55 protein-coding genes, 2 pseudogenes and 1 riboswitch (2 of these 58 cut by a window edge) are annotated in these 57,671 nt (G+C 48.1%); of the genes and pseudogenes, 52 read left to right on the top strand and 5 right to left on the bottom strand.

Annotated features, from left to right (window positions below; all coding sequences use genetic code 11):
- The 30 genes from rsmH to ASG02_RS07510 all read left to right on the top strand — a co-directional run.
- Positions 1 to 618 carry the 3' portion of a 16S rRNA (cytosine(1402)-N(4))-methyltransferase RsmH gene (gene rsmH, locus ASG02_RS07655; RefSeq protein WP_056062348.1) on the top strand. 321 nt of this gene lie to the left of the window's left edge, so the window shows 618 of its 939 coding nt (coding positions 322–939); its start codon lies beyond the left edge, outside the window; its stop codon occupies positions 616 to 618.
- A 13-nt stretch (positions 619 to 631) separates the two neighbouring features.
- Positions 632 to 1,018, top strand: coding sequence for a cell division protein FtsL (gene ftsL / locus ASG02_RS07650; RefSeq protein WP_023468808.1), 387 nt, complete (start codon positions 632 to 634; stop codon positions 1,016 to 1,018).
- Between the two features lie 122 nt (positions 1,019 to 1,140).
- Positions 1,141 to 3,153, top strand: coding sequence for a penicillin-binding protein (locus tag ASG02_RS07645; protein ID WP_231496838.1), 2,013 nt, complete (start codon positions 1,141 to 1,143; stop codon positions 3,151 to 3,153).
- A gap of 108 nt (positions 3,154 to 3,261) precedes the next feature.
- The gene (gene murF / locus ASG02_RS07640) at positions 3,262 to 4,581 is read left to right on the top strand and encodes a UDP-N-acetylmuramoyl-tripeptide--D-alanyl-D-alanine ligase (RefSeq protein WP_069201481.1); all 1,320 of its coding nucleotides are present in this window, start codon (positions 3,262 to 3,264) and stop codon (positions 4,579 to 4,581) included.
- Positions 4,582 to 4,603: 22 nt separating this feature from the next.
- Positions 4,604 to 5,566 (top strand): phospho-N-acetylmuramoyl-pentapeptide-transferase, encoded by a 963-nt coding sequence (gene mraY, locus ASG02_RS07635; RefSeq protein ID WP_035406797.1) that lies wholly within the window; start codon positions 4,604 to 4,606, stop codon positions 5,564 to 5,566.
- Between the two features lie 33 nt (positions 5,567 to 5,599).
- Complete coding sequence (gene murD, locus ASG02_RS07630) at positions 5,600 to 6,946, top strand: UDP-N-acetylmuramoyl-L-alanine--D-glutamate ligase (RefSeq protein ID WP_056062345.1); 1,347 nt, start codon at positions 5,600 to 5,602, stop codon at positions 6,944 to 6,946.
- Positions 6,943 to 8,037, top strand: coding sequence for an undecaprenyldiphospho-muramoylpentapeptide beta-N-acetylglucosaminyltransferase (gene murG, locus ASG02_RS07625; protein ID WP_056062343.1), 1,095 nt, complete (start codon positions 6,943 to 6,945; stop codon positions 8,035 to 8,037). Before murD ends, murG begins: the two co-directional genes overlap by 4 nt.
- Before the next feature lie 60 nt (positions 8,038 to 8,097).
- Positions 8,098 to 8,877: a cell division protein FtsQ/DivIB gene (locus tag ASG02_RS07620; protein WP_056062340.1), complete on the top strand. Its 780-nt coding sequence runs from the start codon at positions 8,098 to 8,100 to the stop codon at positions 8,875 to 8,877.
- 229 nt (positions 8,878 to 9,106) lie between these two features.
- On the top strand, positions 9,107 to 10,411 hold the full coding sequence (gene ftsA / locus ASG02_RS07615; protein ID WP_035406809.1) for a cell division protein FtsA: 1,305 nt from the start codon (positions 9,107 to 9,109) through the stop codon (positions 10,409 to 10,411).
- Positions 10,412 to 10,459: 48 nt separating this feature from the next.
- A complete protein-coding gene (gene ftsZ, locus ASG02_RS07610; protein ID WP_029342137.1) occupies positions 10,460 to 11,614 on the top strand; it encodes a cell division protein FtsZ in 1,155 nt (384 codons plus the stop codon).
- A gap of 84 nt (positions 11,615 to 11,698) precedes the next feature.
- Positions 11,699 to 12,475, top strand: a complete 777-nt coding sequence (gene pgeF / locus ASG02_RS07605; protein WP_056062337.1) for a peptidoglycan editing factor PgeF — start codon at positions 11,699 to 11,701, stop codon at positions 12,473 to 12,475.
- Positions 12,462 to 13,133, top strand: coding sequence for a YggS family pyridoxal phosphate-dependent enzyme (locus ASG02_RS07600; protein ID WP_035406814.1), 672 nt, complete (start codon positions 12,462 to 12,464; stop codon positions 13,131 to 13,133). Before pgeF ends, ASG02_RS07600 begins: the two co-directional genes overlap by 14 nt.
- Before the next feature lie 193 nt (positions 13,134 to 13,326).
- Positions 13,327 to 13,653: a cell division protein SepF gene (locus ASG02_RS07595; protein WP_231496839.1), complete on the top strand. Its 327-nt coding sequence runs from the start codon at positions 13,327 to 13,329 to the stop codon at positions 13,651 to 13,653.
- Between the two features lie 2 nt (positions 13,654 to 13,655).
- Positions 13,656 to 13,931 carry a YggT family protein gene (locus ASG02_RS07590; RefSeq protein WP_035406819.1) on the top strand — a complete coding sequence of 92 codons (276 nt, stop codon included), beginning with the start codon at positions 13,656 to 13,658 and terminating at the stop codon, positions 13,929 to 13,931.
- A complete protein-coding gene (locus ASG02_RS07585; RefSeq protein ID WP_035406822.1) occupies positions 13,928 to 14,698 on the top strand; it encodes an RNA-binding protein in 771 nt (256 codons plus the stop codon). Before ASG02_RS07590 ends, ASG02_RS07585 begins: the two co-directional genes overlap by 4 nt.
- Before the next feature lie 25 nt (positions 14,699 to 14,723).
- The gene (locus tag ASG02_RS07580; protein WP_023468794.1) at positions 14,724 to 15,245 is read left to right on the top strand and encodes a DivIVA domain-containing protein; all 522 of its coding nucleotides are present in this window, start codon (positions 14,724 to 14,726) and stop codon (positions 15,243 to 15,245) included.
- A 298-nt stretch (positions 15,246 to 15,543) separates the two neighbouring features.
- On the top strand, positions 15,544 to 18,279 hold the full coding sequence (gene ileS / locus ASG02_RS07575; protein WP_035406825.1) for an isoleucine--tRNA ligase: 2,736 nt from the start codon (positions 15,544 to 15,546) through the stop codon (positions 18,277 to 18,279).
- A 72-nt stretch (positions 18,280 to 18,351) separates the two neighbouring features.
- The gene (lspA, locus tag ASG02_RS07570) at positions 18,352 to 18,828 is read left to right on the top strand and encodes a signal peptidase II (protein WP_056062334.1); all 477 of its coding nucleotides are present in this window, start codon (positions 18,352 to 18,354) and stop codon (positions 18,826 to 18,828) included.
- Entirely contained in the window at positions 18,825 to 19,748 is a 924-nt protein-coding gene (locus ASG02_RS07565; RefSeq protein ID WP_053453841.1) for an RluA family pseudouridine synthase, read from the top strand. Before lspA ends, ASG02_RS07565 begins: the two co-directional genes overlap by 4 nt.
- Before the next feature lie 248 nt (positions 19,749 to 19,996).
- On the top strand, positions 19,997 to 20,527 hold the full coding sequence (pyrR, locus tag ASG02_RS07560; RefSeq protein WP_035409506.1) for a bifunctional pyr operon transcriptional regulator/uracil phosphoribosyltransferase PyrR: 531 nt from the start codon (positions 19,997 to 19,999) through the stop codon (positions 20,525 to 20,527).
- 51 nt (positions 20,528 to 20,578) lie between these two features.
- A complete protein-coding gene (locus tag ASG02_RS07555; protein ID WP_056062331.1) occupies positions 20,579 to 21,901 on the top strand; it encodes a uracil-xanthine permease family protein in 1,323 nt (440 codons plus the stop codon).
- 120 nt (positions 21,902 to 22,021) lie between these two features.
- On the top strand, positions 22,022 to 22,957 hold the full coding sequence (locus tag ASG02_RS07550; protein WP_035406837.1) for an aspartate carbamoyltransferase catalytic subunit: 936 nt from the start codon (positions 22,022 to 22,024) through the stop codon (positions 22,955 to 22,957).
- Positions 22,941 to 24,212: a dihydroorotase gene (locus tag ASG02_RS07545; protein ID WP_056062328.1), complete on the top strand. Its 1,272-nt coding sequence runs from the start codon at positions 22,941 to 22,943 to the stop codon at positions 24,210 to 24,212. The genes ASG02_RS07550 and ASG02_RS07545 overlap by 17 nt, the downstream gene beginning before the upstream one ends.
- Positions 24,205 to 25,293, top strand: a complete 1,089-nt coding sequence (locus ASG02_RS07540) for a carbamoyl phosphate synthase small subunit (RefSeq protein WP_056062324.1) — start codon at positions 24,205 to 24,207, stop codon at positions 25,291 to 25,293. Before ASG02_RS07545 ends, ASG02_RS07540 begins: the two co-directional genes overlap by 8 nt.
- Positions 25,286 to 28,495: a carbamoyl-phosphate synthase large subunit gene (carB, locus tag ASG02_RS07535; RefSeq protein ID WP_056062320.1), complete on the top strand. Its 3,210-nt coding sequence runs from the start codon at positions 25,286 to 25,288 to the stop codon at positions 28,493 to 28,495. Before ASG02_RS07540 ends, carB begins: the two co-directional genes overlap by 8 nt.
- The gene (locus tag ASG02_RS07530; RefSeq protein ID WP_035406850.1) at positions 28,492 to 29,223 is read left to right on the top strand and encodes a dihydroorotate dehydrogenase; all 732 of its coding nucleotides are present in this window, start codon (positions 28,492 to 28,494) and stop codon (positions 29,221 to 29,223) included. Before carB ends, ASG02_RS07530 begins: the two co-directional genes overlap by 4 nt.
- The gene (locus tag ASG02_RS07525; protein ID WP_056062795.1) at positions 29,223 to 30,152 is read left to right on the top strand and encodes a dihydroorotate dehydrogenase; all 930 of its coding nucleotides are present in this window, start codon (positions 29,223 to 29,225) and stop codon (positions 30,150 to 30,152) included. Before ASG02_RS07530 ends, ASG02_RS07525 begins: the two co-directional genes overlap by 1 nt.
- A complete protein-coding gene (pyrF, locus tag ASG02_RS07520; protein WP_056062316.1) occupies positions 30,127 to 30,828 on the top strand; it encodes an orotidine-5'-phosphate decarboxylase in 702 nt (233 codons plus the stop codon). Before ASG02_RS07525 ends, pyrF begins: the two co-directional genes overlap by 26 nt.
- Positions 30,816 to 31,457: an orotate phosphoribosyltransferase gene (pyrE, locus tag ASG02_RS07515; RefSeq protein WP_369792029.1), complete on the top strand. Its 642-nt coding sequence runs from the start codon at positions 30,816 to 30,818 to the stop codon at positions 31,455 to 31,457. Before pyrF ends, pyrE begins: the two co-directional genes overlap by 13 nt.
- Positions 31,458 to 31,538: 81 nt before the next feature.
- Positions 31,539 to 32,348 (top strand): GNAT family N-acetyltransferase, encoded by an 810-nt coding sequence (locus ASG02_RS07510; RefSeq protein WP_035406859.1) that lies wholly within the window; start codon positions 31,539 to 31,541, stop codon positions 32,346 to 32,348.
- 111 nt (positions 32,349 to 32,459) lie between these two features.
- Here the strand turns inward: ASG02_RS07510 and ASG02_RS07505 are convergent, their stop codons facing one another.
- Entirely contained in the window at positions 32,460 to 33,431 is a 972-nt protein-coding gene (locus ASG02_RS07505; protein ID WP_056062313.1) for a zinc-binding dehydrogenase, read from the bottom strand.
- 29 nt (positions 33,432 to 33,460) lie between these two features.
- Positions 33,461 to 33,931 (bottom strand): annotated as a pseudogene (locus ASG02_RS07500) (glyoxalase).
- Positions 33,932 to 34,177: 246 nt separating this feature from the next.
- Here ASG02_RS07500 and ASG02_RS15810 point away from each other — a divergent pair.
- The 4 genes from ASG02_RS15810 (at position 34,178) to ASG02_RS07480 (ending at position 37,072) form a co-directional block, all read left to right on the top strand.
- Entirely contained in the window at positions 34,178 to 34,348 is a 171-nt protein-coding gene (locus ASG02_RS15810; RefSeq protein ID WP_329468785.1) for a winged helix-turn-helix transcriptional regulator, read from the top strand.
- Between the two features lie 19 nt (positions 34,349 to 34,367).
- Positions 34,368 to 35,057: a metal-dependent hydrolase gene (locus ASG02_RS07490; protein ID WP_056062311.1), complete on the top strand. Its 690-nt coding sequence runs from the start codon at positions 34,368 to 34,370 to the stop codon at positions 35,055 to 35,057.
- Positions 35,058 to 35,261: 204 nt separating this feature from the next.
- Entirely contained in the window at positions 35,262 to 36,164 is a 903-nt protein-coding gene (locus ASG02_RS07485; protein WP_056062309.1) for a hypothetical protein, read from the top strand.
- Positions 36,161 to 37,072, top strand: coding sequence for an aromatic acid exporter family protein (locus ASG02_RS07480; protein WP_035406871.1), 912 nt, complete (start codon positions 36,161 to 36,163; stop codon positions 37,070 to 37,072). Before ASG02_RS07485 ends, ASG02_RS07480 begins: the two co-directional genes overlap by 4 nt.
- Positions 37,073 to 37,135: 63 nt before the next feature.
- On the opposite strand, the gene ASG02_RS07475 is transcribed toward ASG02_RS07480, so the two are convergent.
- Entirely contained in the window at positions 37,136 to 38,827 is a 1,692-nt protein-coding gene (locus tag ASG02_RS07475; protein ID WP_035406875.1) for an NFACT family protein, read from the bottom strand.
- A 168-nt stretch (positions 38,828 to 38,995) separates the two neighbouring features.
- Here ASG02_RS07475 and gmk point away from each other — a divergent pair, with 168 nt between their 5' ends.
- The 13 genes and pseudogenes from gmk to ASG02_RS07415 all read left to right on the top strand — a co-directional run bounded on the left by gmk (position 38,996) and on the right by ASG02_RS07415 (position 51,742).
- Positions 38,996 to 39,613, top strand: coding sequence for a guanylate kinase (gene gmk / locus ASG02_RS07470; protein WP_174316772.1), 618 nt, complete (start codon positions 38,996 to 38,998; stop codon positions 39,611 to 39,613).
- 1 nt (position 39,614) lies between these two features.
- Positions 39,615 to 39,818 carry a DNA-directed RNA polymerase subunit omega gene (gene rpoZ, locus ASG02_RS07465; RefSeq protein ID WP_029342114.1) on the top strand — a complete coding sequence of 68 codons (204 nt, stop codon included), beginning with the start codon at positions 39,615 to 39,617 and terminating at the stop codon, positions 39,816 to 39,818.
- A 56-nt stretch (positions 39,819 to 39,874) separates the two neighbouring features.
- Positions 39,875 to 41,065: a bifunctional phosphopantothenoylcysteine decarboxylase/phosphopantothenate--cysteine ligase CoaBC gene (gene coaBC, locus ASG02_RS07460; protein ID WP_056062306.1), complete on the top strand. Its 1,191-nt coding sequence runs from the start codon at positions 39,875 to 39,877 to the stop codon at positions 41,063 to 41,065.
- Entirely contained in the window at positions 41,062 to 43,386 is a 2,325-nt protein-coding gene (priA, locus tag ASG02_RS07455) for a primosomal protein N' (RefSeq protein WP_056062303.1), read from the top strand. Before coaBC ends, priA begins: the two co-directional genes overlap by 4 nt.
- A 9-nt stretch (positions 43,387 to 43,395) precedes the next feature.
- Positions 43,396 to 43,833: pseudogene (def, locus tag ASG02_RS15805) on the top strand (peptide deformylase); the annotation flags it as partial.
- Between the two features lie 24 nt (positions 43,834 to 43,857).
- A complete protein-coding gene (fmt, locus tag ASG02_RS07450) occupies positions 43,858 to 44,778 on the top strand; it encodes a methionyl-tRNA formyltransferase (RefSeq protein ID WP_035409509.1) in 921 nt (306 codons plus the stop codon).
- Entirely contained in the window at positions 44,775 to 46,106 is a 1,332-nt protein-coding gene (gene rsmB, locus ASG02_RS07445) for a 16S rRNA (cytosine(967)-C(5))-methyltransferase RsmB (protein ID WP_056062300.1), read from the top strand. Before fmt ends, rsmB begins: the two co-directional genes overlap by 4 nt.
- 18 nt (positions 46,107 to 46,124) lie before the next feature.
- Positions 46,125 to 46,859: a Stp1/IreP family PP2C-type Ser/Thr phosphatase gene (locus ASG02_RS07440; protein ID WP_056062297.1), complete on the top strand. Its 735-nt coding sequence runs from the start codon at positions 46,125 to 46,127 to the stop codon at positions 46,857 to 46,859.
- 2 nt (positions 46,860 to 46,861) lie between these two features.
- On the top strand, positions 46,862 to 48,796 hold the full coding sequence (gene pknB, locus ASG02_RS07435) for a Stk1 family PASTA domain-containing Ser/Thr kinase (protein ID WP_056062293.1): 1,935 nt from the start codon (positions 46,862 to 46,864) through the stop codon (positions 48,794 to 48,796).
- Positions 48,797 to 48,821: 25 nt separating this feature from the next.
- On the top strand, positions 48,822 to 49,727 hold the full coding sequence (gene rsgA, locus ASG02_RS07430; RefSeq protein ID WP_035406891.1) for a ribosome small subunit-dependent GTPase A: 906 nt from the start codon (positions 48,822 to 48,824) through the stop codon (positions 49,725 to 49,727).
- Positions 49,728 to 49,729: 2 nt separating this feature from the next.
- The gene (rpe, locus tag ASG02_RS07425; protein ID WP_056062291.1) at positions 49,730 to 50,386 is read left to right on the top strand and encodes a ribulose-phosphate 3-epimerase; all 657 of its coding nucleotides are present in this window, start codon (positions 49,730 to 49,732) and stop codon (positions 50,384 to 50,386) included.
- A 22-nt stretch (positions 50,387 to 50,408) separates the two neighbouring features.
- Positions 50,409 to 50,518, top strand: a riboswitch (TPP riboswitch).
- 59 nt (positions 50,519 to 50,577) lie between these two features.
- Positions 50,578 to 51,138, top strand: a complete 561-nt coding sequence (gene thiT / locus ASG02_RS07420; RefSeq protein ID WP_056062289.1) for an energy-coupled thiamine transporter ThiT — start codon at positions 50,578 to 50,580, stop codon at positions 51,136 to 51,138.
- A 1-nt stretch (position 51,139) separates the two neighbouring features.
- Positions 51,140 to 51,742 (top strand): thiamine diphosphokinase, encoded by a 603-nt coding sequence (locus ASG02_RS07415; protein ID WP_056062286.1) that lies wholly within the window; start codon positions 51,140 to 51,142, stop codon positions 51,740 to 51,742.
- 55 nt (positions 51,743 to 51,797) lie between these two features.
- On the opposite strand, the gene ASG02_RS07410 is transcribed toward ASG02_RS07415, so the two are convergent.
- Together ASG02_RS07410 and rpmB are read right to left on the bottom strand one after the other, a co-directional pair.
- The gene (locus tag ASG02_RS07410; RefSeq protein WP_056062283.1) at positions 51,798 to 53,201 is read right to left on the bottom strand and encodes an amino acid permease; all 1,404 of its coding nucleotides are present in this window, start codon (positions 53,199 to 53,201) and stop codon (positions 51,798 to 51,800) included.
- Positions 53,202 to 53,341: 140 nt separating this feature from the next.
- The gene (gene rpmB / locus ASG02_RS07405; protein ID WP_023468758.1) at positions 53,342 to 53,530 is read right to left on the bottom strand and encodes a 50S ribosomal protein L28; all 189 of its coding nucleotides are present in this window, start codon (positions 53,528 to 53,530) and stop codon (positions 53,342 to 53,344) included.
- A gap of 283 nt (positions 53,531 to 53,813) precedes the next feature.
- Here rpmB and ASG02_RS07400 point away from each other — a divergent pair, with 283 nt between their 5' ends.
- The 5 genes from ASG02_RS07400 to recG form a co-directional block, all read left to right on the top strand.
- Positions 53,814 to 54,176, top strand: a complete 363-nt coding sequence (locus ASG02_RS07400; protein WP_056062281.1) for an Asp23/Gls24 family envelope stress response protein — start codon at positions 53,814 to 53,816, stop codon at positions 54,174 to 54,176.
- A 25-nt stretch (positions 54,177 to 54,201) separates the two neighbouring features.
- Positions 54,202 to 55,875 carry a DAK2 domain-containing protein gene (locus tag ASG02_RS07395; protein WP_369814204.1) on the top strand — a complete coding sequence of 558 codons (1,674 nt, stop codon included), beginning with the start codon at positions 54,202 to 54,204 and terminating at the stop codon, positions 55,873 to 55,875.
- A 98-nt stretch (positions 55,876 to 55,973) separates the two neighbouring features.
- The gene (gene sdaAB / locus ASG02_RS07390) at positions 55,974 to 56,636 is read left to right on the top strand and encodes an L-serine ammonia-lyase, iron-sulfur-dependent subunit beta (protein WP_056062275.1); all 663 of its coding nucleotides are present in this window, start codon (positions 55,974 to 55,976) and stop codon (positions 56,634 to 56,636) included.
- Positions 56,637 to 56,640: 4 nt separating this feature from the next.
- Positions 56,641 to 57,537 (top strand): L-serine ammonia-lyase, iron-sulfur-dependent, subunit alpha, encoded by an 897-nt coding sequence (gene sdaAA / locus ASG02_RS07385; protein ID WP_056062273.1) that lies wholly within the window; start codon positions 56,641 to 56,643, stop codon positions 57,535 to 57,537.
- Positions 57,521 to 57,671 carry the 5' portion of an ATP-dependent DNA helicase RecG gene (gene recG / locus ASG02_RS07380; protein WP_056062270.1) on the top strand. The gene runs 1,880 nt beyond the window's last position, so the window shows 151 of its 2,031 coding nt (coding positions 1–151); it begins with the start codon at positions 57,521 to 57,523; its stop codon lies off the right edge, out of view. The genes sdaAA and recG overlap by 17 nt, the downstream gene beginning before the upstream one ends.

The raw sequence follows: 57,671 nt of genomic DNA, 5'->3' as shown, positions 1-57,671 counted from the left end.
GACGAAGGGGAACGGGGATTTAGTTACAATCACGATGCACGTCTCGACATGCGCATGGATCAATCTTCTCCACTTTCTGCCTACGAAGTCGTCAATGAATGGTCTTACAATGATCTCGTACGTATCTTCTTTACATACGGGGAAGAGAAGTTCTCAAAACAAATTGCACGCAAAATCGAAAAAGCGCGGGAAGAGCAACCGATTGAGACGACGTTCGAACTCGTCGAATTGATCAAGGATGCGATTCCAGCACCAGCACGACGTAAAGGTGGTCACCCTGCGAAACGGACGTTCCAAGCGATCCGAATTGCCGTCAATGACGAATTGAACGTCTTTGACCGTGCGGTACACCAAGCAATTGATGTATTACGGGTTGGTGGACGTTTATGTGTCATTACGTTCCATTCACTTGAAGATCGTATGTGTAAACAGGCGATCAAAGAAAAATCATCACTACCCGAGCTTCCACCGGGCTTGCCGATGATACCGGTCGAGATGGAGCCCGAACTCCGACTCGTCACACGCAAGCCGATTACAGCTGGTGTCGAAGAGCTGGATGATAATCGTCGCGCTCGATCGGCAAAATTACGAATCGCTGAAAAAATGAAAGAATCTTGAGAGGAGCATTCCAATGGCAGAACCACTTCGTAAATCGGTCCAAACGGTTCAACCCGTTCGTCAACAACCTGTTCAGGAACCACGGAAGACGGAAGATATCGCACGTCGCGTCGCCGTCCGTCCGAAGTATCGCTTGTATCCCTTTGAAAAATTCTTATACAGTGCGATGATTGGTGGTCTTGTGTTATTTGGGAGTTTGACGATCAGTACGCACAACGAGGCGTACAATGTCAGTCGTGACTTAGCGAAAGAAAACCAAGTCACACAGTCACTCAAAAAAGAAAATGAACGTTTACAACTAGAGGTCACGAACTTAAGCTCTCCGGAACGGATTTATAAGATTGCAAAAGAACAGGGTCTTGATATGCGTAAAGGGAACATCAAGGTGATTCCTAAATGAATCCACTGAAAAAATCCCGTTGGAGAGTAGCCTTTATCATGGTGATATTTGCTACTCTCTTTTTTGTGTTTATTGGCAGATTTTTATACTTAGCGACAACTAAACAATTCCATGGGGAAGATATGATTGCCTATGCTGAGAAAAAGCGATGGGAGTCCCAGGAGACGCTTGGGGCAGAACGCGGTGAAATTTTTGACCGTCTCGGTTCTCCAATCGCCATTAATGTTCCGTCGTATCACCTGATTGGTATTTACCGACTAGGTGGCGTCAAGGATCCGGATGAGACGATCGTCGACTTCAAAAAGACGGCTGAAGGTCTTGCACCGATACTTGGAATGACGACGAAAGAACTGGAAACCTATTTGATTGAGAACAAAGAACGTTCGCAAATCGAATTCGGAAAAAAGGGAAATGACTTAACACTCGATCAAAAAGAGAAGATCGACAAGTTAAAACTCCCTGGAATCCGGATGATCGAAGAGCCAAAACGATACTATCCGAACGGTATCTTCTTGTCCGATACACTCGGATTCGTCCAAAAGATCACCGAGGAGAATGGTCGTGTCGCGTTACAGGGACAAATGGGGATCGAAAAACAGTATGATAATGCCTTGAGTGAGTCTTACGGTGCACGCGTCTTCGAGAAAGACCGGAGTGGTAATCCGTTGATCCAAGGTTCTTCACGTGTCTCGAATGAACCGAAGGACGGATCGAATCTGTACTTGACAATCGATCATCGCATTCAACAGTCGCTTGAGAAACAGATGCAAAAAATGTACAACACGTATAAGCCGAAAAACGCAACGGGTATCGTCATGGATGCGAAGACTGGTGAAATCCTTGCCATGGCGGATCGGCCATCGTTCAACCCGAATTTACGTGACATGAAAGATTTTACGAACTTCGCCGTATCCTCACGATTCGAACCGGGTTCAACGATGAAGATTTTTACGCTCGCAGCAGCGATTGATGCGGGAGTCTTCCGTCCGAACGAGAAGTATAAATCGGGTAGCTATAATTACAAAGGAACGGTCATCAAGGATTACAATGATGTTGGTTGGGGCACAATTCCGATGATCGAGGGCGTCTATCACTCCTCGAACGTCATGTTCTCGAAGTTGACAGCAGAAAAACTTGGGATCGAACGGTATAAAGAATACTTTAAGAAGTTTCATTTTGACCAACGAACGGGTATAGACATCTCGGGAGAAGTAAACAGTCAGTCTGATTTGTCAAAACCGCTGAATGCGCTCATCACTTCATGGGGACAATCGACTGCAGTCACACCAATGCAATTGCTCCAAGGGGCAACAGCAATTGCTGGTGACGGTGAAATGGTCAAACCGCATATCATCCAAAAAGCTGATCATACGGATAAAGCACCGTACCGAGCGAAAACAGAAGTCGTCGGTAAGCCAATTTCGGCAGAGGCGGCCAAAGCGACGCGGGATGCACTGGACGGTGTCGTCAACAGTAAAATCGGAACGGGTCAAATGTACAAGTTGAAAGACTACCGTGTCATCGGTAAGACCGGTACAGCTCAAATTTCTGAGAACGGAAAATACATTCAAGGAAAATTCATTCACTCGTTCATCGGCATGGCACCAAAAGATGATCCGGAATTGATCATGTACATCGCGGTCGATCGTCCGTCAAAAAATGAATCATCGGTTTCAGGACCACTCATCATGAGTCCGGTGTTCAAAAGTGTCATGAATACAGCATTACAGTACCGGAGCATTCAACCGGAAACGCAAAAAGATTCGGTGGATGTCAAAGCGAAGATTACACCGAGCTATATCAAGAAGAGCGCTCGACAAGCAACGGATTTGGCGAAAGAACAAGAAGCTGTTCCAATCATCCTTGGGGATGGAGCGGAGGTCGTTTCGCAGATTCCGTCTCGTGGTCAAGAATTCGTCAGTGGAGAACGTGTCTTGCTGAAGACAGCGAACACATTTAAGATGCCGAATCTGACGGGGTGGTCGCAGCGAGACGTCAAAAAGCTCGTCAGCTTATATGACTTGAAGCTCGATGTCATCGGTAAAGGTTTTGTAACCAAACAATCAGCTCGAACTGGTACACTAGTGAAGGAAAATGGAAAGTTGACGGTCGAACTAGCTGAACCTAAAGAATAACGGTGGGGCAAGTTTCCTGATTTCTACAGGAAGACGAGGACGAACAGGAGTCATTCGTTGACTTTTGCATTCGTCCTCTTTTGCTGTCATCGAATGGAGGTATATATCATGTTAACAATTACGCAAATTGCTGAGTGGCTGCATCTTGATGTCAGAGACGACCGGGTCGTCCGCCACTTCGCAACGGATTCACGCGCACATCTTGAAGATGGTCTCTATGTTCCAATTCAAGGAGCACGCGTCGATGGTCATCGCTTCCTGGAAGGCGCAAAAAATCAAGGAGCGATCGTCACCTTATGGAAGAAAGGGATTGATCGACCGGACATCGATGTCGTTTTCTTAGAAGTCGATGAACCACTGGTTGCCTTGCAAGAGATCGCTAAACAATACTTAATGCGGATTGCGCCAAAAATCGTTGCCATCACTGGATCGAATGGCAAGACATCGACGAAAGACATGGTCGAAAGTGTACTCAAGACAACGTTCAAGACACATAAGACACAAGGGAACTTCAATTCGGATATCGGGATGCCGTTAACGATTCTCATGATGCCGGCTGACACGGAAGTCGCCGTACTGGAAATGGGAATGAACGGTTTTGGCGATATCGAATTCTTATCGAATCTTGCTGAACCAGATATTGCGCTCGTCACGAACATCGGTGAATCCCATGCGGAGCAAGTCGGTGGACGTAGTGGAATCGCCAAAGCAAAGCTTGAGATTCGGTCTGGTCTTAAACCAGGAGGTCATCTGTTCGTTGATGGGGATGAACCACTTCTAGCAGAAGTCGAAGCGGAGAAAATCGGTTATCAGATTGGGAATACGTACCGGATCGAGACGACAGAAGCAACATTTTTCGGAACAGCCTTTGCTTACGATGGTACTGCCTTTCATCTGCCTGTGTTAGGAAAACACCAAGTCCGAAATGCAGCGTACGCGATTGCGACAGCGCGCGCGCTTGGCGTGACGGATGCCCGGATCCAAGAAGGATTCGACGCGGTTGAACTGACACCAATGCGGATGGAACGACTGCTCTTTGAGGAGACAGCGGTCATCAACGATGCGTATAACGCAAGTCCGACATCGATGAATGCAGCGATTGAGACAATCACTGCATTAGAAGGGTATACGACGCGCGTTCTCGTGCTCGGCGATATGTATGAACTAGGAGACCAGGAACGCTTGTTACATGCCTCGGTCGGAAAGCGGATTACGTTACCGGTCTCGCATGCTATTCTAGTAGGGGAGAAAGGCGCGTGGATTGCTGAAGGAATCAGCGATCCATCCGTCCAAATCCAATTTGCGGCAACTGTTGAGGATGCTGCTGAACAATTGCGTTCGCTGCTTGGAGAACGAACAATCGTTTTATTGAAAGCGTCACGTGGGATGGCGCTCGAACGGATATTGACCTATCTGAACGAAAACTAATTTTTGAAAAAGGGTGTCTGCTATGATCACATTATTCATCAGTCTTATTCTTGCATTTCTTGTTGTACTACTTGTTATGCCAAAGGCAATTCCGTTTCTACACCGATTGAAGTTCGGTCAGGAAATTCGGGAAGAAGGACCTCAATGGCATCAGGTCAAATCGGGAACGCCAACGATGGGCGGGATCGTCATTCTCGTCGCGATGATCGTCAGTGTTCTTGGAGCAATCGTCATGGGTGATTTATCAACGACACAGTTATCGTTACTCTTTTTAACACTTGCATATGGTGCGATTGGTTTCATCGATGACTACATCAAAGTCGTCAAGAAGCGTAATCTCGGCTTGAATTCGAAGCAAAAACTGATTGGGCAAATCGTCGTCGGATTGTTATTCGTTTGGTTGAGTGGTGGATTTACGAGTGACGCGACGTATCTGTCGATTCCATTCACAGACTTCAAACTTGATTTTGGTATCATCTATCCGTTCGTTGCCTTGTTCTGGTTAGTCGGATTCTCGAATGCTGTCAACTTGACAGACGGGTTAGACGGTCTCGTATCATTTACGGCGATTCCGACATTCCTCTTCTTCGGTTTGTACAGTTGGTTCATCGCGGATGAAGTGGGTGCTGCTTGTTTTGCCTTCTCAGCAGTTGGTGCCCTAATTGGATTCCTCTTATTCAATGCTCATCCAGCAAAAATCTTCATGGGCGATACAGGGTCCCTTGCACTCGGTGCCGCACTAGCAGGTCTATCGATTGTCTTAAAACTAGAACTTCTCCTTGTCTTGATCGGCATTGTCTTCGTTGTAGAGACACTATCTGTCATTCTACAAGTCATCTCATTTAAGACGACAGGAAAACGTATCTTTAAAATGAGTCCGATTCATCACCATTTTGAAATGGTTGGTTGGAGCGAATGGCGGATTGTCGGTACATTCGCAGGAATCAGCTGTTTGATGGCATTCATCGCCTACGTATTTATGTGATAAAAACGAAGAGAGAAAGTGAGCGATTCAACAATGGAACAACGACAATGGAATGATCAAAAGGTGCTCGTTCTCGGAACGGCGAAAAGTGGAATCGCAGCCGCTCGTTATTTAGCGAGCGTAGGTGCAGAAGTGACAGTGAATGACGGGAAAACACCGTCCGAGAGTGATCAAGCAGTGCTTGCATCACTCGACGTCAAAACGGTTTACGGTGAGCACCCGTTAGCACTACTCGACGGTATCGATCTAATCGTCAAGAACCCAGGGATTCCGTATCAGATCGATTTATTACAAGAAGCGCTACGACGTAACATTCCCATTTGGACAGAGGTGGAACTGGCGTATCAAGCAACAGATGCGACTTGGATTGCTATCACAGGATCAAACGGGAAAACGACGACGACGACACTCGTTCATGAATTGTTGAAAACAGGGTCTCGACGTGTGCATTTGGCAGGAAACATTGGATTCCCGGCAATTGAAATCGCACGTCAGGCGAAACGAGATGACATCATCGTCATTGAATTATCAAGTTTTCAATTGATGGGGATCGATCAGTTCCGACCATACACAGCAGCCTTTTTAAATCTATCACCGGCACATCTCGATTATCATGGTGATTTTGAATCATACGGAGAAGCAAAAGCTCGGATTTTCAAAAACATGACATCTTCGGATCGGCTTATCTTGAACGCTGATGATGCATCGGTCAACGAGCTCGGTAAGACAGCAAATGTGACGCCGCTCCTATTCTCACGTCGTCAATCTGCTTATGCAGAAATAGTGAATGATGTGTTGACGATCAATGGATCGAGTATTCTATCCGTCAAAGAACTTGCTCTCGGTGGTGGTCACAATGTTGAGAACGTCCTCGCGGCCTTAGCGCTCGTCGAACCATTCGACTTACCATTAGCGAATGTCCAGCATGTGCTACGGACATTCGGAGGAGTAGAGCACCGGACACAGTTCGTCGGTGAAATTGCTGGTCGAAAAGTTTATAACGATTCGAAAGCGACGAATAACGTCGCGACAGAAGCAGCCCTATCTGGATTCACGACAAACATCATCTGGTTATGTGGTGGGCTCGAGCGTGGAGCGGATTTGACACCGCTACTCGATGCGATGAAGCACGTCAAACATGTCATCGGACTGGGAGAAACCGGACATCGCTTCGGAACGCTTGCATCTGAAAACGGCTATTCATCAACGGTCGTCAAGACGATGGATGAAGCCGTGAAAGTAGCGTTTGAAGTATCACAACCTGGAGACATCATTCTTTTATCACCAGCATCCGCAAGTTGGGATCAGTATAAGACATATGAAGAGCGCGGCGATCATTTCGTTCGTGCCGTACATGAAGTAGGGGGAACAACAGTATGAAAATCGTCGTCTCTGGTGGCGGTACAGGTGGTCACATCTATCCGGCACTTGCCATGATCCGAGAGCTCGAAGAACGCATGCCGTGTGAGGTCCTCTATATCGGAACAGAAAACGGTCTCGAAGCGGATATCGTCCGTCGGGCAGGAATTCCATTTGAATCGATTGAGATCTCTGGCATCCGTCGTTCGCTGTCGTTCGAGAACGTCAAGACGGGTATCCGGTTCGTCAAGAGTGTCCGACGGGTTCGCCGACTACTGCGCCAGTTCCAACCGGATATTGTCGTCGGTACAGGTGGGTTCGTCTGTGGACCTGTTCTGTACACGGCAGCAAAAATGGGTTTTAAGACACTCGTTCATGAACAAAACAGTCTTCCCGGTATCACCAATAAATTTTTAGCGCGTTATGTGGACTGTGTCGCATTATCCTTCAAAGGATCCGGTCATCACTTCGGTAAAAACGAAACAAAGACGGTTCTGATCGGAAACCCACGCGCTTCTGAAGTAGCGGAGTTACAAATCAACCCAACGGAAGAGCGTCAACGTTTCGGTTTCGAGGAAGGGCGTCCACTCGTCGTCATCTATGGTGGTAGTCGTGGTGCGCCTGCCATCAATGAAGCAGTCGTCGACATGATGCCGAAAGTTGAACAAGCCGGATGGTCGCTCCTCTTCGTTACGGGTCAGATTCATTACGATACGATTGTTTCACGCGTTGGCTCAGTACCTGAACGCATTCAACTGCGTCCATTTGTATATGATTTACCGAACATCCTAAAAGCAAGTCAACTTGTCATTTCGCGTTCGGGAGCAAGTACATTAGCAGAACTGACGACGCTTGGGTTACCGAGTGTCCTCATTCCAAGTCCTTACGTGACGGAAAACCATCAAGAAGTCAATGCCTCATCGCTCGTCGAGACAGGTGCGAGTCTATTGATTCGTGAACAAGAACTGACAGGTGAACGGTTATTTAATGCATGTGAAAAAGCATTGGCGCAACAACAAAAGATGTCTGAAGCAGCACTTGCGCTCGGTATGCCGAATGCATCACGAGACTTAGTTGATGAATTGTTACGACTAACAGGACAAAAAAACTAAACTATTGCAGGAAAAGACCGATAGGGAAATGAACTGTTACGTATAGAGGAGGAATGAGACGTGAGGGAACGGAGAGCGGTCGAACGACCGCAAGAGGACAAGAACGTCCGCAGTCTCGAGGATAAGATACCTTATATCCGTGAACAACGTCGCAAAAAAGCTAACCGAAGACTCATTTATGTCCTGATTTTGATTGGTCTATTGGTCGGTGTCGTCTTTTATCTGCAGTCAAGCTATTCCCGGGTCGCTCGATTTGATGTTGATGGTAACGTCAATGTGAAATCAGAGGATATTTTGCAAGCATCCGGGATCAAGGTGAAAGAGACACATGCCTTTAATGTGTCAGAGGAAGACGTTCTTGAACGGATTGAGAAGGTCCCAGGTATTCAAGAAGCAACGATGCAAAAGCAATTTTTGCACCGATATCGCGTGACGGTGACGGAAGAGAAAGAGATTGCCTATGCGAAAGATAAACCGGGAGACCGGATCGTCCTTGCGGATGGAACGATCATTCCCGGTAAGTCGAAGGAAGAATTGTTTGACGCTCCGATCCTGACTGGCTTCACCGATCAATCTCTAAATCGATTGACGAAGGAGCTTGTTAAAATCGAGCCGAAAGTACGGAGCCGGATATCCGAGATCGTCGCTAATGATAAGACTGACAAAGGTGGTCTGAAGTTGTTCATGACGGATGGGAATACGGTTTTGCTCAGTACTTCTGCCTTTTCTAATTCATTGAATGAATATGTAAAGGTCATTTCTGCCTTACCAAAAGGAAAGACAGGAACAATTACAATTGATGGTGGTATCTATTTCAAACCATATAAAGGGAAAAAATAGAAGATTCGTAAAGGGCTGACGAACAAAAAAACAAACATGTGTTTTCATTCGTCGACCTTTATTTGAATCGTCATCAAATCGTAATCTATTAGGACGCTAAGACGGGCAATAACTTCTTTTCGTAAGTATTTATATAGTGTAGACTTAAACGAGAAGAAGCCTGATCTATTCCTAGAATATAATTAGGAATAAAAAGGATTAGTATTATGAAAGTGGAGGTGTCACTCCCATGGAAACGAAAGGTACGATTGCCGCACTCGACATTGGGACATCGGAGGTGAAGCTCATCGTCGGTGAACTACTTGGTGGAACGCTGAACGTTCTTGCTGAAGGTTCTGCACCATCCGCGGGTGTTAAACGAGGTGTCATCGTTGACATCGATCAAACGGTACATGCCATTAAACAAGCGGTCACAGAAGTGGAACGTACACTTGGTGAACCAATTGGTGAAGTATATGTCGCTATTTCAGGCGAGCACATTCAAGTCAAGGATTGCCAGGGGATGACGTCAATCAAAGGTGAGGACAATGAAATCACGGATGATGATGTGAAAGATGTCTTGCATTCTGCGATGGTCATGCGAATTCCAAATGAACTCAGTGTAGTTGATGTCTTACCGAAGACGTTTACGGTTGATCAGCAAACAGAAATCACTGATCCAAGAGGAATGATTGGTTATCGTCTCGAAGTAACAGGGAAGCTCATCATCGGAGCGAAGACGATCCTACATAGCATTAAACGTTCCATTGAACGGGCTGGTTTAGAGCTTGCTGGATATGTGCTGGAGAGTTTAGCGGTATCTAGAATCGCAGCATCGATTGATGAACTAGAACTCGGTGTTGGGATCATCGATATCGGACATGAGACGACGACGCTTTCCATCTATGAAAAGAACGATCTCGTCTACTCGACGACGTTGCCTTACGGTGGAGATCATCTGACACGTGATTTGACGTACAAGATGAACTGCAAATACCAAGATGCGAAACTCGCTAAAGAAGAATACGGCGTTGCACTCGAAGCACTCGGTGATCCGGAGGAGAAAGTCTCATACGTCACGATCAACGGGGAACATCGTTTCGAACCACAATCAGAGATCGGATTCGTTTTAGAAGCGCGACTTGAGGAAATCTTCGAGATGATTCAAAAACGAATGACGCAAGCGGGATACGCTCACATGAATAGCGGCTTGATCTTATGTGGTGGAAGTTCTTCACTACCTGGCATCGATCAGCTCGGAAAACGGATTTTCAAGCAGAGCGTCAATGTTTATCAGCCTGCTAGTCTTGGTATTCGTCATCCGAAGTATGCCGTTGCAGCTGGTATGTTACGTTATGTACTCTCAAGAAGCGCCGTATCGAAATCAGGTTTCGACCGGGCAGAAGAGAAAGAAGTCGTAGCATCCGGACGTGAGCAGGATGCACTGCTCATGAACGAACAGGCATCACCTGCTCGTGAAGAACGACCAACGCGTGAACAGCCTCCAAAAGAGAAAAAGTCATTCAGTAGTTTCTTTGAGAAATTCTTTGGTTAATGCCTACAAAAAAATCCAATGAGTAAAAAATATTAGGGGGCCCTTTTTATGTTGCATTTTGATGAAATGATGGACCAAGTAGCAAAAATCAAGGTCATCGGTGTAGGCGGTGGCGGTTCGAACGCCGTCAACCGAATGATTGAACACGGTGTCCAAGGCGTAGAGTTCATCGCTGTAAACACAGACGCTCAGGCATTGAACATGTCACAAGCTGACGTGAAATTACAACTCGGCGCAAAATTGACACGTGGTCTCGGTGCGGGTGCAAATCCGGAAATCGGTAAAAAAGCGGCAGAAGAGAGCCGTGAACAATTAACAGAAATCCTTTCAGGAGCTGACATGGTCTTCGTCACAGCCGGTATGGGTGGCGGAACTGGAACAGGAGCTGCTCCAGTCATCGCTGAGATTTCAAAAGAAATCGGCGCATTGACAGTCGGTGTCGTGACAAAGCCATTCATGTTCGAAGGACGTAAACGGATGCAACATGCTGTTTCTGGTGTCCAGAACTTCAAAGAAAAAGTCGATACGTTGATCGTCATCCCGAATGATAAGTTGCTTGAAATCGTCGATCGGAACACACCGATGCTTGAAGCGTTCAAAGAAGCGGATAACGTCTTACGTCAAGGTGTACAGGGTATCACGGACTTGATTGCCGTTCCTGGTCTAATCAACCTCGACTTCGCCGATGTGAAGACGATCATGACTGAAAAAGGTTCTGCTTTGATGGGTGTAGGTGTCGCAACAGGTGAACATCGCGCGACGGAAGCCGCTAAAAAAGCGATTTCAAGTCCATTGCTTGAAACATCAATCGAAGGCGCGAAAGGTGTTCTAATGAACATCACGGGTAGTGCGAACCTCAGCTTGTATGAAGTAACGGAAGCCGCACAGATCGTTCAAAGTGCAGCAGATGAGGAAGTTAACTTGATCTTTGGTTCGGTCATCAATGATAACCTAGAAGATGAAATCATCGTCACAGTCATCGCGACAGAATTCGAAAACGAACCACTCGACTTCGAAATTCCATCCGCACAAGAGATGATGAAAAACCTATTGAAGAAAAAACAAGCGACTCCACCACCAACAGAGGAGTCTAAACCACAAGTCGAAGAGACGCCTGTCAGCTCAAATCCTGAACCAGCTAAAGCGCCAGATGTCGAAGAAACGATGGACATCCCATCTTTCCTTCGCCGGAATAATCGTTGATCGATGTTCCAGTGACACGACTGCTAAACCAAGAGGTGTCGCGAAAGCGGCGCCTCTTTTTTTAAAATCGAAGGAGGCATCAACATGTTTGGACAATGGATCAAATGGGATACACCAACAGGTACCGTACGTGCCGCCTTTACGACGAAGTTTGCAGCACCACATGGAAACGGTAACTTAGGATTACATGTCAACGATGATCGTGACGGCGTCATCCAGAACCGACAAGTCATTGCTCGACAGCTTGATCTATCTCTTGAGAACTCAATTTGGGCGCAGCAAATCCATGGGAATCACGTTGAACAGGTGACGACACTTGACTCCGGACGCGGCGCTCTGGATTACGAAACAGCGATTCCGGGTACAGATGGATTGGTGACGACTGATTCGAATGTCTTACTGATGATGCTCTTCGCTGATTGTGTTCCGCTTGTCTTCTGTGATCCGACGACAGGAATCATCGCGAATACGCACGCCGGATGGCGGGGGACTGTTGGCAATATCGTTGAAGAGACAGTCAAACAAATGGAGCGTGCAGGTGCGAGTCGCTCATCGATTCAGATGGTCATTGGTCCATCGATTCGTGATTGTTGTTACGAAGTCGATCAACCCGTTATCGATGCGATCGACGCACTTGAACTCGATGAGTCTCCTTACATACGCAAGGAAGATGGAAAAGCGATGTTATCGCTACAAAAAACAAATGCTGCGCTTGCTGAGCGTTGTGGAGTGGGTGATGTCCTTGACTCAGGTCTATGTACACATTGTCAGGCGGAAGATTACTTCTCTTATCGCCACGGCGACCACGGCGGTCGGTTCGCGAGTTTGATCGTAAAGGAGTCATTGGATGTCAATTCTTGAAAATGTACAAGAGGTTACACGACGGATAAAACAAGCGAGTGAAAAGAGTTCATCCAAAAAGCAGGTACAGTTGATTGGCGTGACGAAATCAGTCTCAAGTCAAGTTGCTTCTGAATTATTAGAGGCCGGTGTAACGCATCTTGGAGAAAATCGTCCGGATGGACTGCTCGAAAAACAAGCAGAACTTGGACGTACAGCCTGTACATGGCACTTCATCGGCACGTTACAGACGCGTAAAGTTCGTCAGATCATCGATGCCATTGATGTGCTGCATTCGCTCGATCGTCTTCATTTGGCAGAAGAGATCAATAAACGAACGAACCGAATCATTGATTGTTTCATTCAAGTCAATATCTCGGGAGAAGAATCGAAGCAAGGTATTGCACCGGAGGATGTACCGTCGTTCTTACACGAAATCGGTCAGTATCCCGCGATTCGTGTCATCGGACTGATGACGATGGCACCGTTGACGGAAGACACGACGCGTATACGTGAGGTATTCCGGTCATTAAAAACATTGCAAGAAGAGGTCAAGGCAAAAAAATTGTCGTATGCTCCATGTACAGAGTTATCCATGGGGATGTCATCGGATTTTGAGATTGCCATCGAAGAAGGGGCGACGTTCGTCCGAGTCGGGACGACGCTCGTTCACACCTAAACGAGAAGAAGGGAGAATGGATATGGGTTTCAAATCAAAAATGCAAAATCTATTTCTCGGCAACAGCGATGATTTAGATGAACTCGAATATGAAAATGATGCTACAATAAATAAAGGTAGAGGTGCTTCACAACAAGAGTACGAAGAGTATTACGAGGAATCTACCCCAAGTGTTACTCAAAAGGAGGACAGCGTGAGACAATCGAATATCGTGCCGCTACATGCGACGAAAAAAACGAAATCGCAGGTCATCTTGAGTGAACCACGTGTCTTTAACGAAGCCCAAGAGATTGGGGAACATCTTCGTCAGAACCGTGCTGTCATCGTCAATATGCAACGTATGTCAAAAGATCAATCACGACAGATGATCAACTTCTTATCTGGTGTCGTTTTCGCTCTCGATGGAACGATCACGACGATCAGTCAGAATACCCTCCTCTGTGTTCCAAACAATGTCGAGTTGGCTGGTAGCATCTCGAATCTTCTAGGAGAAGATGATATTAATCATAAGGGGTGGTAAGTATGGATTCACAAGTGATGTACGCGATTGGTCGTACATTAAGTACGTTATTACAATATTATAGTTATGTCATGATTGTGTACATTCTGCTATCTTGGTTCCCGAATGCCCGTGATTCGAAATTCGGACAAGTGCTCGCGATGTTGGTCGAGCCATTCCTAGCACCCTTCCGTCGTATTATCCCGCCTATCGGAGGCATGCTAGATATCTCGCCGATTGTTGCCTTTCTCGTCTTGAACTTGGCACAATCCGGTATCCGAGCTATCTTCTTCGTATGAGTGTATATGATCATTATCGTGGAAGCGAGCGGGAATTCGTCGATTCGGTCTTGAACTGGATTGATCACGTGGAAGCGACGTATACGTTTAAATTAACGGATTTTCTAGACCCTCGTGAACAGCAAATCACACAAGAACTCGTCGGTTCGAAATGCGCCCTCTTTTTTGAGGGCGGTTTCGAAGGCGCCGAACGTAAACGAGCAATCCTCGCACCAGACTATTATGAATACAACGCGGATGACTTTGACATTTCCATTTATCGCATTCATTATCCTACTAAATTCGTTGAACTATCTCATCGTCAAGTCACCGGTACATTATTGAACGTCGGATTGAAGCGTGCCAAGTTCGGCGACGTCATCATCCAGGATCAAGTGCAATTTGCTGTCGCGGACGAAGTTGCGACATATATCGAAGCAAACGTCGAACGCGCAGGTAAGACGAAGATTCGTCTTTCGCGCGTAGACGCAGAAGATCGCTTGAAAGTGAAGGAACAAGAGTGGGAAGAGACGCTCGGGTTCGTCAGCTCACTTCGGTTCGATACGGTCGTCAGTGAAATTCTCGGCTTCTCCCGTCAAAAGGCACAGACGCTCATTAAACAGGGTGAAAGTAAAGTGAATTATAAGGTAGTTGATGACGTGAGTTTCATGCTTGAAGAAGGGGATCTGCTTTCCTTACGTGGAACGGGACGCGTTAAACTGATTGCGATTCTCGGATCAACGAAACGGGATCGAATCAAACTACAATACGGTATTTTAAAAGGATAAAAAAAATGCGGAGGAGGAATTCATCATGCCATTAACGCCACTCGATATTCATAATAAGGAGTTCACACGAAAGTTTCGCGGCTATGACGAGGATGAAGTGAACGAATTCCTAGATCAGGTCATCAAGGATTTTGAGTTGTTGTTACGTGAGAACCGTCAACAACAGGAAGTCATCCAAAACATGCAAGCGCGTGTCGATTACTTTAGTTCGATGGAAGAAACATTGAATAAATCGATTATTGTCGCACAGGAAGCGGCAGAAGAAGTGAAAGCGAATGCTTCAAAAGAAGCAAGCTTGATCTTGAAACAGGCAGAACGCGAAGCAGAGCAATTGCAAGATGCGGCACAACGCCGGGCACAACGGACGGACTTCGAAGTGGAACAGATGCGTAAGAAAATCGAGCTCTATCGCAATCGCTTCAAAGTGTTGATCGATGCTCAAATGGAATTATTGACGAGCCACGACTGGGATGCATTTGATTTCTCTTCTCGTGGAGCGCTTGACGATGTTCCAGCAGTTGCGTATAATGACGACGATGTCGTATAAATAAAATCAATGATAAGGACACGTCGCATCTTGGACAGTTGACAGCGAATCGGGAAATGGTGGAAGCCCGAGCAACGAAAGAGATGAGATATCCCCTTAGAGTGTATGACTGAACGTTCTCCGAACAGTAAGTCATGCCGGTTCACTCCCGTTAGCGAGTTCTTAAGCGGTCCTGCGTCGTCGAACAGACGAGCAGGATTAGTAGGGTGGTACCGCGAGTTCAGCCAAGCTCGTCCCTATCTCAGGGATGAGCTTGGCTTTTTTTGTACTTTTAAAGCGAAAGGTGAGAGATGGTCAGATGGATTACAAAGAAACCTTATTGATGATGAAAACGGAGTTTTTAATGCGAGGCAACTTGCCAAAACGTGAGCCGGATATGCAAGCACGATGGGAAGAGATGAATCTCTATGCTGCGGTCCAAGAAAAGAATGCTGGAAAACCGACGTTCATCCTTCACGATGGTCCTCCTTATGCGAACGGTGACATCCACATGGGTCACGGATTAAACAAAGTCTTAAAAGACATCATCGTCCGTTACAAATCGATGAATGGCTTCCAGTCCCCTTACGTACCAGGTTGGGACACACATGGCTTGCCTATCGAGACAGCACTTCAAAAAGCAGGTGTTGACCGCAAATCGATGACGGTCGCGGAATTCCGTGAGTTATGTGCGAAATATGCGCTCGAACAAGTCGATCACCAACGTGATCAATTCAAACGTCTCGGTGTTCTCGGTGACTATGACAATCCATATATCACGCTTCAACCAGAATTTGAAGCAGCTCAAATTCGTTTGTTCGGGGATATGGCGAACAAAGGCTATATCTATAAAGGGAAAAAGCCGGTCTATTGGTCACCGTCTTCTGAATCAGCACTAGCTGAAGCAGAAATCGAATATCAAGACAAACGGTCAGCTGCGATCTATGTCGCATTCCAAGTCATGGATGGAAAAAACATCCTTGAGCCGACGGATCATTTCGTCATCTGGACGACCACTCCATGGACGATCCCAGCGAACCTTGGAATCTCTGTCAGTGCGGAATTGACGTATGCGCGGATCGAGTATCAAGGAAAAGGATATATCGTAGCGGAAACACTTGTTCCAGAAGTCATCGAAGCGCTCGGATGGGAAGACGCGACAATTGGACGTGTCTTCAACGGTGCGGACTTCGAGTACGTGAAAGCGAAACATCCGCTTTATGACCGTGAATCACTCGTCATGCTTGGCGACCACGTTACAGCTGAAGCGACGGGTGTCGTTCATACAGCTCCAGGACACGGGGAAGATGACTTCCGTATTGGTCAAGCATACGGGCTTGACGTTCTCTGCCCAGTTGACGATAAAGGTGTCATGACGGCAGAAGCTCCTGGATTCGAAGGCATGTTCTATGAAGATGCGAACAAAGAAATCGGTCTCGCACTCGAAGAAGCAGGCGCTCTCTTAAAACTGTCATTCATCAAACACTCGTATCCACACGACTGGCGGACGAAAAAACCGGTCATCTTCCGGGCAACGCCACAGTGGTTCGCTTCAATCAAAGACTTCCGTGCAGAAATCCTTGATGAGATCAAAGGTGTCCAGTGGGTACCAGAGTGGGGTGAAACACGTCTCCACAACATGTTCAAAGACCGCGGCGACTGGGTCATCTCCCGTCAACGTGCTTGGGGCGTTCCACTTCCAATCTTCTACGCTGAAGATGGAACGGAAATCGTCACACCAGAAACGATTGATCATATCGCGAATCTATTTGCAACTCACGGATCAAATGTCTGGTATGAGCGCGAAGCAGTCGACTTGCTTCCTGAAGGATTCACACATCCAGCAAGTCCGAACGGTATCTTCAAAAAAGAAACGGACATCATGGATGTCTGGTTCGATTCTGGTTCATCACATGCCGGTGTCCTTGCGACACGTCCTGAATTGACACGTCCAGCGGATCTCTATCTTGAAGGTTCTGACCAATACCGTGGTTGGTTTAACTCGTCGCTATCGACAGCCGTCGCAACGACTGGGAAAGCACCATACAAAGCGGTCGTCAGTCACGGATTCGTTCTGGATGGTCAAGGTCGCAAGATGTCGAAATCGATTGGTAACACGATTGCACCAATCCAAGTCATGCAACAATTCGGAGCAGAGATCCTTCGTTTGTGGGTGGCATCTGTCGATTATCAAGCTGATGTTCGGGCATCGATGGATAACTTCAAACAAGTCTCAGAATCATATCGTAAAATCCGGAACACGGTTCGTTTCCTTCTCGGAAACTTGGATCAATTCGATCCTGCGACGCACCGAGTCGCATTTGAAGACTTACCAGAGTCAGACCGTTTCATGCGTACGAAACTGGACCAACTTGTTGGAAAAGTAAAAGCGGCTTATGATGCGTACGACTTCATGTCGGTCTATCAATTGCTCCACAACTTCTGTGTCCTTGATTTGTCGTCGTTCTACCTCGATTACACGAAAGATATCCTGTATATCGAAAAAGCAGACGCGACATCGCGTCGTGCGGTTCAGACGGTCATGTATGATACAGTCGTCGCCTTGTTGCAATTGATGGCACCTGTCTTGCCACACACGGCAGACGAAGCATGGGAATTCGTACCAGCTGTTGAGACGAAGAGCATCTTCTTGACGGACCTTCCAGAAACGGTCGAAGTCTCAGAAGAAGGACTTGCTCTCATCGAGAAATGGAACGCGTTCCTGACATTCCGTGATGATGTCTTAAAAGCACTCGAGGAAGCACGCGTTGAGAAACTCGTCGGTAAGACACTCGAAGCAAAACTCTTGCTTGCACCGAAGGAAGAAACAAAAGCATTGCTTAAAACGATTGATCATCTTGAGCAGTTGCTCCAAGTCTCACAACTCGAATTCGTGGATACAACGGATAAGATGTATGAGACGACTGGTATTACAGTTCAAAAAGCTGACGGTGAAAAATGTGAACGTTGTTGGACATATTCGACAGAACTCGGACAAGATCCGGCTCATCCGACGCTTTGCCCACGTTGTACTGAAGTCGTCAATTCTTTATAATGATACAAAGGGAGGGGCGACTGCGACTTCGCAGGACGTCCCTCATTATTTTTGGATGCGGAGGACAATAGGATGTGGCTTTACTTAGGGATTGCTGCTTTACTCGTTGGAATCGACCAGTTGACGAAATGGATCGTCGTTCAAAATATGACGATCGGTCAAGCGATCACAGTCATTCCGGATTTCTTTTATCTCAACTCGTATCGGAACCGTGGCGCCGCATGGGGAATGCTCGAAGGTAAATTCGGTTTCTTCTTCTTCGTCACGATTATCGTCGTCATTGGATTGATTTACTTCCTCTACAAGGAAGGCACGAAAAATAAGGTATTTGCTTGGAGTATCTCGCTACTACTTAGTGGTGCGATCGGAAATTTCATTGATCGAATGGTTCGAGGAGAAGTCGTTGATTTCTTCCACTTCTTCCCGTTCGGCTATAATTTCCCGATCTTTAATGTCGCAGACGTCTGTTTGACGTTTGGTGTCATCACGATGCTGATTAGCGTCATGTTCGAAGAACGGTTGACTAAGAAAGGAACGATGGATAAATGAATGAAGTAGAAACATGGTCCGTACAAGCGGATGGAGCGACAGGGCGCATTGATAAGTGGCTCGCAGAACAAAATGAATGGTCGCGTTCGCAAGTACAGGAATGGTTAAAAGCGGGACGCGTCGAAGTCGATGGTCGTGTCGTTAAACCAAACTATAAATTATCGGGAACAGAATCGATTGCCGTTCATATCCCGGAAGCGGTAGAACTTGAGATTTTACCAGAAGATATCCCGCTTGAGGTCGTCTACGAGGACTCAGATGTCATTGTCGTCAACAAACCAAAAGGAATGGTCGTCCACCCAGCGGCAGGTCATGTCTCAGGGACCCTCGTCAATGCCTTATTACATCATTGTCAAGATCTCTCGGGCATTAATGGTGTCAAACGTCCAGGAATCGTTCACCGAATCGATAAGGACACGTCTGGTCTGTTGATGGTTGCTAAGAACGACTTAGCGCATGAATCACTCGCGCATCAGTTGAAAGAGAAAACGACGGAACGTCTCTACATTGCGCTCGTACACGGTGAGATTCCGCACGAGCTCGGAACGATTGAAGCACCGATCGGACGCGATAAGAACGATCGTCAACGGATGACGGTAACGGATAAGAATTCAAAATCTGCCGTAACCCATTTCCGTGTTCTCGATCGGTACGAAGGGTTTACAGTCGTTGAATGTAAACTCGAAACAGGGCGGACACACCAAATCCGTGTCCACATGCGTTATATCGGTTTCCCGCTTGCCGGTGACCCGAAATATGGTCCACGTAAGACGATGAAAATGAATGGTCAAGCCTTGCATGCTGCGGTTCTCGGCTTCGAACATCCACGGACAGGCGAATGGATGCGTTTTGAAGCACCACTCCCAGAAGAGATGACATTCGAGATTGGTCAACTGAAAAAACTTGAATTAGAGTCTTGACGTTTTTCTAATAAAACGGTAGAGTATCACCTAGAGAGCGATGCGAGACATCCTCTACTGACACTTCGGTCGTCCGAGCGACGATCCTACTAAACTAGTATCACCTTTAATCGAGTCCGGAGAGGCTGCGAAAGGGAGAACCTACCACAAACGTGCGTAGGCATGCATACAAGACGTATGCCATGATTCTGTCTTCGATGACCTTCTGCGGATTTCCGCAGAAGGTCTTTTGTATGAAAGGAGAAACTATGAAACCAGCCGTCATCTTAGATGAAGCCGCGATTGGACGCGCACTGACACGGATCGCCCATGAAATCATCGAACGTAACAAAGGTATTGCTGATTTAATGATCGTCGGAATCAAGACGCGTGGCGAGACACTCGCGCGCCGCCTTGCGAAGCGGATCGAACAGATCGAAGGAAAGCCGGTCTTACTTGGTGTCGTCGACATCTCAATGTACCGAGATGACTTGTCAAAGCGAAGTTTAGAGCCAGAAATAAAAGGATCTGATCTACCGGAAGACATCACCGGAAAAATCGTCGTCCTCGTTGACGACGTGCTCTACACAGGACGCACCGTCCGCGCCGCGATGGACGCACTCGTCGACCACGGAAGACCGAGTATGATTCAACTCGCTGTCCTCGTCGATCGTGGGCATCGAGAGTTACCGATCCGTCCAGATTTCATCGGTAAGAACGTTCCGACGTCACGTGACGAGCAAGTCGTCGTCGCGCTCGCTGAAGTCGACGAAGCCGATCAAGTATTCATTAAACGCTAAAAATCAAAACCTTTAAGGTGGTCCAGAGAGACCAGAAAGGGAGTCATCCATATGGCAAAACATGCCGCAGTACTTGATGTACAAGAAGTACCTACTCACCCTCTAAATTGGCTGATGCTCAGCCTACAACACGTCTTCGCGATGTTTGGTGCGACCGTGCTCGTCCCACTCTTAACGGGACTCAACACATCGGTTGCACTCGTCGCAAGCGGAGTCGGCACACTGATTTTCCTCGCCGTCACTCGCTTCAAAGTACCCACATATCTTGGTTCTAGTTTTGCCTACATTGCCCCGATCATCGCCGTCAGTGAACGGTGGGGTGTCGAGGACGCCTTAATCGGCGGAATGGTCGCTGGACTCGTCTACGGACTTGTCTCACTTCTCATCCGTTACACGGGGGCTGCTTGGTTGCTTCGCTTGCTCCCGCCTGTTGTCATCGGTCCGGTCATCATGGTTATCGGGTTATCGCTTGCCCCGACCGCTGTCAACATGGCGATGAACGGAGCGGACGGTAAGTACAACGGACTTTACTTCCTCGTCGCGATGGTCACGCTCGGTGTCACACTTCTCGCAATGACGTATTTAAAAGGAATGTGGAGCACGATTCCGATCCTGTTCGGAATCACGGTCGGTTATCTCGTTGCGGCATCGGTCGGAATCATTGACTTCAAACCACTTCAACAGGCAACGTTCTTCCACGTGCCGGACTTCACGATTCCGTTCTTGAATTACACACCATCATGGAATACAGCTGCCTTGCTTCTGATCGTTCCCGTGACGCTCGTCACACTGACGGAGCACATCGGCGAACAAAAAGTGACATCACGGATCATCGGGCGCGAGACGCTCCTTGATCCAGGGATGCACCGGACAGTACTTGGCGACGGAATCGCGAAGACAGTCGCTTCGATGCTTGGTGGACCACCGGTTACGACGTACGGTGAGAACAACGGCGTCATGTCGATCACACGGGTCTACAGTGTCTTCGTCCTAGGTGGGGCAGCGGTTCTTGCTATCAGCTTCGGATTCCTCGGATATGTCGAAGGATTCATCAAGACGATTCCTACACCAGTCATGGGTGGCATCAGTATTCTCTTATTCGGAGTCATCGCGTCAAACGGTCTCCGGACACTGACGGAAAGTAAGATCGACCTTGCTGATAAAAGGAACTTGACGATCACAGCTGTCATTCTTGTCACGGGAATCGGAGGGGCCGCCTTGAAAATCGGGAACTTCTCTCTCGAAGGTATGGCATTGGCGACGATTCTTGGGATCATCCTGAATCTGATCCTTCCGAAAACGACGGAACAGGTCGAAGAAACAGCTGAAACAACGGAAAACTCTACAACTCAATCTGTAGCGAACAACTTTTAAGACGTTCCGAGAGAACGATAAAGTGAAGGCCATGAAAAGATGCAGGGACTCCTCTGTCTTCTTTCGGCGCATCTTCACTTAGAAGGTGCGCCTTTTTCATGACCTGAAGGAGTGAAATACATGAAAACGATCTTGCAAACCCGACATTTCGTCAATTTAGAAAGCTTATCCATAACGGAGATCAATTCGTTGATTGAACGTAGTCTCGCTTTTAAACAAGGCGAACCGGCACCAGACTTTTCCGACAAGACACTCGTCAATCTGTTTTTTGAAAACTCGACGCGGACACGCTCTTCCTTTGAAATGGCAGAGCATCGCTTGAACATGCATCTACTGCCGTTTGAAACAGCGACGTCATCCGTGCAAAAAGGGGAGACGTTACACGATACGTGTAAAACACTCGAAGCGATTGGCGCCGATGGATTGGTCATTCGTCACGGTGACACCGGTTATTATGAAGAATTGATTCAGACACTCGATATTCCGATCATCAATGCAGGAGACGGGAGCGGACAGCATCCATCGCAGTCCTTGCTTGATTTGATGACGATGGTCGAGACGTTTGGAACGATTGTAGGAAAAGTAGTCGTCATCTGTGGGGATTTACAACATAGTCGTGTCGCTCGGTCGAATGCCGATATCTTAAAACGACTTGGGGCCATCGTCTATGGATCAGGGCCACGCGAATGGTATGACGAAGCGATGGGAATACCGTATCTTTCAATGGACGAAGCAGTTGAACAGTGTGACATCTTGATGTTGCTTCGAGTCCAGCACGAACGGCATGACGGAACGACACGGTTTGATCCAGATGTCTATCACGTCACACATGGATTGACGCATGAGCGGATGAATCGACTGAAACCTTCAGCGATCGTCCTACATCCGGCACCGGTCAATCGCGGAGTCGAGATTGCCGACGAACTCGTCGAACACCCGCAATCGCGGATTTTTGAACAGATGAAAAATGGTGTCTTTGCGCGAATGGCGATTCTGGAATGGTGCTTTTCGATGAAAACAATCAAAGGAGACGATGCAGATGACAACACGAATTGAAAATGCGAGATGGTACGAGGCTGGACAAGTTCGAACAGGGGATATTCGAATCGAAGCTGGAAAAATCACGGACTTAGCAGCAATACCGCAAGTTGGGGAAACGGTCATTGATGCTTCCGGATTATTCGTTGCACCAGGATTCGTCGACATCCATGTCCACCTGCGGGAACCGGGCGGCGAACATAAGGAGACAATTGCGACAGGTACGGCAGCTGCGGCAGCTGGTGGATTTACGACGATTTGTCCGATGCCGAATACGCGTCCCGTACCGGACGATCGTCAAACACTTGATGCATTGTTCCAAAAGATTGAAGAGACGGCATCTGTCCGGGTTTTGCCTTACGCGGCGATTTCAAAAAATCAACTCGGACAAGAACTCGTCGCGTTCGATCAATTAACGGATGCCGTGGCATTCACGGATGATGGTGTCGGGGTCCAGACGGCAGCCGTCATGCGAACGGCAATGCAACAAGCAGCACGGCTCGGGAAGACGATTGTTGCCCACTGCGAAGATGATTCGTTAAAAGCAGGATGTGTGCACGAAGGAAACTACAGTCGACGGGAAGGTTTGCAAGGTATTCCATCGCTTGCTGAGAGTATCCACATCGCACGTGATGTCCTGATTGCAGAAGAAACCGGCTGTCATTATCACGTCTGTCATGTCTCGACGAAAGAATCCGTTCGCGTCATTCGTGACGCCAAACGAGCAGGGATCCGAGTGACAGCAGAAGTCACACCGCACCATCTTGTATTGATCGATGAAGACATATCGAATCAGGATCCGAACTTTAAAATGAATCCACCACTGCGGAGTGAGGCAGATCGCCAAGCATTGCTCGAAGGATTAGCAGACGGGACGATTGATTGCATCGCAACGGATCACGCTCCTCATGCAGCAGAAGAGAAGGCACTCGGTATCGAACGCGCCCCGTTTGGCATCACAGGATTCGAGACAGCATTCCCGCTCCTCTATACGAAGCTTGTCGCTGAAGGCAAGATGACACTTGAGACACTGATTCGGAATTTGACGGACAAGGCAGCAGCGATTTTTGAACTACCTTACGGCAAACTCGAAGTGGGGGCGGAAGCAGACTTAGTCCTGCTTGATCTAGAGACGGAGCGGACGGTTTCACCGGAACGGTTCCGTTCAAAAGGTAAGAACACACCGTTCGCAGGAGAACGGTTAAAAGGATTCCCGGTCATGACGCTCGTCAAGGGAGAAATCGTATTCAAGGAGGACATAGCACATGCGTAAACGGACACTGGTGTTAGAGGATGGTATGACGTTTGAAGGAACGGCGTTTGGATCGGACACGACAACAACAGGAGAGGTCGTCTTCCAAACCGGAATGACTGGTTATCAAGAGATGCTATCGGATCCATCTTACTGTGATCAGATGATCGTGCTGACGAATCCGTTGATCGGCAATTACGGAGTCAATCGAGAAGACTATGAAACGACGCGTCCACTCGCTAAAGCATTGATTGTCCGCGAACATTGCCAAACACCGTCGAACTTCCGCAGTGAGATGTCGCTCGATGCAGCTCTTCGAGATCTTGATATTCCAGGATTAAGTGGAATCGATACGCGACAGTTAACACGACATATCCGCTCGAAAGGCGTCATGCGCGGCCGACTCGTTGATGGAGAGTTCGACCTAGAAGAGGAATTAAGCCACCTGCAAGATGCACCAATCGAGACGGATCAAGTCAAACGTGCTTCAACGGAACGGGCGTATATCATCCCAGGAGCTGGACCACGAATCGTTCTCGTCGACTTCGGAGCGAAGCTCGGAATCGTCCGCGAACTTGTCAAACGCGGCTGTGAAGTTGTCGTCGTACCATACGACGTGAGCGCAACGGAAGTCTTACGCTATCGTCCAGACGGTGTGATGCTGTCGAACGGACCAGGGAACCCAAAGGATGTCCCGACAGCGATTCCGCTGATTCAAGAATTGACAGGGAAAGTCGTCATCTTCGGAATTTGTCTTGGGCACCAGTTGATTGCACTAGCACATGGCGCGGATACGTTCAAACTGCCATTCGGTCACCGGGGTGCGAATCATCCCGTCCAAGATATCCGGACAGGTCGCGTCGACATCACGTCGCAAAACCATGGATATGCCGTCGATGAACAATCATTGCAACATACAGTGCTTGAAGTAACGCATCTCGCAATCAACGATGGAACGGTCGAAGGCATCCGTCATACGTCAGCATCCGTCTTCTCCGTCCAGTATCATCCGGAAGCATCACCCGGTCCAATGGATGCGAACGGTCTATTCCAACAGTTTTTAGAAGAAATCACGAAACAACAGGAGGTCTCTCATGCCTAAACGTCAAGATATCCAGAAGATTCTCGTTATCGGGTCCGGTCCAATCGTAATCGGACAAGCCGCTGAATTCGACTACGCAGGAACACAAGCGTGTCAAGCCTTAAAGGAAGAAGGATATGAAGTCATCCTCGTCAACTCGAATCCAGCGACAATCATGACAGATCCAACAGTTGCTGATCGTGTCTACATCGAGCCTCTTCAAGCAGAGTTCGTTTCGCGGATCATCCGGAAGGAACGACCAGACGCCTTACTTGCGACACTTGGCGGTCAGACGGGTCTGAACTTGGCTGTTGAACTAGATCGTCTTGGTGTCCTAGCTGAATACAATGTCGAGTTGCTCGGAACGAAATTATCAGCAATCGAAGAGGCAGAAGATCGTGATTTGTTCCGTCAACTGATGTTTAGACGCGGACATGGCGTACCGGATAGTGAAATCGTGCATTCGCTCGAAGAAGCACAACAATTCCGACAACAGATTGGTCTACCAATCATCATCCGTCCAGCATATACACTCGGAGGAACGGGTGGTGGAATCGCCCATACACCGGAAGAGTTCACGCGAATCGTCGAAGGGGGACTCAAGGCAAGTCCGGCAACACAAGTACTCCTTGAAAAATCAATTGCTGGGATGAAAGAGGTCGAATTTGAAGTCATGCGTGATGCAACGAACCAAGCCATCATCGTCTGTGCGATGGAAAACTTCGATCCGGTCGGTGTTCATACCGGAGACTCGATCGTCTTTGCTCCGACGCAAACGTTATCGGATCGCGATTATCAACTGCTACGTAACGTCTCGCTCGATATCATTCGCGCACTCGGTATCGAAGGTGGATGTAACATCCAGTTCGCGCTGGATCCGACGAGCTTTGACTACTATGTCATCGAAGTCAATCCACGTGTTTCCCGCTCGTCCGCACTTGCTTCAAAAGCGACCGGTTATCCGATCGCAAAACTTGCTGCAAAGATTGCCGTCGGGTATGCCTTATCTGAATTAAAGAACCCGATCACCGAGACGAGCTTTGCTTCGTTCGAACCGGCACTCGATTATGTTGTCGCCAAAATTCCGCGCTGGCCGTTCGATAAATTCGAAACGGCAGATCGGACGCTCGGGACACAGATGAAGGCGACCGGTGAGGTTATGGCAATGGGGCGGACGATGGAAGAGGCATTACTGAAAGCCGTTCGTTCGCTTGAAATCGGTACAGCGGATTTGTACATGCCACGCTTCATCGAAATGGCAGATGATGCTTTGCAACAAGCGATTCGCCAGGCGACAGATGATCGACTTTTCGCCTTATACGCTGGTTTTGTCCGCGGCTATAGCGTCGAACAGATTCATGCTTGGACGGCAATTGATCGCTTATTCCTCGAAAAGCTACAGCACATTTGGCAACTTGAGCAATCGGTCGCTACCGGTTTGACACCTGAACTGCTACTTCATGTGAAGCGGTATGGATTCAGTGACCCAATGCTCGCCCGGATCACAGGACAAACGGAAACAGAGATTCGCCGGATGCGTGAAACGCAAGCGATTCATCCAGTGTATAAAATGGTCGATACGTGTGCGGCAGAGTTCGCTTCTGATACACCATATTACTATGGAACATACGAACGCGAAAATGAGGCAATCGCGACGAATCGTTCTTCGATCCTCGTCTTAGGATCGGGTCCGATCCGGATTGGTCAAGGAGTCGAGTTCGACTATGCGACAGTCCATTCGATTCAAGCGATTCGTCAAGCTGGCTATGAAGCAATTATCGTCAACAACAATCCGGAAACCGTGTCGACCGACTTCTCGATTTCCGATCGACTCTACTTTGAACCATTAACGACGGAGGATGTCCTCGAAGTCATCCGAAATGAACGTCCGCTCGGTGTCATCGTCCAGTTCGGTGGCCAGACAGCAATCAACTTAGCTGAGTCATTAGCAGCAGAAGGTGTAAAAATCCTCGGGACATCGCTTGAGGATTTAGACCGGGCAGAGGACCGAAAACAGTTCGAAGCAGCGTTGACGGCGCTCGACATTCCACAGCCCCCAGGTAAAACGGCCGTCACGGTCGAAGAAGCGGTCACGGCAGCAGCGTCACTCGGTTACCCGGTCCTCGTTCGTCCATCGTATGTCCTCGGCGGTCGGGCAATGGAAATCGTCTATGCACAAGAAGAACTGGAACATTACATGAAACACGCGGTCATCGCCTCACCGGAACGACCGGTCCTCGTCGACCGTTACCTGACAGGAATCGAACTCGAAGTCGACGCGATCTGTGATGGAACAGATGTCGTCATTCCAGGCATCATGGAGCATATCGAACGTGCCGGTGTTCACTCAGGTGACTCGATTGGAGTTTATCCGCCACAACGTGTCTCCCAAGACATCAAGGACCGGATCGTCGACTACACGACACGAATCGCCAAAGCATTCGGCATCAAAGGATTGCTCAACATCCAGTTCGTCTATGCGGACGGCGCACTCTATGTTCTTGAAGTCAATCCGCGTGCCAGCCGGACGGTGCCATTCATCTCGAAAGTGACGGGACTTCCGGTCGCGCGGCTCGCGACGGACATCATTCTCGGTGAAACGCTCGCTTCTTACGGGTTAACAAGTGGTGTCCTACCGGAAGAATCGCTCGTCTCGGTCAAAGTACCGGTCTTCTCGTTTGCGAAGCTTAAAGAAGTCGACCCGACGCTCGGACCGGAAATGAAATCGACCGGAGAAGTCATCGGAACAGACCGAACACTTGAAAAAGCACTCTACAAAGGATTGCTTGCTTCAGGGATGGCGATTCCAGAACACGGTCGTGTTCTCTTGACGGTCGCAGACCCGGACAAAGCAGAAATGACGGATCTCGCACGACGCTTTGCCTCACTTGGATTCACGTTGCTTGCGACGGAAGGAACGGCAGCGTACTTGACGGAGCAAGGGTTACCGGTTCAGACGGTCGGTAAAATCGACTCGTCTTCCGAATCGATGCTCGACGTGATTGAAAAAGGGGAGATCGAGTATGTCATCAATACGATGAGTCGCGACTCACAAGTCACGAAAGACGGCTTCATCATTCGCCGGGCAGCAGCGGAGAATCAAGTCGTTTGTCTAACATCACTCGATACGGCGGAAGCGATTCTACGCGTCATCGAGAGTCGCTCGTTCGAAGCGAGTGCGATTCAAGCCTTCACACACGAAAAGAAAGTGGTGATCCAATGAAGCAACTCTTGACGGTCGTCTCTCGACGAACGGTAGCTCAAGGCGCGACAGAACTCGTCTGTCGCCTCGAGCAACCGCAGGACATTGCGCCGGGGCGATTCATGCATCTACGCGTCGGTCCACTCTTACGCCGACCGATCTCGATTGCTCGGGTCGATCGTGATCTGATTACGTTTCTCTTTAAAGAAATCGGACAAGGGACAGCAGAACTAGCTTCCTTGCGTCCCGACGACAAAATCGATGCCCTCGGACCACTCGGAAACGGTTTTCCGATCGAGGCCATCAACCGAGATCAACGGGTCGTTCTCGTTGGTGGAGGGATTGGGGTACCGCCGCTGTATGAGACGATGCGCCAACTTGTCGCGCGTGGTGTGACGTGTGAAGCGATTCTAGGATTTGATACGGCAACGAGTGTCTTTTACGAAGCGGAATTCCAAGCGCTTGGTAAGACGACGGTCACGACGGTTGATGGAACGCATGGAATGAAAGGGTTCGTTACGGTTGCCTTACATCCGGAAAGCTATGATGTGTTACTCGCTTGCGGACCAGAGCCGATGTTGCGGTCACTCCAGCAACAACCGATTGAGCATAAGTATCTCTCCATCGAAAATCGAATGGGGTGTGGCATCGGTGCTTGTTTTGCCTGTGTCTGTAAAACACCAACAGGCGGGTACGTCAAGACTTGTTCCGATGGTCCAGTCTTTCGGGCAGAGGAGGTCGTATTATGATGGAACGATTACGTGTCGAGTTGCCGGGACTTTCCTTGAAAAACCCGATCATGCCGGCATCTGGATGTTTTGGATTCGGTGAGGAATACGCGAAGTTATATGATCTATCAGAGCTTGGGGCAATCATGATCAAAGCAGCGACGGGCGAAGAACGTTACGGAAATCCGACGCCGCGTGTCGCGGAGAGTGGAATGGGGATGTTGAATGCAATCGGTCTCCAAAATCCGGGTGTCGATGGTATCTTAACGAAAAAACTACCGTTCCTTGAGACGTTTGATACAGCAATCATTGCGAATGTCGCCGGATCGACACCAGAAGAGTATGAGCTTGTCGCAGAAAAAATGAGCCGTCACCCTGGCATTCATGCATTGGAATTAAATATCTCCTGTCCGAACGTCAAATCAGGTGGAATCCAGTTCGGAACGGATCCGTTGCTTGCCGCTGAATTAACGCGTCGAGTCAAACAGGTCTCGACCAAACCGGTTTACGTTAAGCTTTCACCGAATGTCACTTCAATCGTCGAGATGGCACGTGCCGTCGAAGCAGCAGGTGCAGACGGGCTGACGATGATCAACACACTCGTTGGGATGCGAATCGATGTCCGAACGGGACAGCCAATCCTTGCCAACCGGATTGGTGGATTATCCGGTCCATCCATCAAGCCAGTCGCGATTCGGATGATTCATGATGTCGCACAAGCTGTCTCGATTCCTATTATCGGGATGGGTGGCGTGATGGAAGTCGATGACGTCTTAGAAATGATATACGCTGGGGCTTCCGCTGTTGCCGTCGGTACCGCAAACTTCGTCAATCCATACATCTGTCAAGAATTAATCCAGCAGTTACCGGATCGCATGGATGAACTCGGCATCGACCATATTTTAGACATCAGGGGGAAAGCATATGAATCAACTTTACATCGCGCTTGATTTTCCGACCGAAGAAGAAGCGTTTTCGTTCCTCGAACAGTTCGAAGAGACACGACCAGCCGTAAAAGTTGGGATGGAATTATTTTATGCTGCAGGGGGATCGTTCGTCCAAAAACTCGTCGAGCGTGGGCACGCTGTATTCCTCGATGTCAAAGTCCATGACATTCCAGAGACGGCGCGCCGGACGATGCGCATCATCGGGCAATTAGGTGTTGAATTGACGAACGTCCATGTTGCCGGTGGGAAAGAGATGATGATCGCAGCGCGAGAAGGACTTCGTGAAACGAATGCTAAGACACAACTAATCGGCGTGACGCAGTTGACATCGACGGATGAAGCGATGTTACGCGACTTAAAGGTTGAAGGAGCGATGCCAGCAGTCGTTCGTGAGTATGCGCAACTGGCAGAAGCAGCCGGACTAGATGGTATCGTCTGTTCGGCGCTCGATCTTCCTGAACTAATCGAAGTTTGCCGAACGGACTTCCGTTTTGTCACACCAGGTATTCGTCCTTCTAGTAATGAAGCAGATGATCAAAAGCGAGTCGCGACCGTTCTTGATGCGCGTCGAAATGGAGCGACGGATTTAGTAATTGGTCGCCCGATTACACGTGCCAAACAACCAGAACAGGTCTATCAGGCGTTACTCGAAGAATGGAAGGGGCAATTATCATGGTAAATCCAATTGCAAATGCATTACTCCGTATCAAAGCCGTCACGTTATCTCCAAACGATCCGTATACGTGGGCGAGTGGGCTCCGTTCTCCGATCTATTGCGATAATCGGTTGACACTTTCGTACCCAAAAGTCCGCTCTTTGATTGCCGATGCCCTCGCTGAGAAAGTGAAGGATTTAGGAATCGAAGTCGTTGCCGGAACAGCGACAGCAGGTATTCCTCACGCGGCATTCGTCGCGGAACGATTAGGGTTACCGATGGTCTACGTGCGTAGTGGCAGTAAGAAACACGGGAAAGGTAATCAAATCGAAGGTGTTATTCAACCAGGCCAACGCGTCGTCGTCATCGAAGACTTATTATCAACGGGGATGTCTGCGATCGAGGCAGCGGAAGCACTCCAAGCAAAGGGAGCGAACGTCATTCGGATTCAAGCGATTTTCTCTTACGGGATGGAACGCTTGAAGAACAATCTCCGAGACGCGAAGATTGACGCGGATGCATTACTGACGTTCGAAGCGTTACTCGAAACGGCACAACAACAAGGGGATATCACGGTAGAAGAACAGGAACAATTGGCAGATTGGTCGAAGGACCCAGTTGCTTGGAGCGAACGTTTTACCGCAAACGTGTAAAAACAGATAGATTCCGTCGGACGACCTACGATTTCTAGTGCATGATTTGGTACACTATAGAAATAAAGGAGGTCGTCGACTATGGTGACGCATTATCGTGATTATGAACAATTCAAAATGGTCGTCCTCCCGTTTCTGCTTGAACGTCCAGATACGCATCAGTTGATTCTAGGTATATTAGAACGTGGGGATGAACCGCTCTTGATGGCAACGGCACAAGAAGGCGATCATCGTCTCGTCATATTGCAAACGATACCGGAGCAAGTCATCGTCGCAGGGGATATGTTCTCGCAAGAAGGGATTCGAAAGCTTGCGCGAATTCTGGATAGTCCAGGATTCGTCGGAGAACAGGCCATCTTAGCGCCGCTTTTACTCCCACATTCCATGTATGAGGTACATATGGAACAAGGGATGTATGCATTGACGAAGGTCGAGATGCCACATGTTCCGGAGAACGTCGTCTTCCGACCGGTTTCGAACGATGAAGGACAACAAGCCTTAGAATTTGCGTCCGGATTTTTATATGAGGTCGAAACGCGTCCATCTGATCGACAGCTTACGCAACTCCATCAGTCAATGACGCGACACATTCAGCAAGGAAGCTTGTTCGGATTGTTTAGCGGAAATACGCTCGTCGCGATGGCGGCAGCGACACGTCCCACGCAAACTGGGATTACGATTTCTTACGTCTATACGCCGAAAAAACTACGTGGGAATGGATATGCTTCTTATCTTGTCGCAAAACTATCTGAACACCTCCTACAGTCTTATCCGGTCGTGACGCTCTATACCGATTGGTCGAACCAGACAGCGAATAAAATCTATCAGCATGTCGGTTTCGAGTTAGTCGGACGATCCTTACATATCAAAAAACAAGAACGCTACCGGTGAACATGGCTGATGCTTTTTCAGTCAACGTTCAGGAATTAAAAAATAGAGTACGACAGTAGCCGACCGTCCTATTATCTAAGGACAGTCGGCTGTTTTGTGCCGCGGCAAGTATTAGTTAAATTTAGCGATGATTTTACCACGGACGTGACGTTCAGATAGACGTTGTAATCCTTTGACGATGTCCGCTGCTGGAATCTCCTCTGTGACGAGTGGATCGAGTTCTTTCGTTGCGACGAGTTGTAATAATTCACTTGCCATATGACCAAGGTTTCGGATCGCGCGGTCATCTTCGCTTGCATAAGCAGCCGCAAGTGCTACTTCATGGATCGAAGGGGAGAGCGTGAACGGCTTGACGACCGATTGATCAGGACCGCCGGCGATGAAGGCGAGTTGACCCGAGAAGGCAAGACGTCCGAGATCTGCTGTTGCTTCATTTCGACCGACCGTATTGAAAATCAAGTCAGCGCCGCGATCATTCGTCCAATCGCGAATGACCTCGGTTACATTTTCTTTTTTGTAGTCGATGGCAAGATCGGCACCGAGTCGCTTGACCCACTCATGGTTTTCCGTCGAAGCAGTCGTCGCGACCTTAAGACCAAATCGTTTCGCGAGTTGAATGCCGATGCCACCCACACCACCTGCACCAGCATGGATGAGAATCGTCTCTTTACCTGTCGTGTTCATCTTTTGGACGATCGCTTCATAAGCTGTCATGCCTGCGCAAAGAATCGCAGCGGCTTCAGCGAATGAGACGTCTTCTAGAATCGGGGCAAGAGCGCGTGTATCAACAAGTACGTATTCAGCAAAAGCACCATCGCGTTGCAGGTTCGTATGAATCGCTACACGATCACCGATCTTCACTTCTGCGCCGGGTCCGATTTGTTCGACGACACCTGCTAGGTCAACGCCCGGAATATGCGGGAACGTCCAAGCTGGATTATTGGTTGCCTTATAGTCGACGGGATTCAGTGCGACCGTCTTGACGCGAATCAAGGCTTGTCCTTCTCCTGGCGTCGGTGTCTTGACCTCTTCGAATGTCCATTGATCAATGGCTGTACCTGAGTGGTTTAACCATGCTTTCATGTTTAATAAGCTCCTTTCGAATACGTGAGTTAATATGAGTGAGAGTAAATTTTGACGAGACTATCAAATGGATCCTCACAGTAGACTATCCGGTAAGGTTTGTCTCCTGGATAGTATTCGCAGATCGACATCCGCTGTTTACCGCCGTGAGAACGATTTGTTCGACGAACCCTTCGACATCAGGGTCTTGGATCGTATAATCGTATAATGGAAGATACCTGTTTCCAGAATTCGCAATTACTCTCAGATTGTTCATTGTTCGGGAATTCAAACAACTCGATGTCGATGCGATCATCTGACGCCATGTGGGCGATCCGGAACTTGTCCCATCATATACCAAAGACGTCTGTGTACATGACACCGATGGTAGAATCATCTTCGAGGACATCAAATGGTTCCATGATAATATACCAGTCCTTCATCTCTTGATAAAAACGAACAGCTTCGTCGAGATTCGGCACGGAAAGACCGATGTGCGAAAAATTATATGGATACGTCATGTCTAACACTCTTTTTGCAAAATGATTTAAGCATACTTTAACTTGCGCTACACTCCATTGCATAGTACGCACTTTGAAGTAACGACTTTGGGGGAGAGAACAACATGTCGACTGAACAATTTCAGGTCAATCGGGAGCTCGCCATCATCGGCGGAAAATGGCGTTCACAATTATATTGCACGTTAGAGAAAGATACGAACTATTTTTAAGTTACAACGTGCCATTCCCGGGATTTCTCGGAAAGTCTTGACTGATCAGTTGAAGGAACTTGAACGACTCAAAATAATTGAGCAGATTGAGTATGATGAAGCCGTTCTGCACGTCGAATACAAATTGACAGAGGCGTCATTTACACTACAACCGGTCATGAAAGGTTTATGTGCATGGGGGGAAGGGAATCAATTATCCGAATCCTAATCGAGAGGCAGTGAACTAGATGAAGCTAACTTATCATGGACAGTCAACAGTAACGATTGAAACGAATGGTCACCATCTCGTCATCGATCCCTTCTTTAGTGGTAACGATAAAGCGACGACGAATCCCGATGACGTCAAGGCGGACTTCATTCTTTTGACGCATGCGCATGCCGATCATATGCTTGATGCAGAGCGGATCGCGAAAGCAACGGGGGCGACGATCATCGCTACGCATGAGTTGGCAACGTATTTAAGCTTCAAAGGATTGAATGTCCACCCGATGAACCTTGGCGGACAGTTTGAATTCTCGTTTGGTAAAGTAAAGATGACACAGGCATTCCATTCATCAAGCATCATCGATGAAGAGAAACAAACCATTACGTATATGGGGATGCCGGCTGGATTCTTGCTGACAATCGAAGGCAAAGAAATCTATCACGCAGGCGATACGGCACTGTTCGGGGATTTAGCCCTTTATGGCGCCCATCACGAAATCGATTTAGCCTTCTTACCGATCGGTGATAACTTCACGATGGGTCCGGATGATGCGTTGATCGCTGCAGATATGTTGCAAGCGAAAGCAGTCATACCGATCCACTACGATACATTTGATTTAATCAAACAAGATGCGAACGCATTCTGTGAACAAATTGAAGCGCAAGGTCAAACTGGTCATTTACTCGCGATCGGCGAGTCACTCGAATTATAATCCGTTCTTAAGCAAAGGAGAGGAAACGTCAAGGTTCCTCTCCTTTTTGTCGATTATTCTTCTGGAATATCTGTAGTTCATCCGATTACGCTTCCTTCTTCCGCCCGATGGCGAAACGGTGAACTTCTTCTATGATAAGAAGGGGCTGTTGACAGCCGATTCAGATATTCGGAATAATGGTAGACATGAGATGGAGGGACTGACATGGAAGAGCATAACAGTAGGAGTGTGCGGAAACGAAAACAATCGTCGTTCACACGCTTAAAAAATAAACAAAAACAAAAGATGGATGCACGGTTGAACCGCATTGGAGAAAAAGGACCAGTGAAGCGACCGCTTTATTTATACGGTGGTGTCGTTCTCGGACTTGTCGTCATCTATTCGATTACATTGCTCGTCTCAACGGAATTGTTATCGCGCGGCGAAACATTCAAGACGACGAATCGCTATAAGTCTCTCGCCATCGAGGCGCCGCACGCAACGGTACAATTCGTTCGAAGCACAGACGGAAACGTCCAAATCAAACTCGTCGATAGTGCATCGAGTGGAAAACGACTGAAAATCAGTACATCGACGAATACGGTAACGGTGACAGGACGAGATGGTTGGCTGTCTCGACTCGGCAATCGTCCGAGCGAAAAAACAGCAGACTATACGATTCAAGTGGGACTACCGAGTTATATGAACCGTGTCGATGTCGATGCTGGAACACTTAAAGGAATGGGCATCTACGCAAAAACGATCGAGATGGACGGAGAAGCGATGAGTCTCGATAAAGTAAAAGGTGATGAGATTACACTGAATGCAACACGTGCGATTTCCATCAAAGAGATGGATGCCGTCCATGCGCAAGTGACAGGTGAAAGTGTTTCTCTTGCGGAATATGTGGCGAAGTTGAGTCTCGACGTCACAACGATTGACGGCGCGACGAAGCTAAAACCAAATAAATCAGCCGGTACGATTACGATTGACACAGGAGGCGATATTAAAGCCTCTGACCGATATACGAAACAAAAGAATAAGGATGAGACAATTTATGAACTGTCGAAACAAGAAAAACCGGTAGTGACAGTCAATAGTGAAGTCGGGCAGGTGACACTCGAGTGAAATTAAAGTTTCGGATTGGACTACGAACGGTCAAGACCGGTATCGCGGTAGCTCTTGCGCTTAGTATCTCCTGGTATGTGTTCGATATTTATTCGGGAATGGGGGCTGTCGCAGCAATTGTTGCCATGCAACCGACGATTCATCGCTCGTTTAAAATCGTCTTCAACCGGATTTTCGGAACAGTACTTGGATTAATGTGTGGTCTTGCGATTGTTGCGACACTTGGGGCGAATCCGCTGACGATTGGACTCGCCGTAATTGTCTCGCTCGTCCTTAATTCGATGATTGGAAGAACGGATATGTCGACGTTCGCGGCCTTTGCCATCGTGTTGATGTTCGAGAGTCCGACCGCCGACTATGTCCACTATGCATTATCGCGTTCGTTGCTGACTGTCGTCGGTGTGTTATCTGCTGTCCTCATCAATTACATCGTCTTCCCGCCCCATTATGAGGATCGTTTACTCTTGCTTGTCAAAAAAACGACGCAACAGTTGATGGAAGATTGGCGGAGTCTTGTGCAAGATGATACGAGGTTGCTTGCCGTTCGGAAACAAATTCTCAAACATGAAGAAATGATGTTGATGCTTCAAGAAGATCAAAAATATCCATTGATGGCAAGCGGTCAAAGTGAAGCGTTCATCCGACTGAAGGAGCTTGTCGATCTTGAAGACAAGTTGCTCGTCTTGCTTGAAAGCATTGCCAGTCATCGGGATATCCCGATGACAGAAGAACAAGAAAAGACGCTCGGCCAGGAAATTGATTTCTTACTCAGCCATCATTACGATGTCATCTTCTCCCACGAACGAAAACAAGCGATGTTCTCATTCGATCAAGAATTAAGCGAGGCGAAGGATATCATCCATGGGCATTTGCTCGATTACCGGGAACAGTTAGAAAAAATGAAGTGAAGATGAAAAAGCGCTGTCTCTCCTAAGTGATATTTAGGAAAAACAGCGCTTTTTTGTGTAGCGTCATTGACGTAAGGATTGGACGACATCTGGATCAGGTGTGACGTAAAGTGTCGTTTGATCCGTATAGATGACGAAGCCGGGTTTTGCACCACTCGGTTTTTTGACATATCGTAACTCCGTAAAATCGACCGGGACTTGGCTCGATTCACGTGCTTTCGAGTAGTAGGCGGCAACAATCGCTGCTTCTTTTAACGTTGTCTCATCCGGTGCATCACTTTGAATGATGACGTGCGATCCTGGGATATCCTTCGTGTGTAACCACGTATCGGACCGACGTCCAAACTTGAACGTCGCGTAATCATTTTGTTTATTGTTCTTTCCGACGAAGAATGGAAGGCCGGTCGAAGAACGATATTCTTCGAGTTGTGGGAGTTGTGGTTTCTTTTTCTTCTTTTGTCGTTCGCGCAGATAACCTTCTTCGACGAGTTCCTCGCGCATTTCCCGGATATCTTCCGGGGATGCGACATCGAGTTGGGCAAGCAAACCTTCGAAGTACGCAATCTCGGCTTGGTTCTTCTCAAGCTGGCGCGCTACTTCGACTTTGGCGGTTTTTAATTTGTTATACCGTTTGTAATAACGCTGTGCGTTCTCGTTTGGCGAGAAGCGGGGATCAAGCGAGATCGTGATTTCAGCACCGTCTGGATCATAGTAATCGACGACGGTTGCTTCCTTCATCCCGCGTTCGAGCTGATAGAGATAAGTCGTCAGCAGTTCTCCTTTATGCTTCCATTCATCCATTCGTAACGTCGCTTCTAAATCTTTTTCGAGTTTTGAGCGCTTTAAGATATTCTTATCGTACTCACTCTTGATGAACCGTTCGAGATCGGCCGCTTGTTGTTTGACACGATCGCGGTTTGCTTTTTGATGGAAGAATGCGTCGAGGACTTGACCACTCGTCGCGAACGTCTTTTCGTCAATGATTGAACCTTCCGTTAAGCGGACCGGTGCAAAGCGTTCCTTGCCGCCTTCCATCCGTTGCAATACATAAGGACCGTTTAGTTCTTTTAAGACGTCCTGGAAAGCGGTAGCAAGATTCGTCCGGTTCGCAAGACCTGCCCGCGTGACGACTTCCTTAGCAATTTGTGGAGACAGACCACTGAAGAGACCAAGTAACTGGCGATCCAGTTTCCCAGCGTTCCAGTCGATTCGGTGGAGTGCCTTTTCGATATCTCCTGTGAGTGGATCCACTTTATCCTGTGCTGGTGGAAGTTGATAGGTCATCCCTGGCATGATCGTCCGGAATGTATTTTGACTGAGTGGTAAGTGTTTGATCGCATCGAGGATCTTATCTTGTCCATCGGTCAAAATGATGTTCGAGTGTCGTCCCATCAACTCGACATAGATTTTTTTCGCTTCCTCATCGCCAAGTTCGTTGCGGGAACGGACACGTAAGACAATGATCCGGTCGCGTTCGAGTTGTTCGATCGATTCGATGAATCCGCCTTCGACATGCTTGCGAAGCATCATACAGAAGAGTGGGGGTTCACTCGGGTTGCTGACCGCTTCCGACGTAATGTGCATCCGTGCATACATGGCATTCGCAGAGGCGAGCAACAATACGTTTTTTCGCTCGGCCCGGACCTGGAATACTAAATCCAATGTATATGGTTGGTATACCTTATTGATCCGTCCTCCGACGAGCGGTTGGAGTTCTTTGACGACGCGTGTCGTCATCAATCCGTCAAAAGCCATACGATTACCTTCTTTCTTGATTTCGTTCTCACTTTCTAAAGGTAACAGAAATGGCATCGTTATGGTATGATAAAGCAGTCGAGCTAAAAAAGATGACTTGCGAACTTCCTATCTCTACTGCTAATATGAAACAATGTGAAGTTTGTGAGATGGAGGGGTTTTGAAGTGATTTTCAAAGAGCGTGGCTTATTACTCGTATTATCTGGTCCAAGTGGTGTCGGAAAGGGAACGGTCTGTCGTGCCTTGCGCGAAGATCAGGATAACGATCTGCATTACTCGGTATCCTGTACGACGCGCCAACCGCGTGAAGGAGAAGTAGATGGTGTCCACTATTTCTTTAAATCGCGTGAAGAATTCGAAGAGATGATTGCGAACAATCAACTCTTGGAATATGCTGAATTCGTAGGGAACTACTATGGAACACCTGTCGAATGGGTGAACCAGATCCTAGATGAAGGAAAAGACGTCATTCTCGAAATCGAAGTTCAAGGGGCCATGCAGGTCAAAGAACATTTTCCGGAAGCTGTCTTCTTATTCCTTGCACCTCCAAGCCTCCAAGAATTACGGAACCGCCTCGTAGGGCGTGGAACGGAATCGGAGGAAGTCATTAAGCAACGTCTTCTCGTCGCTAAGGAAGAGATCGAGATGATGGATGCCTATGACTATGTCGTGACGAACGACGAAATTCATAAAGCCTGTGACCGGATCCAAGCGATCGTCACAGCGGAACATTGCAGTCGGGAACGTGTCGCGTCCCTATATAAAAAAGCCATGGAGGTTAAGTGATATGTTATATCCATCAGTTGATAAGCTTCAAAAGAAAGTACCGTCGAAATATACAATCGTTACAGTTGCCGCTAAGCGTGCGCGTCAAATCCAAGACGGGAAACGCGTGAAAGTCACGAACCCAAAATCGCATAAACCGGTCGGGAAAGCTTTAGAAGAGCTTTATTTCGAAGAAGTATCCGTCACGAACCAACCGCAAGACTAATTTTGAAGCAGCCACTTGTCATCGTGGCTGTTTTTTTCAATAAGGAGGACACCTACATGTTAACCAACCGAAACATTCTACTGTGTGTCGGCGGTGGAATCGCTTCCTACAAATCAGCAGCACTCGCTTCAAAGCTTGTTCAAGCAGGCGCACATGTTCAAGTCGCGATGACGCGTAACGCGCAACAATTCGTCGGTAAGAAGACGTTTGAAGCACTGACGCGAAAAGCGGTCTATGATGACGTCTTCATCGAGCATGATCCGTCAAAGATCGCCCATATCGATTTAGCGGACGAAGCGGACCTGATCGTCGTCGCACCAGCGACCGCGAATTTGATTGCAAAACTCGCGCACGGGATCGCGGATGATTTCATCACGACGACGATCCTTGCAGCGACATGTCCCGTCATCGTCGCACCAGCGATGAATGTCAACATGCTCGAACATCCGGCGACAGTCCGCAACATCGAACAACTGAAGCAGGACGGTGTCCAGGTGATTGCACCGGGAGTCGGAAATCTCGCATGTGGTTGGGTCGGGAAAGGTCGTTTACCTGAACCGGAAGACTTAGTCGCAACACTCTCAACGTTCTTTGAAGAGAAGTATCTAGCCGGACGAAAAGTCTTGATCAGTGCGGGACCGACCGTGGAACGGATTGATCCGGTTCGTTACTTGACGAATGATTCTTCCGGAAAGACAGGAATTGCGCTAGCAGAGGCGGCAAGAGACGCAGGTGCCGATGTCACGCTCGTCCATGGACCACTTCGGATCGGATTACCGACCGGGATAGCGACGATTGCTGTTGAATCAGGAGAAGAGATGCTTGAAGCCATGTTACGTGATTATGAAACGCAAGACATCGTCATCATGTCCGCTGCCGTAGCTGACTATCGACCGTCTATCCAGTACGATCAGAAGCAGAAAAAAATCCACGGACCACTTCGAATTGAACTCGAAGAGACGACCGATATTCTGAAGACGCTTGGTGAGCAGAAACAACATCAGCTATTAGTCGGATTTGCGGCTGAGACGACGGATGTCGAGACGTTCGCTAAACAAAAACTCGTCCGAAAGAAAGCCGATTTCATTGTCGCGAATGATGTGTCACGATCTGATATCGGATTCGTCAGTGATGAAAATGAAGTCGTCGTTTTTGGAAAGAACGATTCCGTCACGCGATACGATCAACAATTGAAATCGACGCTCGCCAAATCGCTCATGCGCCAATTCGCGGAGGCATTGGCATGATAGCCGAAGTCATCGTTGACGTCGCAGCAGCAACGGTCGATCGTCCGTTCGATTATGCCGTTCCAGAACTCTGGCAAGAGCTGATCGTTCCCGGTATGCGCGTCGAAGTACCATTTGGTCCACGGGCGTTGCTTGGAATCGTCGTCGGAACGAAAGCAACGTCTGATCTGACGAACGTCAAATCGATCGTCCGTGTCTTAGATGAGACCCCGACCTATACACAGGAATTACTCGAGTTATCGGCGTATCTATCGGAAACGACTTTGTGTTTTCAAGCGACGGCATTGCTTGCGATGCTGCCGGCTGCCTTAAAGGTGAGTTATGATAAACTGGTCATAGTCGAGTCGGGCCCACTTCGGGCATATCATGGCAAGAAAATGAGTCAATTGCCAACGGAAGTCCAACAAATCGTCTTAACAGCGGCGAAACAAGCTGACGTGACGCTTCAACCGGTCATTCGCGAGAAAAAGACGTCTAAGATCGATAAACGGATTCGTCTTCTAGAGGAGCAAGCAACTTTTACGAAACAAGCGAGCCAACAAGCGGCACTTTACTCGTATATTCAAGAATTTCCGGATGCGCTTTGGAGTGAAGTCAAGCAGGCAACGGGCGCAACGAGCGCGACGTTGAACGCTCTCGAGAAAAAGAGCATCATTCAAGTCGAGACGATCGATGTTCGGCGAAATCCTTATGAACATCTCGTCCAAGACATCTTTGTGCCGTCCTCTTTGACGGAAAAGCAACAGGAAGCTGTCTCGGCGATTACGGCTGAAGCTGAGACCGGAACGTTTTTGTTACATGGCGTAACAGGAAGCGGTAAGACGGAAGTGTATCTTGAATCGATTCATGCACAACTCGAACGCGGTAGACAAGCGATCTTGCTCGTCCCAGAGATCAGTCTGACGCCGATGATGGTCAAACGGTTTAAACGCCGTTTCGGAGAACGGGTCGCTGTCTTGCATAGCGGTCTATCGCTCGGAGAAAAGTATGATGAGTGGCGCAAAATCGCCCAAGGCGATGTCGATGTCGTCGTCGGTGCACGGTCTGCTGTGTTTGCGCCGCTGACGAACATCGGAATCATCATTCTCGATGAAGAACATGAAACAACTTATAAGCAGGAAGAGAATCCGCGCTATCATACGCGCGATGTCGCAAAATGGCGGGCAGCCTATCATCGTTGTCCCGTCGTGCTCGGAAGTGCAACACCGTTACTCGAGACGTATGCACGGGCACAAAAAGGGGTTTATCGTTACTTACCGCTTCGTGAACGTTTCGGTGGGGAACTGCCTCCAGTCGACATCGTTGATATGCGTAAGGAACTCGAACGGGGCAATCGTACGCCGTTCAGCCTCGCGCTAGTCGAAGGCATCAAAGAACGCATCGAACGTGGGGAACAAACTGTCTTACTCCTGAACCGTCGCGGATATACGACCTTCGTCTTATGTCGGGATTGCGGGGAGACGCTACAATGTCCGCATTGTGCCGTCAATTTAACCTATCACCAACATGAAGATCGCTTGAAATGCCACTACTGTGGGTTTGAAGCCGCAATGCCGAAAACTTGTCCGTCCTGTGAATCGACGAAAATTCGTCAGTTCGGAACGGGTACGCAAAAGATTGAGGAAGAATTGGCACACTTGATTCCGGAGGCGCGAATCATCCGGATGGATCAGGATACGACGTCGCGTAAAGGTGCGCATGAGAAATTACTCGATGCCTTTGAACGCAAGGAAGGAAACATTCTGCTCGGAACACAGATGATCGCAAAAGGTCTCGACTTTCCGAACGTTACACTCGTCGGAGTGATTGCTGCCGATGCGACGCTTGGTATTCCGGATTTTCGAGCAAGTGAGCGCACGTTTCAGTTGATCACCCAAGTGTCCGGTCGTGCCGGACGGGGTCAACTCGCTGGTCAGTCAATTATCCAGACCTACAACCCGGAGCATTACGTCATTCAAACGGCCAAACAGCATGATTTCGAAACGTTTTATAAGCGAGAGATGCAATTGCGAAAACTCGGTGGGCATCCACCATTTTGGTTCCTTGGTCTGATTACAGTTTCAGCAGCGCATCCGCTCGAAGCACAAGCAGAAGCGCAGCAAATCGCTTCCGAGCTTCGTGCCTTTGAATCTGAGGATTTAGTCGTCAATGGACCGTTTGATGCACCACTCGCTCGACTCAAAAATATGTACCGGCAACAGGTCTTAATTAAACATAAAGGACAGGAGGATGTCCGGACACATCTCCGTGATATCTTATCCCGTCGTCAAAAATCAAAAACACAAGTCGCGATTGACTTGAATCCATTTGTATTCATGTGAGGTGTCTGTATGTATAAAGTAGTAGAAGTACCAAATGATGTATTACGACAGGTGTGTGAACCTGTCACGAAGTTTGATAAAAAACTCGGTAAAATGATCGACCGGATGTTCGATACGATGTACGAATATGACGGGGTTGGTTTAGCCGCACCGCAAATCAACCAGCCGATTCGTGTAGCCGTCGTTCATACCGATGATGAGACGGGACCAATCGAGCTGATCAACCCGGAAATCATCGAATCGGACGGTTCGCAAATCGATGATGAAGGCTGCCTCAGTATGCCGGGCATCTTCGGACCGGTTGAACGGTTCGACCGAATCGTCGTCAAATCTCAAGATCGTCTCGGGCGGACGGTTAAAATCAAAGCAAACGGTTTTTTTGCACGTGCCATCCAACACGAGATGGATCATTTAGATGGTGTCCTGTTCACGGATAAACTCGTCGAGCAAGAAAAACCGCGCGTCGTTTTCATGGGTACGCCTGAGTTTGCAGCAGGAACGCTGCGTGAAGTCATCGATGCTGGGTATGACGTCGTCGGTGTCGTCTCACAACCAGATAAACCAGTCGGACGAAAACGGGAAGTCAAACCGACGCCTGTAAAACTCGTCGCGATGGAACACGATATTCCTGTGTTGCAACCGAAACGAATTCGAGAGGATTATCAAGATGTTCTTGATTTAAAACCAGATCTCATTATCACGGCAGCCTACGGTCAGATCGTACCGACCGCTATTCTCGAAGCACCACGTTTTGGGGCGATCAACGTCCATGCGTCACTCTTACCGAAATATCGTGGCGGTGCACCGATTCATCAAGCGATCATCGATGGAGAAAAAGAGACAGGTGTGACGATCATGTATATGGTCGATCGGCTAGACGCAGGTGATATGTTGTCAAAAATCATCGTTCCAATCGAAGAGAACGATACAGCCGGTTCGATGTTTGAGAAGTTAGCGGACGCAGGAGCGCGCCTGTTACTTGAAACGTTACCACGTCTGTTAGCAGGTGAATTGACACCGGAAGCACAAGTCGAGGAAGAAGCGACATTTGCGCCGAACATTTCACGTGAGCGGGAACGACTTGATTTTACGCTACCGGGTGAGACACTCTACGATCAAATTCGTGGGATGAATCCATTCCCGAGTACGTATACGATGCTTGGGAACGATCGCTTAAAAGTCTTTTTCGCAACGAAAGTCTCAGGAACGGGACGACCGGGTGAAATCATCGCATTAGAAGCGGATGGTCCCGTCATCGCGACAGGTTCCGAAACAGCGTTGAAGCTGATCGACTTACAGCCGTCCGGCAAAAAACGGATGGATGGTGCCACGTTCATGCGCGGGATTGGTCAATCGCTTGAACTCGGACAACAAGTAGGTGAGAACGCATGAATGTACGCGACGCAGCAGTAACGACACTGATGAAAATCGGACAAGGTGGCGCCTTCTCAACAATTACGGTCCACCAAATGCTTGAAAAACGCGCCATCTCGGCGTCAGATGTCGGCTTGTTCACGGAACTCGTCTACGGGACGCTCAGTCGTGAATTGACGCTTGATTATATTTTAGAACCATATTTAGCGAAACAGAAAAAACTTGATCCATTCATGCGCCCATTGTTACGAATGAGTGTCTATCAGTTGTTTTATCTCGATCGTGTACCGGATCATGCCGTCATTCATGAAGCCGTTGAAATTGCTAAAAAACGTGGGAAAGTCCATGTCTCGAAAGTCGTCAACGGAGTGCTACGGAATGTATTACGGGCGGGAATGCCTCATTTCGCTGAGATTGAGCCTGCTGCAAAACGAATCAGCATCGAAACGAGTCACCCGCAGTGGCTCGTCGAACGTTGGATCGAACTGTTTGGTCCGGAAGAAACGCTTCAGATCTGTCAATTGAATAACACACCGGCACCGGTCACGGTCCGCATCAATCGCACGAAAACGACGCGGGAGGAAGCAATCGAGCTTCTACTCGATCAAGGTGTGACGGCAAAACCATCTACGGTCGCGCCGGACGGTCTCGAAATCGAACGAGGAAGCGTCCAAAAAACTGATCTGATTGACCGTGGGTATCTTTCTCTTCAGGATGAGAGCTCAATGCTCGTCGCCCGTGCGCTTGGTGCAGAAGCATCCGATCATGTACTCGACAGCTGTGCCGCACCTGGTGGGAAAGCGATGCATATTGCTGAAGGTTTGACGACGGGTACACTACAGGCACTTGATCTTCATCCACATAAGATTAAATTGATTGAACAGCAAGCGACACGATTAGGTCTTACGACTGTTCGAGCAGAAGCGTTAGATGCCCGTAAAGCAGGGGAACGCTTCGAAGTAGAATCCTTTGACCGGATTCTTGTCGATGCACCTTGTTCAGGACTTGGTGTCATTCGGAGAAAACCGGATATCAAATGGACGAAACGTCCAGAACAACTCGAGCAACTCCCAAAAATTCAACGAGACATCTTGACATCTGTCTTACCACTCGTTAAAAAAGGTGGAATCTTCGTCTATTCGACTTGTACGATTGATCCGACCGAAAACGAGGAGCAGACAGCGTTCATTCTCGATCAGGGTTTTGACTTTGATGCATCTTTCGCGGAACGCATGCCAGAATCCGTGCGGCATCTAATCGGAGATCGAGCAGAACTCAAGTTGTTACCGACGACAGTCGGAACGGATGGCTTCTACATTGCCGCGTTTAAGAAACGAGAAGATTGATACGAACGGAGGACTGTCATGGAGTTAGCTCACCTTTCGACCACTGGGAAAGTCAGGACTAAAAATGAGGATACGGTATTACTCATCGGGAACGCTGAACGTGGTCTTGCTGTCGTTGCGGATGGTATGGGAGGTCACGCTGCTGGCGATATCGCAAGTGCGATCGTTCGCGAGGTATTTGAAGCATCCTTTTCCCTCATGCCAAATCGCCCGATGGAATTGTCCGAATGGATAGAACAACGTGTAGCCGAAGCGAATGCCCGGATTCTTCAGTTTTCAAAAGAAGAACAACTTGCGATCGTCGGAACGACCATTGCCTGTGTGTGCTGGGTCGAGGATTTGCTCGTCATCGGTCATGTTGGAGACAGTAGGGTCTATGCTCTTGAAGGTACGGCGTTAAAACAATTGACGGATGATCATTCTTACGTCAACATGTTACGACAAATGGGAGAGCTTTCGGACGAGGAAGTCGAAAATCATCCACGTAAAAATGTCATCACACGATCGGTCGGCTCGAACGAAACGGTCGAAGTCGACATTCAAGTAAGAGATGCTCCAGACTATGACCTCGTCCTTGTGTGTAGCGACGGGTTGACCGATGAAGTGCCAGATGATGTCATTGAACAAATCATCTTACGAGATGATCCGCTTGATGAGATCGTCGGACGATTGGTGAAAGAAGCGAATGCTCGAGGAGGCGCGGATAATATTACGATTGCCGCCATCCGGTTCAAAGAAAGAAAGAGGGTCTGAATATGCGATACGGAGATCGATTAAATGACCGCTACCGCATAGAACGGCTAGTTGGAAGTGGCGGGATGGCGAATGTCTATCAAGCCTATGATGAGATTTTAAAGCGTCATGTTGCCATTAAGATTTTACGGACTGAATTTTCGCATGACGAACAGTTCATTCGTCGATTCGAACGTGAAGCGCATGCTGCTACCAGCTTGAATCATCCAAACATCGTTGCCGTCTATGATGTAGGCGAAGAAGATGCCATCTATTACATCGTCATGGAGTATATCGATGGTATGACATTGAAGACATTTTGTGAAAATCAAGCATTACCTGTGCCGCAGGCCGTCGATATCATTGCTCAAATTTGTGATGCGATCGATCACGCCCATGCACACCGGATCATCCATCGCGACATTAAACCGCAAAATATGTTGATCCGAGAAGATGGTACCGTCAAAGTAACGGATTTCGGAATCGCTGTGGCGATGTCGAATGCGACGTTGACGCATACGATGTCTGTCCTTGGGTCCGTACATTACTTCTCGCCAGAACAAGCTAAAGGTAAATTTGCCGATGAGAAGTCGGATATCTATTCGCTTGGTGCTGTCTTATATGAACTCGTTACAGGACAAGTGCCGTTTGAAGGTGATTCACCGGTCGCTATCGCGCTGAAGCATCTGCAAGATACACCACGTCGTCCATCCGTCTTGAATCCAAGAGTGCCACAAGCGCTTGAGAACTGCATCATGCAGGCGCTTGCAAAAGCACCGCATGACCGCCAACAGTCCGTCGCAGCGTTTAAGGAAGATATGGTAACCGCATTATCTGACGAACGAGCAAGTGAAGGCATCCGAGGCGCTGAAGAGGATGAGATGGAAAAGACGATGGTCTTATCACCTGTACAAGTTCCAGAAGAATCAAAAGCAGAACCGGGCACACCTGTCGTCACGACCGTTCAACCGAAACCGTCAGAAAAGAAAAAGAAAAAACGCTGGTGGGTCATCCTATTATTACTGGTATTACTCGGTGGAGCGGCTACGACGTTTGCGATGTGGCCGGATCCTACCGTTACGGTACCGTCCGTCGTCAAAACGGATGGAGAGGAAGCGGAAACGAAGCTAGAGAAACTCGGATTCGTCGTTGAGACGACAGAACGAAACAGTGATACGGTCGATGAAGGAGACGTGATCAGTCAGACACCGCGTGAAAACGCGCAGGTGAAAAAGGGCTCAACAGTCAATTTGGTCGTCTCAACCGGCAGTGCTCCGGTCGAAGTGCCAGATGTAACGGATGATGTTGAAAAAGAAGCAATTGCGACGTTAAAAGAAGCTGGATTTGCTAAAGTCGAGGTCGAACGTGAGAAATCTGATGAGGTCACGCGAGGTAACGTCATCCGGCAATCGATCTCGGCTGGTACGGAGGTCATCGCGAAAGAACAAACGATTACGATCACCGTCTCGGAAGGGACATCTTCTTTCGAGTTGAAGGATTTGACGAACTTATCGAGTGACGAAGCAAAAGCCTACCTGGACGAAAAAGGGCTCGACGGAACGTTCGAGCAAGAATTTTCTAGCGACGTGAAACTCGATCAAGTTATCCGTCAATTCCCACAAGCAGGGGCTCAAGTCGAACCGAATGACTCCGTGACTGTCTTTATCTCAAAAGGTGAGGAAGAAAAGACAGTGACAGCGACATTCCCTGAAAAGGTCGTCTATGATGCGGTCAGCGAGAATGAGGACGAGGAACCGCCGAAACAAGTCATCCGGATTGAGACGGAAGATGCAAAAGGGAAGCGGACCGTCATCGAGGAATCGATTGATCAAGATGAGACATTCGACGTGCCGGTGACGATCGATCCGGGAGAAGAAGGAAAGATTACGATTTATAAAGACGATACCGTGTATCGTTCAAAAACGATTACGTATAATCAAGCAAAAGACGCACAATGAATATGATGAAAAAGGAGTGCATAGGATGACGGAACAACGCATCGAAGAGAATCGAGAAGGAACGATCATACGCCTGCAGGGCGGCTTTTATGATGTCATGACACCAGAAGGAGAGGTTCGTTCACGGGCAAGAGGAAATTTCCGGAAACGCGGCATCAGTCCAGTCGTCGGAGACGAAGTCGTGCTTCATATCGAAAGTGAGACGGGATATATTCTCGAAGTGAAGGAGCGAGACAACTTTTTAGTACGCCCTCCTGTCGCGAATATCGATCAAGCGTTGCTTGTCGTCTCGGCCGCAGAACCTGATTTTTCAGCGCACTTGCTCGATCGTTTCCTCGTCTTGATCGAAGCGAAGGAAATCCAACCCGTCATCCTGTTAACGAAGATGGACTTGCTTGATGATGTCAAAGGTCCTGCAGTTAGAGAGGCAATTGCCGCTTACCGGAAGATTGGTTATACGGTCATTGAGACATCAAGTGAGACATTGACAGGTGTTGAACAAGTCCGTCCGTTACTGGCCGGGAAAACGAGCGTTCTTGCCGGACAATCCGGTGTTGGGAAAAGTTCGCTCTTGAACGCACTTGAACCAACACTCGACTTAGAGACGAGTGCGATTTCGAAATCACTCGGACGTGGGCGGCATACGACACGTCACGTCACGTTGATGCCACTTGCCGAAGGCTTGATTGCTGATACACCAGGTTTCTCGAACCTTGATTTTCCGTATGATATGGAAATCGAGGATGTACGGTGGAGTTTTCCTGAATTCGTGGCTGTACAGGACGAATGTAAGTATCGAGGATGTTTGCACTTGAATGAACCCGGATGTGCCGTCAAGGAAGCCGTCGAAGCACAAGAAATCATGTCCTCTCGTTATGAGAACTATGGTATGTTTATAGACGAAATCAAGAATCGAGCCCGGAGGTATTGAAGATGATTAAAATTGCACCATCTATCTTATCAGCAGATTTTGCGAATCTTGAGCGTGATGTCAAGGCAGTCGAGGCAGCAGGCGCGGACTATATCCATTTCGATGTCATGGATGGTCAGTTCGTACCGAATATCTCGTTTGGACTACCTGTGCTCAGCAGTTTACGTCAAAAGACGGATATGGTCCTTGATGTCCATTTAATGATTGACCAGCCAGAACGTTTCGTTGAAGATTTCGTTAAGGCAGGGGCAGATATCGTGACGTTCCACGTCGAAGCGACGAACCACGTCCATCGTGTTTTACAACAAATCAAGCTAGCTGGTGCAAAAGCAGGGGTCGTCTTGAATCCTCACACGCCATTATCAACGATTGAACACGTCCTTGAGGATGTCGATATGGTCTTATTGATGACGGTCAATCCGGGCTTTGGTGGACAAGCCTTCATCGAGAGTGTCATGCCAAAACTCGCATCACTTGCACAAATGAAAGCAGATCGTGATCTGACATTTGAAATCGAGATTGATGGTGGCGTCAACCCGGAAACAGCAAAACTTTGTATCGAAAACGGTGCGAACGTTCTTGTCGCGGGATCAGCAATCTACAATGCACCAGATTATGCGGAAGCGATCACTAGCATTCGTCAAGGGGCTGCCGTATAATAAGAACGAGAAAACGAAATATGATGACCGCAAGGGGTGTCGCTTGAAAAGCGGCTGAGAGGAGTCTTTTAGACTTTAACCCTTCGAACCTGTTCCGTTCAAACGGACGTAGGGATGTGGCGCACGCAGGCAGTACGGCGTTCGTCGTACTGCCTTTTTGCGTCCTCTCGTACAATGAAGGAGGAAATAGCATGAAACGGTTACAAATGATGATGGAAATTGCCATCTTCGCAAGTCTCGGGGTCGTCTTTGATTTACTGATTCCATTTAAAATGCCACAAGGCGGTTCAATCAGCTTAGCGATGTTACCGATCTTTGTCATGGCATTTCGCCACGGTGTCATCGGGGGTGTCGTCACAGGAGCGCTTGTTGGTACGATCCAACTGATGTTCGCCCCACAAGTCTTGACGATCGTCCAACCATTACTCGATTACACGATTGCATACGGTGTCGTCGGACTGAGCGGTCTGTTCGCGCGTCAGGTTAGACAAGCTGCACGTAACGGACAAAAGAAACGTTTGATGGCGTTCGTTCTCCTAGCGACGTTATTAGGCGCAGGACTCCGTTATATCTGTCATGTCATCAGCGGAATCGTGTTCTTCGCGAAATATGCAGAAGGTCCAGTCGTGCCATATTCATTAGTTTATAACGCGACATACATGGTACCATCTTATGTTTTATGCGGTGTCGTCGCGGGTCTCCTCTTTACAACTGCGCCACGTTTACTACGTTATTCAGCACGAGGCGTCTGAGATGCGGGCGATTCTCGTGTGCGCCGGTCCTCAAGAAGAAGTGCCGGATTTACGGACGTTTTGTCAGCCAGGTGACTTTATCGTCGGTGTCGACGGTGGTGTTCAGACGATTGAAGCGTTTGGGCTGACATGCGACCTGACGATTGGTGATTTTGATTCGCTTGGTTATGTACCAGAAGGGGCAATCGTTCATCCGGCCGAGAAAGATGAAACGGATCTCGAACTGGCACTTCGTACAGTTTCAGAGAAGAAACAGTTTGAGGATACCTTCATTATCGGGGCGACAGGTGGGCGGCTCGACATGACCGTCCAAAATGTATATCTATTGAAGCGATACCCAGAGGCACGACTCGTGACGAAACGAGAAGAGGTACGATACTTGGCTGAGGGAACGTATGCAGTCGAAGCCGAAAGCTATCATTATCTTTCGTTCATTCCACTCGTACCATCGACTTTAAGCTTATCCGGAGTCAAATATCCACTTGATACACATCCAGTACCGGTCGGAGGTTCCTTGACCGTCAGTAATGAATGGAGTACGTCAGAAGCGAAGGTAGAGCTCCATCAAGGAGAACTATTGATGATGCGGACGCTTAAGGAATAGAACAATCATACAAAAAGAGGCCGTGGATGACTCCGCGGCCTCTTTTTAGATGAAATTATTCTTCGAGTTGAGAAGGGGCGACACGGATGTCGCTTTGAGCGGATAGATGTTTTCCTTTGACGAAGAGATGATAACTTCCCCACATGACAAGGAAGAAAGGAACACCGATGTATAGAGCGATTCGTTGATCCGCTTGAAACGCAAGACTGACGAGGACGACGACGTTAAGTGTCAACGAAATCAGTGGTAACACCGGATAGAGTGGTGTCTTAAATTTCAGTTCGGATAGATCGTGTCCGTTTCGGACGAACTGACGACGAAACGCGAGCTGCGAAGCGGAGATCGAAATCCAGCCGACTTGAGCCCCGAGTCCGGCTAAGGACAAGAGCCAAATGAAGACGGTATCTTCTGCGAAAAATGCGGTCAGAAGCGATAACATCGCAAACATCATCGTAAAGAGTAAAGCGCGCATCGGCACACCACGTGCATTAACATAAGATAATTTCTTTGAAATCATCCCTTCTTGTGCCATTGCCCATAACATTCGGGTCGCGGCATATAGTCCCGAGTTCCCGACGGATAATAGTGCTGTCAAGACGACGATGTTCATCAAGTCAGCGGCATACGGGATGCCGATCGCATCAAAGACCATGATGAATGGACTACTGACTCCGCCAGCCGTCTCATACGGAATCAATGCACCGACGATCGTGATCGATAAGACAAAGAAAATGAACGTGCGCCAAACTGTATTCCGGATAGCTTTTGGAATCGATTTTTCAGGCGTATCGGACTCCCCAGCCGCGACACCGATCAATTCGGTTCCCTGAAAAGCAAAATTGACAGCAATCATCGTCGTTAAGACACCGAGAATTCCGTTTGGAAACCAACCGCTTGCCGTGAAGTTTGCAAACAATGAGGATGGACGATCTGCTTCCATCGGTAACCAGCCAAACCAAGCTGCGCCACCAAGAATGATGAAGAAAAGAATCGCGAGTACCTTTAAACTTGAGAACCAGAATTCCGCTTCTCCGAACGCTTTGGCGGAGACGGCGTTTAAACCGAATAACAAGACCGTAAAGACTGTACACCAGACAACGACCGGCACATTCGGAAACCAACGGTCCATCAAACTACCGGCAGCTGTGATTTCAAGTGCGACCGTCACAGCCCAGCCGAGCCAGTAAATCCAACCGACGGCAAAGCCGATACCTGGTCCGATGAAGCGTGTCGTATACGTTTGGAATGATCCTGAGACTGGCAAGAAAACTGCTAACTCCCCTAAACATAACATCGTCAGATACATGATGGTCCCACCCACGATGTAACTGAGGACCGCCCCGAGAGGTCCTGCTTGTGAAATCGTTAACCCTGATCCTAAAAATAAGCCTGTTCCGATAATTCCACCGAGTGAGATCATGAACAGGTGTCGACTCGTCATCTCTCGTTTGAGTTGCATGATGACTTCCCCCAATTCTGACAAAATAAATTACGTTCCTATTGTAAGCGTTTTCAATAAAAGCGACAATTAGTTTATGAGAAAAATAAATGAGAGAATAAAAAAACCGGAAGGGAAGATTCCCATCCGGTGGTTGCGCCTTATACGCGTTCGACTTTACCTGATTTAAGAGCTCGAGCTGAAACCCAAACCTTTTTCGGCTTACCGTCGACGAGGATACGTACTTTTTGTACGTTGACTCCCCAAGTACGTTTTGTTTTGTTCAATGCGTGTGAACGGTTGTTACCCGACTTTGGCGATTTCCCAGTAACGTAGCATTTACGTGCCATGCGTTCCGCCTCCTTTTATGTTGTTTTGCGTTCGTCCTAATAGACACTTTGCTATCTTAGCATGGTGTCAGGGCGGTTGCAACATAAAAAAAGTAGCTGACAAGAAAAAAACTTGACAGACAACCTCGAAATTTAAAATAATAAATGAGGATGATGGTAAAAGTTCATTTGACCGCTACTATTTTTCACTTATTCATTGTATAGTCAGTACGGCGACTTTTCAATAGTAGGTCCTTATAGTAGAATTATGAGAAGAATACAATATTCAAAGGGGGCTACTCAGGTGGCGATCGAGATGAAAACGACCTATGGAAAGATTGATGTAGATAATGATGTCGTCGCGCAACTTTCGGGCGGCGCAGCAATGGAATGTTTTGGTGTCGTTGGTATGGCATCTCAGTCTCAAATCAAGGATGGTCTTGCTGAACTCTTAAAACGTGAGAACTTTGCACGCGGTGTCATCGTTCGACAGTCTTCAGAGCAAGTTCATATCGATATGCATATTATTGTAAGTTATGGGACGAAAATCTCAGAGGTGGCGAACAACGTACAGAGTCGCGTGAAATACACGCTCAGTCAGGCACTAGGTCTTGACGTGACATCTGTGAACATCTTTGTCCAAGGAGTCCGCTTGACAAATGTCTAAGGCGGAAATAGAGGAGGAAACTTTAGTGAGTGTAGATCGTTTAACAGGAGCGCAGTTAGTCAAGATGATTCAAAATGGCGCGGCGAATCTTTATCAAAACGCAGATTTCGTCGATTCATTGAACGTTTTCCCTGTGCCAGATGGTGATACGGGAACGAACATGAACTTGACGATGACTTCAGGTGCAAAAGAAGCAGGTAAATCCACTTCGGATTCTGTTTCGGAGGTCGCAAACGTCTTCGCACGTGGATTATTAATGGGGGCACGCGGAAATTCTGGTGTCATCTTAAGTCAATTGTTCCGTGGATTCTCGAAATCAATCGAAGGAAAAGCAACGATTGATACGAAAGAGTTCGCTGATGCATTGCAAAAAGGTGTCGATACAGCGTATAAAGCGGTCATGAAACCGGTCGAAGGAACGATCTTGACAGTTGCCCGTGAGACAGCTGTAGCGACCATCGCACAATCTGAAACGACGACGGATTTCTTAGAGTTGATGCGTCAACTCGTCGAAGCATCGAAAGTATCGCTTGACGGAACTCCTGACCTTCTTCCTGTATTAAAAGAAGTTGGTGTCGTTGATTCAGGTGGTCAAGGTCTCGTCTGTATCTATGAAGGATTCCTCGCGACACTCGAAGGAAAAGAACTTGATAAGCCACATGCGCCAGTCATGGAAGCACTCGTCGAAGCAGAGCATCATAAATCGGCTCAAAGCTTCATGTCGACAGAAGAGATCCATTACGGCTACTGTACGGAAATCATGGTTCGCTTCCAAGATGACAAGTTAGCAAATGCACCGTTCAGTGAAGAAGCATTCCGGAACGAATTAGCGGAATTCGGTGATTCGTTGCTCGTCGTCGCGGACGAAGAGCTCCTTAAAGTTCATGTCCACGTCGAAACGCCAGGAGAAGTCATCACAAAAGGACAACGTTTTGGTGAGCTCGTTGCTGTTAAGATTGAAAACATGCGTCAACAACACTCGACGATCCTCGAAGAAGAGGGCGCGAACCAAGTCACTCCAGTCGTTGCACCGAAGGCAAAAGCGAAAGCGGCCCTTGTGACAGTCGCAATGGGTGAAGGTATCAGTGAACTCTTTAAATCACTCGGTGTCAGTGTCGTCATCGAAGGCGGACAAACGATGAACCCATCAACGGAAGACATCGTCAAGGCGATCGAGGATGCACACGCTGAACATGTCTATGTTTATCCGAACAACTCGAACATCATCATGGCCGCTGAACAAGCAGCATCTGTTGCGAATTGTGGCGTAACAGTCGTGAAATCAAAGACAGTCCCACAAGGTTTGGCGGCGACGATCGTCTATAATCCGGAAGCGACTGTTGAAGAGAACGAAGCACACATGGAGGATGCGATCGCAGCTGTGAAGTCGGGTCAAGTCACTTATGCCGTTCGTGATACGAATATTGATGGTGTTGAAATCAAGAAAGACGATCACATGGCGATTGCTGAAAAACAAATCGTTGCTACGGACACTTCGAGTCTTGGTGCTGTCAAGAAACTGGTCGATACACTCGTCACAGAGGACGACGAAATCATTACGGTTCTTTACGGTGAAGGCGTGGCGGCGGAAGAAGTCGACGAACTCGTCGCGTACATCGAATCGGTCAATCCGGATGCTGAAGTAGAAATTCATGATGGCAAACAACCGCTCTATTCGTACATTTTAAGCGTCGAATAAATCTACTATATTAAAAAGGCGACTAGCCTTTTCACGAATCCCACCATCTGCGATAATAGAGGTGGGATTTCGTTTGTTTCACAGAGAGGGGAAAAGAGATGAAGTATCGTAGCGTCTTTGACATCATCGGACCAGTCATGGTTGGTCCATCAAGCTCGCATACAGCGGGAGCTGCACGAATCGGATTGATGGCGGGTAAACTATTCGGGGAAACACCTGCTGTCATCCACATCACGTTTTACGGTTCATTCGCTGATACGTATCGCGGACATGGAACGGACGTCGCAATCATCGGTGGTGTTCTCGGATACGACACGTTTGACGATCGGATTCCGCAATCGATCGACATCGCGAAGTCAAAAGGGATTGAGATTCATTTCGAGACGAGTGAAGCATTGACGGATCATCCGAATACGGCACGTGTTCACTTGACGAATGGGGTAGAAGAGTTTGAACTGGTCGGTATTTCAATTGGTGGGGGAACGATTGAAATCACGGAATTAAATGGCGTACCGCTTCGTTTGTCCGGTGGGGGACCGGCACTTGTCGTCTTACACCATGACCGGTTCGGAGCAATTGCAGCTGTGACGAGCATTTTGGCTGATTACGAAATCAACATCGGGCATATGGAAGTATCACGGCACGAAAAAGGAAAACAAGCACTCATGGCAATTGAGATTGATGACCGGATTACGGCAGATGTGTTAGAAGAAATCGATCGGTTACCTCAAGTCGAGCGTGCCGTCATGATGGGAGAGTGAAGAAATGTTTAAATCCGTTAAAGAACTCGTCGCCATCGCGACGGAACGAAATATTCCAATTTCGGAAGTCATGATCGAACAAGAGATGACGGTTCGTCATTTGGAGCGAGATGAAGTCTATGCGATGATGGAACGAAACCTACAAGTGATGGAAGATGCGGTCGCTCGTTCACTTGATGGCGACGGTGTCCAATCGGTGACAGGTTTAACTGGTGGAGATGCTGTCTTGCTCCAGCGGTACCGTGCTTCAGGCAAAGGATTATCAGGAGATCTGCTACTTGATGCTGTCAGTAAGGCGATCGGAACGAATGAAGTCAATGCTGCGATGGGAAAAATTTGTGCAACACCAACGGCTGGGAGTGCGGGTGTCGTACCGGGTACGCTATTTGCGGTCAAAGATCGATTAAACCCAACGCGTGAACAAATGTTACGTTTCTTGTTTACATCTGGTGCATTCGGCTTTGTCGTCGCGAACAATGCGTCAATTTCAGGAGCTGCAGGTGGATGTCAAGCAGAAGTCGGTTCAGCGACAGCGATGGCAGCTGCTGCCATCGTTGAGATGGCAGGTGGGACACCGGATCAATCGGCACATGCCTTTGCCATCGCGCTCAAGAACATGCTTGGACTCGTCTGTGATCCAGTCGCAGGACTCGTCGAAGTGCCATGCGTGAAGCGAAATGCGATGGGTGGAGCGAATGCCGTTGTCGCGGCAGACATGGCACTTGCTGGAATCACGTCACGGATTCCATGTGATGAAGTCATCTCAGCCATGCATGAGATTGGTCAGATGATGCCGTCTGCACTTCGTGAGACAGCAAAAGGTGGACTAGCGAATACACCGACAGGACGCTGGCTCGAATCAAAAATCTTCGGAGAGTTATCGAATGAATCCATCACGTGACGTCAAGACATTAAAAGGTGTCGGACGGGATTTGGCGAAAAAACTAGAAGAGATGAATATTCTCACCGTTGCGGACGTGCTTGAGCACGTCCCATTTCGTTATGACGACTTCGTGACGGGAAGTCTAACGGAAG

This window comes from Exiguobacterium sp. Leaf196, assembly GCF_001423965.1.
GTDB lineage: Bacteria > Bacillota > Bacilli > Exiguobacteriales > Exiguobacteriaceae > Exiguobacterium_A.
The sequence above is the reverse complement of the archived record's forward strand: the minus strand, read 5'-3'. Positions and strand labels throughout refer to the sequence as shown.

What these genes read in the sequence shown, in the direction of transcription:
- ftsL (WP_023468808.1), top strand. Translation starts at nt 632, where the DNA reads ATGGCAGAACCACTTCGTAAATCGGTCCAAACGGTTCAACCCGTTCGT.
- ASG02_RS07645 (WP_231496838.1), top strand. Translation starts at nt 1,141, where the DNA reads ATGATTGCCTATGCTGAGAAAAAGCGATGGGAGTCCCAGGAGACGCTT.
- murF (WP_069201481.1), top strand. Translation starts at nt 3,262, where the DNA reads ATGTTAACAATTACGCAAATTGCTGAGTGGCTGCATCTTGATGTCAGA.
- mraY (WP_035406797.1), top strand. Translation starts at nt 4,604, where the DNA reads ATGATCACATTATTCATCAGTCTTATTCTTGCATTTCTTGTTGTACTA.
- murD (WP_056062345.1), top strand. Translation starts at nt 5,600, where the DNA reads ATGGAACAACGACAATGGAATGATCAAAAGGTGCTCGTTCTCGGAACG.
- murG (WP_056062343.1), top strand. Translation starts at nt 6,943, where the DNA reads ATGAAAATCGTCGTCTCTGGTGGCGGTACAGGTGGTCACATCTATCCG.
- ftsA (WP_035406809.1), top strand. Translation starts at nt 9,107, where the DNA reads ATGGAAACGAAAGGTACGATTGCCGCACTCGACATTGGGACATCGGAG.
- ftsZ (WP_029342137.1), top strand. Translation starts at nt 10,460, where the DNA reads ATGTTGCATTTTGATGAAATGATGGACCAAGTAGCAAAAATCAAGGTC.
- pgeF (WP_056062337.1), top strand. Translation starts at nt 11,699, where the DNA reads ATGTTTGGACAATGGATCAAATGGGATACACCAACAGGTACCGTACGT.
- ASG02_RS07600 (WP_035406814.1), top strand. Translation starts at nt 12,462, where the DNA reads ATGTCAATTCTTGAAAATGTACAAGAGGTTACACGACGGATAAAACAA.
- ASG02_RS07590 (WP_035406819.1), top strand. Translation starts at nt 13,656, where the DNA reads ATGGATTCACAAGTGATGTACGCGATTGGTCGTACATTAAGTACGTTA.
- ASG02_RS07585 (WP_035406822.1), top strand. Translation starts at nt 13,928, where the DNA reads ATGAGTGTATATGATCATTATCGTGGAAGCGAGCGGGAATTCGTCGAT.
- ASG02_RS07580 (WP_023468794.1), top strand. Translation starts at nt 14,724, where the DNA reads ATGCCATTAACGCCACTCGATATTCATAATAAGGAGTTCACACGAAAG.
- ileS (WP_035406825.1), top strand. Translation starts at nt 15,544, where the DNA reads ATGGATTACAAAGAAACCTTATTGATGATGAAAACGGAGTTTTTAATG.
- lspA (WP_056062334.1), top strand. Translation starts at nt 18,352, where the DNA reads ATGTGGCTTTACTTAGGGATTGCTGCTTTACTCGTTGGAATCGACCAG.
- ASG02_RS07565 (WP_053453841.1), top strand. Translation starts at nt 18,825, where the DNA reads ATGAATGAAGTAGAAACATGGTCCGTACAAGCGGATGGAGCGACAGGG.
- pyrR (WP_035409506.1), top strand. Translation starts at nt 19,997, where the DNA reads ATGAAACCAGCCGTCATCTTAGATGAAGCCGCGATTGGACGCGCACTG.
- ASG02_RS07555 (WP_056062331.1), top strand. Translation starts at nt 20,579, where the DNA reads ATGGCAAAACATGCCGCAGTACTTGATGTACAAGAAGTACCTACTCAC.
- ASG02_RS07550 (WP_035406837.1), top strand. Translation starts at nt 22,022, where the DNA reads ATGAAAACGATCTTGCAAACCCGACATTTCGTCAATTTAGAAAGCTTA.
- ASG02_RS07545 (WP_056062328.1), top strand. Translation starts at nt 22,941, where the DNA reads ATGACAACACGAATTGAAAATGCGAGATGGTACGAGGCTGGACAAGTT.
- ASG02_RS07540 (WP_056062324.1), top strand. Translation starts at nt 24,205, where the DNA reads ATGCGTAAACGGACACTGGTGTTAGAGGATGGTATGACGTTTGAAGGA.
- carB (WP_056062320.1), top strand. Translation starts at nt 25,286, where the DNA reads ATGCCTAAACGTCAAGATATCCAGAAGATTCTCGTTATCGGGTCCGGT.
- ASG02_RS07530 (WP_035406850.1), top strand. Translation starts at nt 28,492, where the DNA reads ATGAAGCAACTCTTGACGGTCGTCTCTCGACGAACGGTAGCTCAAGGC.
- ASG02_RS07525 (WP_056062795.1), top strand. Translation starts at nt 29,223, where the DNA reads ATGGAACGATTACGTGTCGAGTTGCCGGGACTTTCCTTGAAAAACCCG.
- pyrF (WP_056062316.1), top strand. Translation starts at nt 30,127, where the DNA reads ATGAATCAACTTTACATCGCGCTTGATTTTCCGACCGAAGAAGAAGCG.
- ASG02_RS07510 (WP_035406859.1), top strand. Translation starts at nt 31,539, where the DNA reads ATGGTGACGCATTATCGTGATTATGAACAATTCAAAATGGTCGTCCTC.
- ASG02_RS07505 (WP_056062313.1), bottom strand. Translation starts at nt 33,431, where the DNA reads ATGAAAGCATGGTTAAACCACTCAGGTACAGCCATTGATCAATGGACA.
- ASG02_RS07490 (WP_056062311.1), top strand. Translation starts at nt 34,368, where the DNA reads ATGAAGCTAACTTATCATGGACAGTCAACAGTAACGATTGAAACGAAT.
- ASG02_RS07485 (WP_056062309.1), top strand. Translation starts at nt 35,262, where the DNA reads ATGGAAGAGCATAACAGTAGGAGTGTGCGGAAACGAAAACAATCGTCG.
- ASG02_RS07475 (WP_035406875.1), bottom strand. Translation starts at nt 38,827, where the DNA reads ATGGCTTTTGACGGATTGATGACGACACGCGTCGTCAAAGAACTCCAA.
- rpoZ (WP_029342114.1), top strand. Translation starts at nt 39,615, where the DNA reads ATGTTATATCCATCAGTTGATAAGCTTCAAAAGAAAGTACCGTCGAAA.
- coaBC (WP_056062306.1), top strand. Translation starts at nt 39,875, where the DNA reads ATGTTAACCAACCGAAACATTCTACTGTGTGTCGGCGGTGGAATCGCT.
- priA (WP_056062303.1), top strand. Translation starts at nt 41,062, where the DNA reads ATGATAGCCGAAGTCATCGTTGACGTCGCAGCAGCAACGGTCGATCGT.
- fmt (WP_035409509.1), top strand. Translation starts at nt 43,858, where the DNA reads ATGGGTACGCCTGAGTTTGCAGCAGGAACGCTGCGTGAAGTCATCGAT.
- rsmB (WP_056062300.1), top strand. Translation starts at nt 44,775, where the DNA reads ATGAATGTACGCGACGCAGCAGTAACGACACTGATGAAAATCGGACAA.
- ASG02_RS07440 (WP_056062297.1), top strand. Translation starts at nt 46,125, where the DNA reads ATGGAGTTAGCTCACCTTTCGACCACTGGGAAAGTCAGGACTAAAAAT.
- pknB (WP_056062293.1), top strand. Translation starts at nt 46,862, where the DNA reads ATGCGATACGGAGATCGATTAAATGACCGCTACCGCATAGAACGGCTA.
- rsgA (WP_035406891.1), top strand. Translation starts at nt 48,822, where the DNA reads ATGACGGAACAACGCATCGAAGAGAATCGAGAAGGAACGATCATACGC.
- rpe (WP_056062291.1), top strand. Translation starts at nt 49,730, where the DNA reads ATGATTAAAATTGCACCATCTATCTTATCAGCAGATTTTGCGAATCTT.
- thiT (WP_056062289.1), top strand. Translation starts at nt 50,578, where the DNA reads ATGAAACGGTTACAAATGATGATGGAAATTGCCATCTTCGCAAGTCTC.
- ASG02_RS07415 (WP_056062286.1), top strand. Translation starts at nt 51,140, where the DNA reads ATGCGGGCGATTCTCGTGTGCGCCGGTCCTCAAGAAGAAGTGCCGGAT.
- ASG02_RS07410 (WP_056062283.1), bottom strand. Translation starts at nt 53,201, where the DNA reads ATGCAACTCAAACGAGAGATGACGAGTCGACACCTGTTCATGATCTCA.
- rpmB (WP_023468758.1), bottom strand. Translation starts at nt 53,530, where the DNA reads ATGGCACGTAAATGCTACGTTACTGGGAAATCGCCAAAGTCGGGTAAC.
- sdaAB (WP_056062275.1), top strand. Translation starts at nt 55,974, where the DNA reads ATGAAGTATCGTAGCGTCTTTGACATCATCGGACCAGTCATGGTTGGT.
- sdaAA (WP_056062273.1), top strand. Translation starts at nt 56,641, where the DNA reads ATGTTTAAATCCGTTAAAGAACTCGTCGCCATCGCGACGGAACGAAAT.